Source organism: Streptomyces sp. NPDC017676 (assembly GCF_044329325.1).
Taxonomy (GTDB): domain Bacteria; phylum Actinomycetota; class Actinomycetes; order Streptomycetales; family Streptomycetaceae; genus Streptomyces.
The window spans coordinates 340106-383245 of the sequence record NZ_JBIRJA010000010.1 but is presented as its reverse complement, the minus strand read 5'-3'; the positions used below and the strand labels follow the sequence as shown (position 1 = coordinate 383245).

Here is a 43140-nt window from a genome sequence, read left to right as displayed (position 1 = left end):
AGCGACTCCTCCGCGCCCTCGGGACCCACCGGCACCAGAGCCTTGGGCAGGGTGTCGGTGTAGGGGCGCAGACGGCGCCCGGCGCCGGCCGCCAGCACAAGGCCGATCATGCGGTTTCTCCTTCGTCGTGTACGGCGGGGGCCCCGGCGGACACCCAGAAGCGGATGCTCTCGACGAGCACCACCAGGGCGACGGCCACGGCGAGGACGGTGAGCGCGACCTTGAACTGCGCGCCGGTGAGCACCGCGGCGAGAACGGCGACGAGCAGCGTCCGCCCCTCGTGCCCCCCGATGGCGCGCACCAGCCAGGCCGGGGGCGCTCCGGCGTTGCCGCGGATGCGGTACACCGTGTCGTAGTGATGGTAGGCGACGGCCGCCACCAGGCCGAAAGCCGCGGGCAGGGCTCCGTTCACGCCCGCTTTACCGGCCAGCGCCAGGACGGTGCCGTACTCGGCGGCCCGGAAGAAGGGCGGGACGAGCCAGTCGAGGGCGCCCTTGAGGGGGCGGGCGACAGCGAGGGCGGAGGTGAGGACGTACACGACGGCGCCGGCGACGGGCAGCGGCCCGCCGAAGTCCGTGAGGGCCGAGCAGGCCACGACCACGGCCCCGCCGAGCAGGGCGACGGCGGGCACGGCGAGCCCGGGCAGGCCCTTCCGGGCCACGCGCCGCACGGCCCCGGCGAGCGGGCCCGGGTCGGCGAGGTCGGCGAGGGCCTGTGCCGCCCGCTCGGTGCGCCGGGCCTTGCGGGTCACCGAGCGCAGCACCCGGCCGGCCGTGGTGTACGCCGCCGCGAAGGCGCAGCCGACGAGCAGGACGTAGAAGGTGATCCGGGGGGTGGTGACGGCGGTGAGGACCGCGATCATCGCCCAGCGCTCGCCGATCGGCAGCACGATCATCCGCCGCAGCCAGACGGTCCAGCCGACGCTGTCGAGCTTGTCGGAGAGGGCGGCGGTGGGGCTGGTGTTGGCGGTGGCGTCGTGGTTGGCCTCGTTGAAGGAGAAGTCGACCACGTGCCGGCAGGTCTGGAGGATCATCGCGCCGAGGGCGAGGGCCCACACGTCGTCACCGCCGCGGGCCGCGCCGAGGGCGAGGCCGGCGTAGTAGGCGTATTCCTTGGCCCGGTCGAAGGTGGCGTCGAGCCAGGCGCCGAGGGTGGAGTACTTCAGGGCGTAGCGGGCGAGCTGGCCGTCGGTGCAGTCCAGGACGAAGGAGGCGATCAGCAGCACTCCGGCCGCGATGAAGCCGCCCCGGGTGCCGGTCGCCGCACAGCCGGCCGCTATCAGGGCGGTGAGCAGCGAGGCCGTGGTGACCTGGTTCGGGGTCAGGCCCCGGCGTGCGCACCAGCGGGCGATGTAGCGCGAGTAGGGGCTGATGAAGAACGTGGTGAAGAAGCCGTCCCGCGACTTCACGGCCGACTTCAGGCGGACGGCCTCGTCGTCGACGGCGGAGACGGCCTGCCGGGCCTCGTTGCGGGCCTGCGGGTCGGCGGGCACGGCGGCGACCAGGCTGCCCAGCTCGGGCCGGTGCACCGCGCCGCCGTCGGCGTCGAGGGCTTCGGCGGCGCGGTCGGCGAGGCTGTCCAGGGCGAGCGCGGGCGCGCCGCCGCCGGCCGCGTGCGCGGTGGCGGTACCGCCGGGCGCGGAGGTCTCGCGGGCCACGGCCCGGGCGAGCGCCTGCCGGGCGTCCGGCTGGGCGGTGACGGCGCCGGGCACGGCGGCGAGCGGGAAGCGCGGGTCGGTCAGGCCCAGGCGCAGCGCGTGCAGGTGACCGACGAAACGGGCGTCGACCAGGGCCACCCGCCGGTCGGCCGGCACGGCCGCGAGCAGGGTCTCCGTCTCGGCGGCGTCGGCGGCCACGCGCACATCGAAGCCGAGGGACCGCAGATCGTTCTCCAGTGACGATCCGGGGACCGGCTGACCGGTGACGATGGCGGTCGACAACCGAACTCACTCCCTGGGTGCCGGCGCGCGGGCGCCGGTCTCTTGCGTGGTGGGGCGCCCTGCCTGCGGCACCCGGGCGGCATGTCGGCAGAGGGTATCGGATGGTCCGGAGCCGGTGTTCACCGGCCGTTCACGGTCCGGCCCACGGGGGCTGCCCCGGCCTTTGCCGCGATCATCATCGGGGATGCGGGGGCCGGCCCACAAACCCGTGGGGCAGACCCGGGCAACCGGGACACCGGGCCGTTCGGCATAGGGTGGACGACCATGACGTGGCTGATCACCGGCGGAGCCGGATACATCGGGGCGCATGTGGCACGGGCCATGGCGGGCGCCGGGGAGAACGTGGTGGCGCTGGACGACCTGTCGGCCGCCGTGCCCGCGCGGCTCCCGGCCGAGGTGCCGCTGGTCCAGGGTTCGACGCTGGACGGGGCTCTGCTGAAGCGGGTCTTCGCGGAGCACGGCGTGACCGGGGTCGTCCATCTCGCGGCGCGCAAGCAGGTCGCGGAGTCGGTGGCCCAGCCCACCCGCTACTACCGGGAGAACGTGGGCGGTCTGGCCACTCTCCTGGACGCGGTGGCCGAGGCGGGCATCGGCCGCCTGCTGTTCTCGTCGTCGGCGGCGGTGTACGGCAACCCGGACGTGGACCTGATCACCGAGGACACCCCGTGCGCCCCGGTGAACCCGTACGGCGAGACCAAGCTGGCCGGTGAGTGGCTGGTGCGGGCGGCGGGGCGGGCGCACGGGATCTCCACCGTGTGCCTGCGGTATTTCAACGTGGCGGGCGCGGCGGCGCCCGAGCTGGCGGACACGGGGGTGTTCAACATCGTGCCGATGGTCTTCGACCGGCTCACCCGGGACGAGGCCCCGCGCATCTTCGGCGACGACTACCCGACGCCGGACGGCACCTGTGTCAGGGACTACATCCACGTCGCCGATCTGGCGGAGGCCCACCTGGCGGCGGCCCGCCGGCTGGCCGCCGGGGATCTCACCGGTGATCTGACGCTGAACATCGGCCGGGGCGAGGGGGTCTCGGTGCGCGAGCTGATCACGGTCATCGGGGAGGTCAGCGGGGACCGCCGGGCGCCCGTGGTGGAGGGCCGCCGTCCCGGGGACGCGCCGCGCGCGGTGGCCTCGGCCGCGCGGGCCGCCGAGGCACTGGGCTGGCGGGCCCGGCGCGGGGTGCGCGAGATGATCGAGTCGGCGTGGGCGGGCTGGCGGCTGCACCACGGCGGCTGAGGCAGGCCGGCGGCCGCACCACGACGGCTGAGCGAGCCCCCGGCCCCCTGACCTGCGGAACGTTTCCGCAGGTCACGGCACATGACAACGGTGTTCAGTCCCGCGTTGCCCCATACCCCCGCCCCGTAGTTCACTGGCCTCCGGGCAGCCATACGGAAGGCGGTAGTCATGGGGGCAGGGCACGACCACGGGCACGCGCACTCCCACGCGCCGGCCACGGGTACGGCCACGGCCGCGTACCGGGGTCGGCTGAGGATCGCGCTGGGCATCACGCTGACGGTGATGGTCGTCGAGATCGTCGGCGGCCTGATCGCGGACTCGCTCGCGCTGATCGCGGACGCGGCGCACATGGCGACCGACGCGGTGGGCCTCGGCATGGCCCTGCTCGCCGTGCACTTCGCGAACCGCCCGGCGAGCACCAACCGCACCTACGGCTACGCCCGCGCCGAGATCCTCGCGGCCCTGGCCAACTGTCTGCTGCTGCTCGGGGTGGGCGGGTACGTCCTGTACGAGGCGGCCCAGCGGTTCGTGGAGCCCGCGCAGACCCGGGGCGGCCTGATGGTCGTGTTCGGTCTGATCGGCCTGGTGGCGAACTCCATCTCCCTGGTGCTGCTGATGCGCGGGCAGAAGGAGAGCCTGAACGTGCGCGGCGCCTTCCTTGAGGTGGCCGCGGACGCGCTGGGCTCGGTGGCGGTGCTGATCTCGGCCGCGGTGATCCTGACCACCGGCTGGCAGGCGGCGGATCCCGTCGCCTCGCTGGTCATCGGGCTGATGATCGTGCCGCGGACGCTGAAGTTGCTGCGCGAGACGCTGGACGTGCTGCTGGAGGCGGCCCCCAAGGGCGTCGACATGGCGGACGTCCGGGCGCACATCCTGGCCCTCGACGGCGTGGAGGACGTCCACGACCTGCACGCCTGGACGATCACGTCGGGCATGCCGGTGCTGTCTGCGCACGTGGTGGTCAGCTCCGAGGTGCTGAACGCCATCGGGCACGAGAAGATCCTGCACGAGCTCCAGGGCTGTCTGGGCGATCACTTCGACGTGGAGCACTGCACCTTCCAGCTGGAGCCGGGCGGGCACGCGGAGCACGAAGCGCGGCTGTGCCACTGACCGTACGCACTGCCGTTCGGCGCACCCCCGGACGGTTCCCCGCGGCCGGCTCCGGGCACGATGATCTACCGGGTCCGGCTTCCGGTGCCGCGCCGCGCGCCGGACGTGCCGGGAGTGCCGGATTCGTACGGCAGACTTGGGGTGCGAAGACCGAGGCGAAGGATGGGTATGCCGATCACACCTGCCACCGCGACGCACAGCTCGTCGGAGGGCACCGCAGAGGCGATTTTGCTGGAACTGGTCGACGAGAAGGGTGTGACGATCGGTACGGCGGAGAAGCTCGCCGCCCATCAGCCGCCGGGGCAGCTGCACCGGGCGTTCTCGGTGTTCCTCTTCGACGAGCAGGGCCGGCTGCTGCTCCAGCAGCGGGCGCTCGGCAAGTACCACTCCCCCGGTGTGTGGTCCAACACCTGCTGCGGTCACCCGTACCCGGGCGAGGCGCCGTTCGCGGCGGCGGCCCGGCGCACGTACGAGGAGCTGGGCGTGTCGCCGTCGCTGCTCGCTGAGGCCGGCACGGTCCGTTACAACCACCCGGACCCCGCCTCCGGCCTGGTGGAGCAGGAGTTCAACCATCTGTTCGTCGGCCTGGTGCAGGCGCCGCTCGGGCCGGACCCGGAGGAGGTCGCCCAGACCTCCTTCGTGACGGCGGCGGAGCTGGCCGAGCGGCACGCCCGGGACCCGTTCTCGGCCTGGTTCATGACCGTCCTGGACGCGGCCCGCCCGGCGATCAGGGAACTGACGGGCCCGTCCGCCGGCTGGTAGCCGCCGCGGCGGTCCCGTGGCCGGCGGGGGCGGCCGGCGGGCGCTACGGCAGTGAGGGGGGCTTCAGCGGGAGCGCGGCCCAGATCACCTTGCCGCCGCTCGCGGTGTGCTCCACGTCGACCACCCCGCCCGCCTCCCGCGCCACCTCGCGGACCAGGAGGAGCCCCCGGCCACCGGTCCGGCCGTGGTCGGCCTCCAGGGCCGTCGGCCGGTAGGGGTGGTTGTCCTCCACGGACACCCGCACCCACTCGGCTCCGACGGCCACCTCCACGGCCAGCACCGGCGACAGCAGCGCGGCGTGCCGGACCGCGTTGGTGACCAGCTCGGAGACGATCAGCAGCAGCCCGTGCACCAGGTCGTCGGAGACCGGCACCCCCTGGCGCAGCAGCAGGTCCCGCACCGCGTGCCGGGCCTGCGGGACCGAGGCGTCCACCGCGGCCGCGGTGAACCGCCAGATGCCTTCGTACGGCAGTGGATCCGGCGGTGTGCCGCCGCCCCCCGCTGGGCGCGGGCCGTCCTCGCGCCCGTGGTTGTCCATCGTCCGGTCGCCACCCTCGCGCTCGATTGTCACCACACGTCGAGTGTTGGTAACGATCCGCTCCGGTCCGGATGCCTGAACACAAGTCGGCAGGTATCGAACGGTTTCTGACCGACTCCGCCTGACCTGGTCCCGGTCGGGACCGTTCCTGCTCCCCGGGCGCCGGTTCGCGAACTAGTCGGGTTGTCAGAGGCCGACGCTACGATCCCCGCATGGAGCCCCAGCTGTCCCACCAGGTCACCGACTCGGTCGCCACCGTGGTGATCCGTCATCCCGCCAAGCGCAACGCCATGACGACGGCGATGTGGCGGGCCCTGCCCCCGCTGCTGGACGGACTGGCCCGTGACCCCGGGGTCCGCGCGCTGGTGCTCACCGGTGAGGGCGGCACCTTCTGCGCGGGTGCCGACATCTCCACGCTCCGGGACGCGCCGGAGGAGGCACCGGCCCTCGCGGTGGCCGCCGAGGAGGCCCTGGCCGCGTTCCCCAAACCGACCGTCGCCGCGGTGCGCGGCCACTGCGTGGGCGGCGGGACGCAGCTCGCGGCGGCCTGTGACCTGCGGCTGGCGGAGGAGGGAGCGGTGTTCGGGGTGACGCCGGCGCGGCTCGGTGTCGTCTACCCGGCCTCCTCCACCCGCCGGCTGGTGTCCCTGGTCGGCCCGGCCACGGCCAAGTACCTTCTCTTCACGGCCGAGTTGATCGACGCCGGGCGGGCGCTGCGCACCGGCCTGGTGGACGAGGTGCTGCCCGAGGGGGAACTGGACAAGCGGGTGGCGGAGCTGACCCGGGTCCTGGTGTCCCGTTCGCAGCTCACCCAGGCCGCCGCCAAGGAGTTCGCCGCCGGCCGCACCGACCGTGACGCCCACTGGGCCGCCCGGGCGCGCGGCAGCGGCGATGTGGCGGAGGGCGTCGCCGCGTTCCTGGAGCGCCGGCAGCCGCGCTTCACCTGGAGCGTGTCTACGTCAGGATGAAGCGGCTCTCGGCACGCCACTTCTCGACGAGGTGCGCGGGCGCCTTCTGCGGTGAACCGGCGTCGTACGGCGGCTGGGGGTCGTACTCGGTCAGCAGCTGGACGGACTGGGCGTGTTCGTCGCCGGCGATGGTGCCGAGGAGGGTCAAGCCCATGTCGATGCCGGACGACACGCCCGCCGCGGTGACGTACTTGCCGTCCACGACCACCCGCTCCCCCGTCGGCTCGGCCCCGAAGCCGCGCAGCAGGTCCAGCGCGAGCCAGTGCGAGGTGGCACGGCGGCCGCGCAGCAGCCCGGCGGCGGCCAGCAGCAGCGAGCCCGTGCACACCGAGGTGGTCCAGGTGCTGGTGGCGTCCGCCGCGCGCAGCCAGTCCAGCAGGGCGGTGTTCTCCATCTGCTCGCTCTGGCCGGGGCCGCCCGGCACGATCACGATGTCCGGGGACGGCACGTCGGCGAGGGTCCGGTCGGCGGTGAGGGCCAGGTTCCCGGTGTCGGTGCGCACGGGTCCGGTGCGCTCGGCGATGAACACGGTCTCGGAGTCGGGGAGCCGGCCGAGGGTCTCGTAGGGGCCGACGGCGTCCAGGGCGGTGAAGCGGTCGTAGAGCACGATGGCGATCTGCATGGAATTCCCTTGTCTCGCAGGGTGGGTGATGGCCCGTCAGACGACGGGGGCGGGGCGGAAGCGGCGGCGGTACTCGGCCGGGGACGCGCCCAGGGTGCGCAGGAAGGCGCGGCGCATGGCCTCCGGTGTGCCGTAGCCGCTGGCGCGGGCGACCTGTTCGACGCCGTCGGTGGTGTCCTCCAGCAGGCGGCGCGCGTGTTCGACGCGGACCCGGTCGACGTACCGGCCCGGTGTCATGCCGGTCTCCGCCTGGAAGGCACGGGCGAAGTGGCGCGGGGAGAGGGCCGCGCGGGCGGCCAGCGCCTCGACGCCGAGGTCGCCGTCCGGGTGTTCGCTGATCCACTGCTGGACGTCCCGGAGGGGTTCCCGGCGCGCCGTCTGAACGGCCAGCTGGGCGCTGAACTGGGCCTGGTTGCCCGGCCTGCGCAGGAACACCACGAGGTGGCGGGCGACGGTCAGCGCCACCTGCCGGCCCAGGTCCTCCTCCACCAGCGCCAGGGCGAGGTCGATGCCCGCGGTGACCCCGGCGGAGGTGGCCACGTGTCCGTCCCGGACGAAGATCGGGTCGGGGTCGACCCGGACGGCGGGGTGGTCCCGGGCGAGCTTGTCGCAGTACGCCCAGTGTGTCGTGACGCGCCGGCCGTCCAGGAGTCCGGCCCGCGCCAGCGGGATCGCGCCGGTGCACACGGAGACCAGGCGCGGGGCCCGCGGGCCGTGTGCGCGCAGCCACTCCACCAGCCGGGGGTCGGGGTCCCGGGTGCCCTCCCCGCCGGGGACCAGCAGGGTGTGCGGACCGGCCGTGTCCGCGAGGGACGCGTCCGGTACGACGGTCAGCCCGCTGGAGGTGCGCACCGGCCCGCCGTCCACGGAGGCCGTGCGGATCCGGTACGAGCCCGGGGTGTGCCTCTCCGCGCCGGTGAAGACCTCCATGGGGCCGGTGACATCGAGGCTCTGCACGCCGTCGAAGACGGTGACGAGGACGGTTCGCTGCGTCATGACCTCGATTCTGGGTGGCCCCGCGCGCGGCAGCAACGACGGATTTCCCACCTTTTCTGCCATCGGCTTCCCGGTCCGCGGGGGTTTCCCGCGCCGTCGGGAGGTACCCGTGGTGACGAGAGCCCACGAGGAAGGGAGATCGTTCCGTGTTCCGTGCCATCGCTGACGTACTGCGGCAGATCGGCGGCGCCATCGCCACGGTGGTCACGCTGCCGTTCCGGGCGCTCGCCCGGTTGTTCGGCGGAGCTTCGTCCTCCGCGCGGGGGAGCCGGGCCTGACGCCGGGACCGGCGCCCCGCCGGGAGCCGCCCTGATCCCCGGTTGTCGGTGTCACCTGCCACAATTGCCGCGCAACCTCAGTGGAGAAGGCGGTACGGGATCGTGACGACACCCGGGTCCCTCGGAGCAGGGTCCATCGAAGGCAGGATCGCCGAGGAGCTCGGCGTACGGGAGCGGCAGGTGAAGGCCGCGGTGGAACTGCTCGACGGCGGTTCGACCGTGCCCTTCATCGCTCGCTACCGCAAGGAAGCGACCGAGATGCTCGACGACGCGCAGCTGCGCACCATCGAGGAGCGGCTGCGCTATCTGCGGGAGCTGGAGGAGCGGCGGACCGCGATCCTGGAGTCGGTGCGGGAGCAGGGCAAGCTCACCGAGGAGCTTGAGGCGCGGATCCGCGGCGCCGAGACGAAGGCGCGTCTGGAGGACATCTACCTCCCCTACAAGCCCAAGCGGCGCACCAAGGCGCAGATCGCGCGTGAGGCGGGCCTGGAGCCGCTCGCGGAGGGCCTGCTGGGCGACCCGACGGTCGAACCGCTGGCGGCCGCGGCCGCGTTCGTGGACGCCGACAAGGGCGTCGCCGACCCGCAGGCCGCGCTGGAGGGCGCGCGGGCGATCCTCACGGAGCGGTTCTCCGAGGACGCCGACCTCATCGGCGAGCTGCGCGAGCGCATGTGGGTGCGCGGGCGGCTGGCCGCGAAGGTGCGGGAGGGCAAGGAGGAGGCGGGCGCCAAGTTCGCCGACTACTTCGACTTCGCCGAGCCGTTCACCGAGCTGCCCTCGCACCGGATCCTGGCGATGCTGCGCGGGGAGAAGGAGGAGGTCCTGGACCTCGTCCTGGAGCCGGAGGAGGCCACGGAGGGCCCGTCCTCGTACGAGGGGATCATCGCGTCGAGGTTCGGGATCGCCGACCGGGGCCGCCCGGCCGACAAGTGGCTGACGGACACGGTCCGCTGGGCCTGGCGCACCCGCGTCCTGGTCCACCTCGGGATCGACCTGCGCCTCCGGCTGCGGACGGCCGCCGAGGACGAGGCGGTCAACGTGTTCGCGGCCAACCTGCGGGACCTGCTGCTGGCCGCCCCGGCCGGCACCCGTGCGACGCTGGGCCTGGACCCCGGCTTCCGCACGGGCGTGAAGGTCGCCGTGGTCGACGCGACCGGCAAGGTCGTCGCCACGGACGTGATCTACCCGCACGTCCCGGCCAACAAGTGGGACGAGGCGCTCGCCAAGCTGGCGCGGCTCGCCAAGGAGCACGCGGTCGAGCTGATCGCGATCGGCAACGGCACGGCGTCCCGCGAGACCGACAAGCTCGCCGGTGAACTCGTCACCAGGCACCCGGAGCTGAAGCTCACCAAGGTGATGGTGTCCGAGGCGGGCGCGTCGGTGTACTCCGCGTCGAGTTACGCCTCGCAGGAGCTGCCGGACATGGACGTGTCGCTGCGCGGCGCGGTCTCCATCGCCCGCCGGCTCCAGGACCCGCTGGCCGAGCTGGTGAAGATCGACCCGAAGTCGATCGGCGTCGGCCAGTACCAGCACGACCTGTCCGAGGTGAAGCTGTCCCGGTCGCTGGACGCGGTCGTGGAGGACTGTGTGAACGGCGTCGGCGTCGACGTCAACACGGCGTCCGTGCCGCTCCTCGCACGGGTGTCGGGCATCTCGTCCGGCCTGGCGGAGAACATCGTCGCGCACCGGGACAAGAACGGCCCCTTCACGTCCCGTGCCGAGCTGAAGAAGGTGGCCCGGCTCGGCCCCAAGGCGTACGAGCAGTGCGCGGGCTTCCTGCGCATCCGGGGCGGCGAGGACCCGCTGGACGCCTCCAGCGTGCACCCCGAGGCGTATCCGGTGGTGCGCCGTATGGTGAAGACCACGGGCCAGGAGGTGGCGTCCCTCATCGGCAACACCGGCGTGTTGCGCTCGCTGCGGCCGGCCGACTTCGTGGACGACACCTTCGGTCTGCCGACCGTCACCGACATCCTCAAGGAGCTGGAGAAGCCGGGCCGCGACCCTCGGCCCGCGTTCAAGACGGCCACCTTCAAGGAGGGCGTCGAGAAGATCTCCGACCTGTCCGCCGGGATGGTCCTGGAGGGCGTGGTCACCAACGTGGCCGCCTTCGGCGCGTTCGTGGACGTCGGTGTCCACCAGGACGGTCTGGTGCACGTGTCGGCGATGTCGAAGTCGTTCGTCAAGGACCCGCGCGATGTCGTGAAGCCCGGCGACATCGTCAAGGTGAAGGTCCTGGACGTCGACATCCCGCGCAAGCGGATCGCGCTGACGCTGCGCCTGGACGACGAGGCCGCCCCGCAGGGCCAGGGCGGCGGCCGGCAGCAGCGCGGCGGTGCCCGTCCACCGCAGCAGCGGCAGGGCGGCGGCCAGCGGCAGGGCCGCGGCGGCGGCGAGCGCGGCGGCCGGCAGGCCCCGGCACCGGCTCCGGCCAACAGCGCGATGGCGGACGCGCTGCGCCGGGCGGGCCTGCTGGACCCGAAGAAACGCTGACCCTGCGGGGCCTCGGCGGTCGGCTGGAGTGGCGCCCTCCTCCCCGGAGGGTGCCTCCGACCGCCGCCGGACACTCCGGTGACGCAAGGCAACCGGATCCGCAGGCTGCCGACGCGCTGTACTCCGGCCAGACCTTCGGCCGGCCCCTTCCCCGGGCAACGTCGGCCCGTGCCGGCGGGCGTGCGCCCATGCGGACGAGACCATCGCGGCGCTCCCCCTGCACGCGGTCGGCCCGACACCCGGTGCGCCGGGTGAGACGACGCTGCACCGGGTGCTGACCCACATGGCCGCCGAGACCCAGCGGCACGCCGGACACGCGGACATCGTGCGCGAACTCGTCGACGGGGCCGTGGGACAGCGCCCCGGCGGCCTCGACGTGGCGGCCCCACGACCCACGACACCCCGCCCCGGGCCGAACAGGCGGCGAAGCGATCCGCCGCACGCGCCGGCTAGCGCTCCGTCACCTTGCCTGCGGAGACCTCCAGGCGGCGGGTCACCCGGACCGCGTCCAGCATGCGCCGGTCGTGGGTGACCAGCAGGAGGGTGCCCGTGAAGGCGTCGAGGGCCGACTCCAGCTGCTCGATGGCCGGCAGGTCGAGGTGGTTCGTCGGTTCGTCCAGCACGAGGAGGTTGACGCCCCGGCCCTGGAGCAGGGCGAGCGCGGCGCGGGTGCGTTCGCCCGGGGACAGGGTGGCGGCCGGGCGCAGCACATGGCCGGACTTCAGGCCGAACTTGGCCAGGAGGGTGCGGACCTCCGCCGGTTCGGTGTCGGGGACGGCGGCGCAGAAGGCGTCGAGCAGGGTCTCGGGGCCGTGGAACAGCCCCCGGGCCTGGTCTACCTCGCCGACCAGGACACCGGAGCCGAGGGCCGCGTGCCCGGAGTCGAGGGGGACGCGGCCCAGCAGCGCGCCGAGCAGCGTGGACTTCCCTGATCCGTTGGCCCCCGTCACCGCGATCCGGTCCGCCCAGTCGATCTGCAGCGAGACCGGGCCGAAGGTGAAGTCGCCGCGCCGGACCTCGGCGTCCCGCAGCGTCGCCACCACCGCGCCCGAGCGCGGCGCGGACGCGATCTCCATCCGCAGCTCCCACTCCTTGCGCGGCTCCTCCACCACGTCCAGGCGCTCGATCATGCGCTGGGTCTGCCGGGCCTTGGCGGCCTGCTTCTCGCTGGCCTCGCTGCGGAACTTGCGGCCGATCTTGTCGTTGTCGTTGCCGGCCTTGCGACGGGCGTTCTTCACGCCCTTGTCCATCCAGGCGCGCTGCATCTGGGCACGGTCCTGCAGCGCCGCCTTCTTGTCGGCGTACTCCTCGTACTCCTCGCGGGCGTGCCGGCGGGCCACCTCCCGCTCCTCCAGGTAGGCGTCGTAACCGCCGCCGTAGAGGTTGATCTGGTGCTGGGCGAGGTCGAGTTCGAGCACCTTGGTGACCGTGCGGGTGAGGAACTCGCGGTCGTGGCTGACGACGACCGTGCCCGCGCGCAGTCCGGTGACGAACCGCTCCAGACGCTCCAGACCGTCGAGATCGAGGTCGTTGGTGGGCTCGTCCAGCAGGAAGACGTCGTAGCGGGACAGCAGCAGGGAGGCGAGGCCGGCGCGGGCCGCCTGGCCGCCGGAGAGGGCGGTCATCGGCTGGTCCAGGTCCACGGCCAGGCCGAGGGAGTCGGCGACCTCCTCCGCGCGCTCCTCCAGGTCGGCGCCGCCCAGGCCGAGCCACCGCTCCAGGGCGGCGGCGTAGGCGTCGTCGGCGCCGGGCGCGCCGTCGACCAGCGCCTGGGTGGCCTCGTCCATGGTCCGCTGGGCCTCGGCGACCCCGGTGCGGCGGGCCAGGAACTCCCGGACGGTCTCCCCCGGCCGGCGCTCCGGCTCCTGCGGCAGGTGGCCGACGGTCGCGGCCGGTGGCGACAGCCGCAGTTCGCCCTGCTCGGGCGGGGTGAGTCCGGCGAGCATCCGCAGCAGGGTCGACTTTCCCGCGCCGTTGGCACCGACCAGCCCGATCACGTCGCCGGGCGCGACGACCAGGTCGAGCCCGGAGAACAGGGAGCGGTCGCCATGTCCGGCGGCGAGGTTCTTGGCAACGAGGGTGGCAGTCATCAGGACGCCGATCCTAACGGCGGCACGCGCGCCTCTCCGCCACGTTTTCCGCCGGTCACCGGGGTGGTGCCCGGGCTGACGGAGCCGCCCGCGCAGGGCCTATCGTCCATGGCGTGGAGAGTGAGCCGAGTGACGAAGTGATCGTGGTCGGAAGCGGGATCGCCGGGCTGACGACGGCCGTGCTGCTGGCCGAGTCGGGCCGGCGGGTGCGGGTGTGGGCGCGGGAGCCGGCCGAGCGGACGACCTCCGCGGTCGCCGGCGGTCTGTGGTGGCCGTACCGCATCGAACCGGAGCCGCTGGCGGGCGCGTGGGCACTCGAATCCCTGGCGGTGTACGAGGAGCTGACGGGGCGGCCGGAGGAGACCGGGGTGCGGCTGGTCGACGGGATGCACCAGGGGGCCCGGCTGGACGAGCTGGGCGAGTGGGCGGGCCGGGTGCCGGGGCTGCGGGCGGTGGCCGAGGGGCTGGCTGCGCGGCTGCCGGTGATCGACATGCCGGTGCACCTGGCCTGGCTGCGGCAGCGCCTGGAGAAGGCGGGGGGCGCGGTGGAGGTCCGCGAGGTGACCGACCTGACCGCCGTGCCCGCCCCCGTGGTGATCAACTGCACGGGCCTCGGGGCCCGCTCCCTGGTGCCGGACCCGGCGGTACGGCCGGTGCGCGGGCAACTGGTCGTGGTGGAGGACCCGGGCGTCACGAGCTGGTTCACCTCCGTCGACCACGACTCGGCCGCGTCCACCTACTTCATCCCGCAGCCGGGCCGGCTGCTCCTGGGCGGCACGGCCGAGGAGGACGACTGGTCCCTGGAGCCGGACCCGGCCACGGCCGAGGCGATCGTCGCCCGCTGCGCGGCCGTCCGGCCGGAGATCGCCGGCGCACGCGTCCTCACGCACCGGGTGGGACTACGGCCGGCCCGGGAGGCGGTACGGCTGGAGCGGCAGCCCCTCCCGGACGGCCGCCTCCTGGTGCACAACTACGGCCACGGCGGCGCCGGCGTCACGGTGGCGTGGGGCTGCGCCCGGGAAGCAGCCGAGTCGGCGTACGGGACCACCTGACCGGTCAGGTGGTCCCGCCGACGACGCCCCGCACCCGGACTCACCGACCAGCCACCCCAAGGGGCGCGGGGAACTGCGCGACCGGCCCGCAGCCGGAGACCGCGACCAGCCGGCCCCGCACCGGCGCAGCGCGCCGACAAGGGACCGTCAGCTCGCCGGGACGTGCCGCACCGTGCGCGGTGCCCCGACTCCGTGCAGAACCCTCGGCGCGGGCACCCCCGCACCGCCCGACGTCGCCCGCGCGAACGCATCCGCGCCGCCCACCACCGGCACCCTCGCCGTCGTACGGGACAGGTCCACGGTGAGCGTCGGGCGGCTGGACGGAGGGTCGATGAGGTCCTTGTCCGTACCGGCGACGATCAGGGCCAGCCGGTGCCCCGCGGGGACGACGTGGTCGGTGGCCGCGAGGTCCAGGGTGATGGTGTACGCCCTGCCCGGCGTCAGTGGCACGCCCCGCGCCGGCCAGGCGTAGTGGCCGAGGTCGGCCCAGCCCCGGCTGACCACGGTGTGGTCGACGGGGGCCGTCTTCGCCGCGGTCTCCTTGAAGCAGGCGCTGTCCCCGGCCGTGCTCTCGCCCCAGCAACTGCGCTCGGTGAGGGTGGTGATGCCCTCGGCGCGGTCGGCGTAGTCGCGGATGGTGTCGGGGCCGACGTCGACCAGCACGGCGGACAGATGGGCGGAGCCGGTCGTCGGGGTCGCGGTGACCGTGACCGTGGAGGAGCCGGACAGGCGCAGGTCGCGGGTGAGCGGCGCCGTGAGGAAGCCGGCCTTCTCCGGTGTGGCCGTGGTGAGGTGCGCGGCCCAGTCGGTCTCGCTCAGCGCCGGGTCGTCCGTGAAGCTCTCGGTGCCGGTGCCCGGGCGCAGCCCGAGCGTGCCGACGCCGGGCCGGCTGCCGGCGGCCGGGTGCAGGACGGCGGCGCGGGTGCCGCGCGGGGGCCAGACGGCGGAGGTGACCCACTGGTCGGGATGGCGTTCGACGTCGGCCATCGGCTCGCGGTCGATGCCGTTGTCGTAGCCGAGGAGTTCGTGGTCGAACCAGCGGTGCAGGGTGTCGACCCAGGCGCCGCGCCGGTAGTCGAAGGGGTCCACGTGCCCGGTCTGGGAGAGCCAGATCTTGCGCTCCACTCCGCGCCGGGCGAGGGCGTCCCACCACTCGCCGAAGTGCTTGGTGCGGACGTTGAGGTCCTGCATGCCGTGCACCAGGAACACGCTGGCGCGCACCTTCGCCGCGTCCTTGACATAGTCCCGCTCGGTCCACAGCGGCGTCCAGTCGCCGCTGCGCGGGCTGCCGTCGGCGAGCTTCTTCTGTACGGCCGCGCAGTGGGCCTGCGCGTCGGCGCTCTCCACGTAGCCGGCCAGTTCGTCGGGGCCGCCCTCGTAGAGCGGGGCGCCCTGCGCGAAGTAGTAGTCGTACCAGGAGGAGATCGCGCTGATCGGGACGATCGTCCTCAGGCCCTTGACGCCGGTGGCGGCGACGCCGTTGGCGATGGTGCCGTCCCAGCTCTTGCCGATCATGCCGGTTGTGCCGTTGGTCCAGCCGGCCGTGACCGGGGTGCCGCCCGTGCGGCTGGTGTAGGCCCGGGCGCGGCCGCCCAGCCAGTCGACCACGGCCTTCGCGGACAGGATGTCGGACCGGCCGCCGACGTCGACGCAGCCGTCGGAGCGGTTGGTGCCGGCGAGGTCGACGCCGACGAAGGCGTAGCCACGGGGCACGAAGTAGTTGTCGTAGAACAGCGGCATCTGCACGACGTGGCCCTGTGCGTCGTACGTCTTGCGCTGGCTCTCGTTGCCGCGCCCGCAGCAGGAGTAGTAGGGGCTGGCGTCCATGATGACCGGCACCTTGCGGCCCTGCCGGGCGGGTTCGGCGGGCCGGACGATGTCGGCGGCGACGCGGTCGGTCCGTCCGTCGCCGTCCTCGTCGAGGCCGGTGTCCACCCACACGGACTCGCGGACGGCGTCGGCGTAGGAGTAGACGGGTCTGCTCTCCCGGGGCGCGGCGGCCCGGGCTGCGACCGGGGTGAGGAAGGTGGCCGTCAGGGCGGCGACGGCAGCGGTGACGAGCGTTCTCCAGGTCGTGGAGCGCGTGCGTTTCGGCATGCGCGGACGGTACCCCCGTCAACGCCCGTACAGAAGAAGGCTTTCCGGTGCGCGTGACGGCTGAATGGCGATCGTGTGACAGAAGTGGCGATGGACAGGTCAGTGGTCACAGGGACTGAATAGGCTCCGAACAGATCTCCGAACGGACGCACCGTCCCTACGACTTGGAGCTGACGTGCACCGCAGAATCATCGCACCGGGCGCGCTCGCGGCGGCCTCCCTCCTGCTGGCGATCCCGGCATCGGCCGCGAGTTACTCCCCCGGCGCACCGGGCATCGGCGACCCCTACTACCCGTACTACGGCAACGGCGGCTACGACGTCTCGCACTACGACCTGAGGCTTCAGTACCAGCCGAAGACGGACGAGTTGCAGGGCACGGCGACGATCCTGGCGAAGACCACCCAGGACCTGTCCAGTTTCGACCTGGACTTCCTGCTGGACGTGAGCGAGGTGCGGGTCAACGGCGCCAAGGCGTCCTTCTCGACGTCCGGCCAGCACGAACTGGTCGTCACCCCGAAGACCCCGCTGGCCAAGGGCACCGCGATCACCGTCGTGGTCCGCTACAGCGGAGTGCCGTCGACGAAGAGCGCCTACGGCTTCTCCACCTGGCACCGCACGCCGGACGGCGCGGTGGCCGCCGACGAGCCCGAGGCCGCCTGGTGGTGGTTCCCGAGCAACGACCACCCGAGCGACAAGGCCACCTACGACGTGTCGGTGGCCGTGCCGGACGGCACCCAGGCCATCTCCAACGGCACGCTCCAGTCGACAAGTTCGAAGCTGGGCTGGACCCGTTACAACTGGCGGCAGAACAAGCCGCAGGCGACCTATCTGGCCACGCTCGCGCTCGGCAGGTTCGACATCACCACCAGCACCTCTGACGGCGGGGTGCCCGTCATCAACGCCTACAGCAAGGACCTCGGCGACAACGACGGGGCCGCCCGGGCCAGCGTGGAGCGCACCGGCGAGATCGTGGACTGGCTGAGCGGCTACTTCGGGCCGTATCCGTTCGCTTCGGCGGGCGGTTACGTGCCGAACACCACCACCGGCTACGCGCTGGAGACGCAGACCCGCGTCTACTACAGCCCGCGTCAGTTCGCGAACGGCTCCAACACCTCGCTGGTCGTGCACGAGCTGGCCCACCAGTGGTACGGCGACGACGTGTCGGTCAAGGGCTGGAAGGACATCTGGATCAACGAGGGCTTCGCCCGGTACGCGCAGTGGCTGTGGTCCGAGCACGAGGGCGAGGGCACCACGCAGGAACTCGCCGACTACGTGTACGCCTCGCACCCGGCCGACGACGCCTTCTGGACGGTGAAGCCCGGTGACCCGGGCCCGGACGAGCAGTTCGGCGCCGCCGTGTACGACCGGGGCGCCCTCGCCATCCAGGCGCTGCGCAACGAGATCGGTGACGACGCGTTCTTCGCGATCCTGAAGGGCTGGCCGAAGGAGCACGCCTACGGCAACGCCTCGGTCGCCGACTTCCAGAAGTACGCCGAGCAGGTGTCCGGCAAGCCGCTTGCCGCGCTGTTCGACACCTGGCTGTTCCAGCCGGAGAAGCCGGCCGCGCCGGCGGTCCGGGGCCTGGCGAAGTCGGGTACGGCGGTGGAGCGGCCGAAGTCCTGGAAGAAGATCGAGGCGACGAACGCCGTCCACGGGCACTGATCCCGGCGCCCGCCCCGCACGGCGGGCGCCTCACCCGGCCGCGGGCCCGGCGCCGCCGTTTCCTCAGCGGCTCGGGTCCGACGCCCGGCGCAGCAGCTCGTCCCGGCCTATCGCGTCCGCGCGGGTGGCCGGGACGGTGCAGGCGTAGGCGCCCGCGACCGCGCCGTACCGGGCGCATCGCTCGGGCGGCTCGCCGCTGAGCCGGCCGTAGAGGAACGCGGCGGCGAAGGCGTCGCCCGCGCCGTTGGAGTCCACCACCGGCGCGGGCGGGGTCACCGCCGGTATCCGGGTCAGCTCGCCGTCGGCCAGCAGGTGGGCGCCCTCCGCGCCGGCGGTGGCGACGACGGTGTCGGCCCGTCCGCGCTCGGCGATGCGCCGCATGGTCCGCTCGGGGTCGGTCAGGGCGGCGGCCGACAGGAAGACGACATCGGCCGCGAGTGCGAACGGCTCGTGGTACGGGTTCTCGCCGTCCCAGTCGTGCAGGTCGGTGGAGAGCGGCAGGCCGGTCTCGCGCAGGAGCGGCAGGGCGTGGGCGCAGGGCTGGGTGATGGTCACGTGCACATGCCGGCTCGCGGCGGCCAGCGCGCGCAGGCGGGCCTCGGGGAAGCGGTCGTCGGGGTGGGCGCGGCTGGTGTCGTACAGGGACAGCCGGCGGCCGTCCGGGCCGACGAGATTGACCGCGCGCCGGGTGCCGGCCGGCTGCGGCAGCGCGGTGAGGGCGATGCCGTGCTCGCGGTGCAGGGCGCGCACGAGGTCGCCCTCGGGGTCGTCGCCGAGCAGGTCGAGATGGTGGGTGCGCAGCCCGAGCCGGGCCAGTCCGAGGGCGACGAAGTCGCCGGTCTGGCCCGCGCGGGTGCGGATCCCCGAGTCGATCATGTAGCTGTCGGCGTACGGCAGGGGAAGCTCGGGGACCTGGATGATCGTGTCCACACCGGCCCCGCCCAGCACCAGCACATCGGTCGTGTCCGTTCGCCCGGTCATCCCGCGTCCTCCCCCTCCGCGCGCCCCCTTCGGGGCGCCCCCCGATGGCACGGTGGCGTCCTGCCGGAGCCGTGTGATCTCCGGCGTGACGCCACCGTACGCGATGCCACTGACAGGGGCGCCGGACCGCTACTTCGACAGCTCGGTCGGCTCCCGGTCGGTGTTGTCCGCCACCCGGCGGCGGACGCCGAACCAGCCGGCGACCAGCATGACGGCGATCACCGGGATGAGGAGCAGGGTCTTGCGGCCGACCTCGGCGTCGTTCCACATCATGCCGAGGCAGACCAGCAGGAAGACCACGGTGGCGATCTCCGTGACCGGGCTGAACTTCAGCTGGAAGTGCGGCCGGGTCACCAGGCCCGCGCGGGCACGGCGGACGAAGACCAGGTGGCAGACCATGATGATCACCCAGGTGCTGATGATGCCGAGCGAGGCGACGTTCAGCACGATCTCGAAGGCCTGGCTGGGGACCAGGTAGTTCAGGCCGACACCGAGCACGCAGACCGCGCAGGTCAGCAGGATGCCGCCGTAGGGCACCTGGCTGCGGTTCATGCGGGCGGTGAACTTCGGCGCCGAGCCGGCCGTGGCCATCGAGCGCAGGATGCGGCCGGTGGAGTACAGGCCGGAGTTGAGCGAGGACATGGCGGCGGTCAGCACGACCAGGTTCATCACGTCACCGGCCGCCGGCACGCCGATCTTGGACAGCACGGTGACGAACGGGCTCTGGTCGGCGGAGTACACCGAGCCGGGCAGCAGCAGGGCGAGAAGCACGACCGAGCCGACGTAGAACAGGCCCACGCGCCACATGATCGAGTTCACCGCGCGCGGGACCACCTTCTCCGGCTCTGCGGTCTCGCCGGCGGCCACGCCGACCAGTTCGAGGGCGGCGTACGCGAAGATCACGCCCTGCATGACCAGGACGACCGGCATCAGGCCGTGCGGGAAGACACCGCCGTTGTCGGTGATGACCCCGAGGCCCGGCTTGCTGCCGCCGACGTCGTGCTGGGTCGCCAGCAGGAAGATGCCGATCAGCATGAAGCCCACGAGGGTGGCGACCTTGATGATCGCGAACCAGAACTCCATCTCGCCGAAGATCTTCACCGAGATCAGGTTCACGGCGAGGACGACCGCGAGGGCGATCAGCGCCAGCACCCACTGCGGGATGGACGTGAACATGCTCCAGTAGTGCGTGTAGAGCGCGATCGCGGTGATGTCGGCGATGCCGGTGGTCGACCAGTTCAGGAAGTACATCCAGCCGGCGACATAGGCGCCCTTCTCGCCGAGGAACTCGCGCGCGTACGACACGAAGGAGCCGGAGGACGGCCGGTACAGGACCAGCTCGCCCAGGGCCCGGACGACGAAGAACGCGAAGACACCGCAGACCAGATAGGCCAGGGCGAGCGCCGGGCCCGCGTTGTGCAGGCGTCCGCCGGCGCCCAGGAAGAGGCCGGTGCCGATGGCTCCGCCGATGGCGATCATGTTGACGTGGCGGGCCTTGAGGTCCTTGCTGTAACCGGCGTCGCCCGCGTCCGCGGGCGTCCGGGCCACCTGGGGGTGGGTGGTGGCCTGTGCCGATTCCACGGCTTCCTTGCTCACGGGTGGTTCCACTTCCTGGTGCGCCCGGACCTCATGGGCCCGGGGTTCGTGCAGGTCTTGGCCCGCACCACCCTCGTGTCGCGGCACAGACCAAGGCAGCAGCTTCCCAGCGGGACCGTCCCGCATGCGATGGTGCAGGTCACAGAGCGGTTCTTCTCACACGGTCCGCACCGCCCCGCCCCGGGTTTCACACCATTGGTGAGACAGCGATACTGCTGCACATGACGACCGACACCGGCGAGCCCACCCTGACGATCGACGAGCTGGCCGCGCGGGCGGGCGTCACGGTGCGCACGGTCCGCTTCTACGGCACCAGGGGACTGCTGCCGCCGCCGGTCATCGGCCCACGCCGGGTGGGCCACTACGGCCGGGAGCACCTGGCCCGGCTGGAGCTGATCGAGGAGATGCAGCACCAGGGCATGACCCTGGCGGCGATCGAACGGCATCTGCGGCAGCTGCCGGCCGACCTCGGCCCGCACGATCTGGCGATCCACCGGGCGGTGGTCGCCTCCTGGGCGCCGGACACCGTCGAGACCGTGTCCCGCGCGGCGCTGGAGCGGCGGGCGGGACGCCGGCTGGCCGAGGAGGACGTGGACCGGCTGGCCGCGATGAACGTGGTGACGCGGGACGGGGAGTCCTTCCGCGTGGACTGCGGTCTGCTGCGCCTCGCGGTGCGGCTCCTCGACGTACCGCTGTCGCAGGAGACCATCCTGGCCGCCCGGACCGTCCTGACCGACCACGCGCGCGCGGCGGCCCACGAGCTGTCGGACCTGCTGCGCCAGGCCGTCGCCGAACGCGACACGCGGGACGTGAAGTCGCTGTCGGCCCATATGCACCCGCTCGTGGTGCAGGCGCTGCTCACCACCTTCCAGCGGTCGCTGAAGGAGGAGCTGCGCCAGTGGCTGGACGGCGCGGCGGACCGGGAGACCCCGTCCGGGGACACGGCGGCCCCGGGAGCGGGGTCCCGGGGCACGCCGTCCGGCTGAGGCGCGTCAGCGGGCGTCGGTGAACGTCTCCCCGTTCTCGGCCTTCGTCACGAGCAGCGCGGGCGGGGCGAACCGCTCGCCGTACCGTTCGGCCAGCTCACGCGCGCGGGCCACGAATCCGGGCAGGCCCCCTTCGTAACCGTTGATGTACTGGAGCACACCACCGGTCCAGCCGGGGAAGCCGATGCCGAGGATCGAGCCGATGTTGGCGTCGGCGACGGAGGTCAGGACGCCCTCTTCGAGGAGGCGTACGGTGTCGAGTGCCTCCGCGAAGAGCATGCGCTCCTGCATGTCCCGGAACGGGATCTCGTGCCCTGGCCTGGTGAAGTGCTCGCGCAGGCCCGGCCAGAGCCCGGCCCGCTTGCCGTCCTCGGTGTAGTCGTAGAAGCCGGCGCCGCCGCTGCGGCCGGTGCGGCCGAACTCGTCGACCATGCGGTCGATGACCGCGTCCGCCGGGTGCGCCGTCCAGGTGCCGCCGGCCTCCTCCACGGCCCGCTTCGTCTCGCCCCGGATCTTGCGCGGGAGGGTGAGGGTCAGCTCGTCCATGAGGGACAGCACCTTCGCCGGGTAGCCGGCCTGGGCGGCGGCCTGCTCCACGGAGGCGGGCTCGACGCCCTCGCCGACCATGGCGACGCCCTCGTTGATGAAGTGGCCGATCACCCGGGAGGTGAAGAAGCCGCGGGAGTCGTTGACGACGATCGGCGTCTTGTTGATCTGCCGGACCAGGTCGAAGGCGCGCGCGAGGGTCTCCTCACCGGTGCGCTCGCCCTTGATGATCTCGACCAGCGGCATCTTGTCGACCGGCGAGAAGAAGTGCAGTCCGATGAAGTCGGTCTGGCGCTGCACGCCCTCGGCGAGGGTGGTGATGGGCAGCGTGGAGGTGTTGGAGCACAGCAGCGCGTCGGGGGCGACGACGGCCTCGATCTCCTGGAACACCTTGTGCTTGAGGGAGGTGTCCTCGAAGACGGCCTCGATGACCGCGTCACAGCCCGCGAGGTCGGCCACCTCGGCGGTGGGGGTGATCCGGGCGAGCAGCGCGTCCGCCTTCTCCTGGCTGGTACGGCCCTTGGAGACGGCCTTGGCGCACAGCTTCTCGGAGTAGCCCTTGCCCTTGACGGCCGCTTCCAGGGAGACGTCCTTGAGGACGACGTCGATGCCCGCGCGGGCGCACGCGTAGGCGATGCCGGCGCCCATCATGCCGGCGCCGAGGACGGCCACCTTGCGGACCTGGCGGGGCTCGACGCCCTGGGGGCGGTTGGCGCCGGAGTTGACCGCCTGGAGGTCGAAGAAGAACGCCTGGATCATGTTCTTCGAGGTCTGCCCGGCGGCCAGTTCCACGAAGTAGCGGGCCTCGATGACCTGGGCGGTCTCGAAGTCGACCTGGGAGCCCTCGACGGCGGCGGCGAGGATGTTGCGCGGCGCCGGGTAGGGGGCGCCGTTCGTCTGCTTGCGCAGGTTGGCCGGGAAGGCGGGCAGGTTCGCGGCGAACTTCGGGTTGGCCGGGGTGCCGCCGGGGATCCGGTAGCCCGGCTTGTCCCAGGGCTGCTGGGACTCGGGGTTGGCGTCGATGAAGGCCCGGGCCTTGGCGACCAGTTCCTCGGGGGTGGCGGCGACCTCGTGGACGAGGCCGTTCTCCTGGGCACGCCGCGCGTTGTACTGCTGTCCCTGGAGGAGCACCTTCAGCAGGGCGTCCGCGATGCCCAGCAGCCGCACGGTGCGCACGACTCCGCCGCCGCCGGGGAGCAGGCCGAGGGTGACCTCGGGGCAGCCGATCCGGGTGCCGGGGGTGTCGAGGGCGACCCGGTGGTGGCAGGCGAGGGCCAGCTCGAAACCGCCGCCGAGGGCCGCGCCGTTGATGGCGGCGACGACCGGCTTGCCGAGGGTCTCGATGCGGCGCAGGTTCCGCTTGATGGCGAGGCCGCCGTCGAACAGCTCCTGTGCGGTCTCGGGCGTGACGCGGATCAGGTCGCGCAGGTCGCCGCCGGCGAAGAAGGTCTTCTTCGCGGAGGTGAGGATGATGCCGCGGATGTTCTCCCGCTCCGCCTCCAGCCGGTCGGTGATCGCGGCGAGGGAGTCGCGGAACGCCTGGTTCATGGTGTTCGCGGACTGGTTCGGGTCGTCCAGGACGAGGGTGACGACACCGGTGTCGTCCTGCTCCCAGCGGATGGTGGTGCTCTCGGTCATGACAGTCGTCTCCGTAGAAGTCTTCGGGGCGCTTTGGTTCCGCGGGGAGTTCAGAGGCGTTCGACGATGGTGGCGATGCCCATGCCGCCGCCGACGCACAGCGTGGCGAGGCCGTAGCGCTTGTCCTGGCGCTCCAGTTCGTCGATGAGCGAGCCGAGGATCATGGCGCCGGTGGCGCCGAGCGGGTGGCCGAGGGCGATGGCTCCGCCGTTGACGTTGACCTTGTCCAGGGACAGGCCCATGTCCTTCACGAAGCGCAGCACGACGGCGGCGAACGCCTCGTTGATCTCGACCAGGTCGATGTCGTCGATGGTGAGGCCGGCCTTCGCCAGGGCCTTGCGGGTGGCGGGGGCGGGGCCGGTGAGCATGATGGTCGGCTCGGAGCCGGAGACGGCCGCGGCGACGATCCGCGCGCGCGGGGTGAGGCCGTAGCGCTCGCCGACCTCCTGGGAGCCGATGGCGACGAGCGAGGCGCCGTCCACGATGCCGGAGGAGTTGCCGGCGTGGTGGACGTGGTCGATCTTCTCCACCCAGTGGTACTTCTGCAGGGCCACGGCGTCGAAGCCGCCCAGGTCGCCGATGTCCGCGAAGGACGGCTTCAGCTTGGCGAGGGAGTCGGCGGTGGTGCCGGGGCGCATGTGCTCGTCGTGGTCGAGGACGACCAGGCCGTTGCGGTCCTTGACGGGGACCACGGACTTCTCGAAGCGGCCCTCCTTCCAGGCGGTGGCGGCGCGCTCCTGGGACAGGGCCGCGTACTCGTCGACGTCCCGGCGGGAGAAGCCCTCGATGGTCGCGATGAGGTCGGCGCCGATGCCCTGCGGCACGAAGTTGACGGCGAGGTTGGTCATCGGGTCGTTGAACCAGGCGCCGCCGTCCGAGGCCATCGGGACCCGGGACATGGACTCGACACCACCGGCGAGGACCAGGTCCTCCCAGCCCGCGCGGACCTTCGCGGCGGCCAGGTTGACGGCCTCCAGGCCGGAGGCACAGAAGCGGTTCTCCTGGACCCCCGCGACCGTGTCGGGCAGTCCGGCGGCGAGGGCGGCGATCCGGGCGATGTCCGAGCCCTGGTCGCCGACGGGGCCGACGACGCCGAGCACGATGTCGTCGATCGCGGCCGGGTCGAGGCCGGGGAAGCGGGCGCGGATCTCGTGGATGAGGCCGACGACCAGGTCGATGGGCTTCGTGCCGTGCAGGGCGCCGTTCGCCTTGCCGCGGCCGCGCGGGGTGCGGATCGCGTCGTACACGTACGCTTCGGTGCTCACTGGGGTGCCTTTCGGGAGGGTGGGCCGAGCGGGGTGGGCGGGGGTCAGCCGCCGTTCGTGACCAGGTCGTCGGGGTCGTCGGGGTCGTCGGTCGGGGGTGCCGGTACGCCCCAGTCCCGGGCGACCGCGGCGGTGTCCGCGCCGGGCCGGGCGGGGCCGGTGCGGACGGCGGTGGGGGTCGCGGAGAAACGGGGGGCGGGGGCCGGCTGGGTGATGCCGCCGTGGTCGGTGAAGGTGCCGCGCGCGGCCAGGTGCGGGTGGGCCGGGGCCTCACGCAGGCTCAGCACGGGCGCCACACAGGCGTCGGAGTCCGCGAAGACGGCCGTCCACTCGGCCCGGGTGCGGGACTTGAAGGCGGCGGCGATCCGTTCGCGCAGCTCGTCCCAGCGGGTCCAGTCCGTGCGGGCCGGGGCGAGGTCGTCCAGGCCGAGCAGGCGCAGGAACTCGGCGTAGAACTTGCCCTCCAGGGCGCCCACCGCCATGTGGCCGCCGTCGGCGGTCTCGTAGGTGCCGTAGTACGGGCAGCCGCCGTCCAGGAGGTTGGCGGCGCGGCGGTCCTGCCAGCCGCCGGCGGCGAGCATGCCGTGGATCATCGCGGACAGGTGGGCCGTGCCGTCCACGATGGCCGCGTCGACCACCTGGCCGGTGCCGGTCGCGCGCGCGTGGTGCAGGGCGGCGAGGACGCCGACGACCAGGTAGAGCGAGCCGCCCGCGTAGTCCCCGAGGAGGTTGGCGGGCACGGCCGGGGGTTCGTCGGGGCGGCCGATCATGCCGAGGGTGCCGGTGAGCGCGATGTAGGCGATGTCGTGGCCGGCGCGCTGGGCGAGCGGGCCGTCCTGGCCCCAGCCGGTCATGCGGCCGTACACCAGGCGGGGGTTGCGGGCGTGGCAGTCCTCGGGGCCGATGCCGAGCCGCTCGGCGACGCCGGGGCGGTAGCCCTCGATGAGGATGTCGGCCCGCTCGGCGAGGTCCAGGACGCGCGCGGGGCCCTCCGGTGCCTTCAGGTCGACCACGATCGAGCGCTTGTTGCGGTTGGTGACGTCGAAGGCCGGGTCGATCGCGAGGCCCGGCCCGCCAGGGCGGTCCACCCGGACCACGTCGGCACCCAGGTCGGCCAGGAGCATGGCGGCGAACGGGCCCGGGCCGATGCCGGCCAGCTCGACCACGCGCACACCGGAGAGCGGGCCGTCGCCCGGCTTCGGCGTCCTTGCCGTTGTCATCCGTCCAGCCCCCAGGCGTGTGTGACACAAATGATGTAACACCGGTGATGCTAGGAACGCGTTCCACCGGACACAAGACCTGAACGAGCAAGCGCTTAGCCAAGTGCCCGGCAGGCCGACGATCACCCGGGAGAGTGACCGGCGCTCCGCCGGGTCCTCCTCGGCGACGGGCGCCGGGGACCGTCAGGTGGTCCGCGCGGCCGGCCCGCGCACCCGTACCGGGGGCGGTTTCTCCCGCTTCTTCACGGCATTCCTGGCTACGGCCACCGCTGCCTCCGGCCTGCTCGTCGGGCTCCGCACTCCTCACGCTAGCCTCGGCCACCGACAGCGGCGCGGGCTGCGCGGCCGGCCGCACGGACCAAGGGGTGTCATGAGCAGGATGAGCAGGACGGACCGGCCGTACGACCTCGTGCTCTTCGGAGCCACGGGCTTCGTCGGCGCGCTCACGGCCCACTATCTCGCCGCACACGCGCCGCGGGACCTGCGCTGGGCGGTAGCCGGCCGCGACGAGGGACGGCTGGAGCGGCTGCGCGCGGACCTGCCCGGCGGCGCGGACGTCGGTGTGCTGCGGGCCGACGTGGCCGAACCGGCCACCCTGCGCGCCCTCGCCGGGCACGCGCGCGTGGTCGCCACGACCGTGGGGCCGTACGTCCTGCACGGCGAGGAACTCGTCGCCGCCTGCGCCGACAACGGCACCGACTACCTGGACCTCACCGGCGAGCCCGAGTTCGTGGACCTGATGTACGTCCGGCACGACGCACGCGCGCGGGAGACGGGCGCGCGCCTGGTGCACGCCTGCGGCTTCGACTCGGTGCCGCACGACCTGGGCGCCTACTTCACGGTCCGGCAGCTCCCCGAGGGCGTGCCGCTGACCGTGGACGGCTATGTGACCGCCGACGCGGCCTTCTCCGGCGGCACCCTCGCCTCGGCACTGAACCAGATGGCCCGTGGACGGCGGATGCTGGCCGCCGCGCGCGAGCGGGCCCGGCACGAACCGCGGCTGCCGGGCCGTCGGGTGACGACGCCGGCGGGCACGCCGAGGTACGCGGCGGAGGTCGGCGCGTGGGCGCTGCCGCTGCCCACCATCGACCCGCAGATCGTGCGCCGTTCGGCGCGGGCGCTGGAACGGTACGGTCCGGACTTCCGCTACCGGCACTACGCGGCCGTGCGGCGCCTGCCGGTCGCCCTCGGCGGGGTCGCTGCCGCCGGCGCGGTGGCGGCCGCCGCCCAGCTGCCGCCCGCCCGGCGCTGGCTGTCGGACCGGCTCAAGCCGGGTGACGGACCGAGCGCGGAGAAGCGGGCGAAGAGCTGGTTCTCGGTCCGGTTCGTCGGCGAGGGCGGCGGCCGGCGCGTGTTCACCGAGGTCGCGGGCGGCGACCCCGGGTACGACGAGACGGCGAAGATGTTCGCCGAGGCGGCCCTGTGCCTGGCGTTCGACGACCTGCCGCCGACGGCCGGCCAGGTCACCACGGCCCAGGCGATGGGCGACGCCCTCATCGAGCGGCTGCGCGCGGCGGGAATCACCTTCCGGGTGGCGGCGGAACGCTAGGGTCCCCCCGGCCGCGGCCGGGGGTCGCGGGGCCGGCTGCCTCTGCGCGACGACGGAGACTTGTGACGAAGAGGGTTCAAGGAGGAGGAACAGTCGTGAAGTTCGTGCTCGAAGTGACCGTGGACGACGGCGCCGTGGCGCGGGACCGGGTGGGTGAGCTGGAGCGCATCCTGCGGTACTGGGGCGGCAATCTGCGCCACTACGCCCTCGGACCGGGCGACGGTTCGGCCGTCTACGACTCGGAGTACCGGGAGGTCGGCGCCTGGCGCGTCGTCGAGTCCTGATCCGGGCCGCCGGCCACGCTCCGCGCCGCCTCGCGCAGCGCGCGCCGGCACAGGGCGTCGGCCCGGCGGGTGGTCTCCGGCAGCCGGTACCGGGGGGTCAGTGCCAGGGTGTGCGCCACGGCGTTGTCGAGGCTCACCCGGTGGCCGACCGAGACGAACACCGGCTTGACGCCGTCCCGGGTGCGCAGCGCGCGCCCGACCTCCTCGGTCCCGGCGAGCAGCGAGGCCCAACCGCCCCGGGCCGGCTCCGGGTCGTCGTACGCGAAGGTGAAGGGGTTCTTGGCGACCCCGGCGGTCGGCAGGTCCATGAGCACGCCCAGGTGGCTCGCCAGGCCGAAGCGACGCGGGTGGGCCAGGCCGTAGCCGTCGCACACCACCAGGCCGGGTGCGCAGGGCAGCCGGTCCAGGGCGGCGCGGACGGTGGGGATCTCCCGGAAGGCGAGGAGGCCGGGCACGTACGGGAAGGAGACCCGGCCGACGGCCGTCGCCTCCGCCACGACGTCAAGGGTGGCGGCGTCCAGCACGACGGCCGCCGCCGCGACCAGGTCCAGGCCGTCGTCGTAGGCGACGTCCACCCCCGTGACCAGACCCGTTCCCGGTGGCGGTCCGGGCTCGTCCAGCACCACCCGCCCGCGCAGCTCGTCCTGTACGGCGCGAGCCTCGTCCTCGGTCGCGGGCCAGCCCGCGGGTACGCCAACGATCGTCATGCCGGGTGACTGTACGGTCCCGCCGCGGCCCGCCGGGCGTGCGGGGTAGGCTCGCGATCATGTTCGTCCTGGAGCTGACCTACACCGCGCCGCTCGATGCCGTGGACGCCGTTCTGCCGGACCATGTGGCCTGGCTGGAGGAGCAGTACGAGAAGGGCCACTTCCTCGCGTCGGGGCGCAAGAACCCCCGCGACGGCGGAGTGATCCTGGCCGTCGCGGGGGACCGTGCCCGCATCGACGAGATCGTCGCGGGCGACCCGTTCACCGTCGCCGGTGTGTGCGCCTACCGCGTCACGGAGTTCATCGCCACGAAGACGGCCCCGGAGCTGGCGCGCCACCGGCAGACGCTCGGCTGACGTCAGTCTGTCGACCTCCTCGGGCGCCGGCCCTGGCGGGCCGTCAGCCCTTCTTGGCGTTCAGCGCGCGCTGCAGTTCTTCCTTGTTCATGTGCGAACGGCCTTCGATGCCGCGCTGCCTCGCCTCGTTGTACAGCTGGTCGCGCGTCGGGCCGTGCGAGCCGACCCGGTTGCCCGACCGCTGACCGCCACGCTTGCTCGACGACATGTCCTGCGTCGAGCTGCGGCTGGCGGTCTTGGACTCGCCGGAGCGGGCGCGTTCCTTGTTCACCGTCCGCGCGGCGATCTCCTTGGCGCGCCCGGTGCTCTCGCCCCGGTCCTGCGCGCTCTTCTTGATGTGCTCGTACTGACGCTCACGCTTGGGGCTGGAACCGGCTGGCATGATCGCTCCCTTCCTTTGCGGCGGGGAACGAGTACCCGTGTTCCGCGGCGCTTACCTCACCGGTCCGGCCGTGCCTCACCGTTCGAGCCGTGCCACCCGTCCCTGCTCGCCCGCCGCCCAGCAGCTCAGGTCGGGGGTGCAGGCGACGGTGTCGTACGAGCCGGTGTCGATGGTCCGCCAGCTGCGGCCGGCGTCGGTGGTCAGGTCGGTGCCGGTCGGGCCGACGGCCAGCGCGGCGGTGCGGCTGTGCGGGAGCCAGGCGGCGCCGGAGCGGTACGCGGGCGGTGGGGTGGTGGCGGGGCGCCAGGTGCGGCCGCCGTCGGCGGTGACCGCGGCGGCCTGAGGAGAGGGCTGGTCGGGGCGGTAGTCGCCGCCGACCGCGATGCCGTGGGTGCGGTCGCGGAAGGCCAGCGCGAAGACGCCCTTGGCCGGATCGCCCGCGGGGACCGGCGTGTCGGCGGCCGTCCAGGTGAGCCCGCGGTCGGCGGAGTGCAGCACGCGCGCGTGGGCGCCGCCGCCGGTGGCCAGCCAGACGTCCTTCGGGCCGGCGGCGACGAGGCACTGGCCGCTCGCGGCGAAGCCCGCCTCGCCGTGCAGGGCGGGCGGCATGCCGTCCGCGGGCAGCACGCGCCAGGAGCGACCGCCGTCGGCGGTGGACAGGACGCGGAACTTCCCGTCCACGGGGTCGCTCAGGGCGAGGCCGTGGCGGCGGTCGAAGAAGGCGAGGCAGTCGTAGAAGGCCTTCGGATCGGTGTTGCGGAAGGACTCCGTCCAGGTCGTGCCGCCGTCGTCGGTGCGGTAGACGCGGGAGGCCTCGCCCTCGCCGATGGCGAGCACCACCGCGCGCCGGGCGTCGAACGCCGTCACGTCCCGGAACTGCAGGTCGGCCGCTCCCGGCGGGGAGACGTTCCGCCAGCTCGCGCCGCCGTCCGTGGTGCGCAGCACCGTGCCCTCGGTGCCGGCCAGCCAGGCGGTGCGCCGGTCGACGGCCGCGAGGCCCCGGAAACGGATCCGCGGCGTGCCGGGGTCCTTCAGCGCCCAGTGCACGCTTCCCGCGCGGAAGTCCCCGGCCGCCGGGTACGCGTTCTCCGCACGGGAGCCCTCGGCCGCCGGCGCCACCCGCGGGCCGCCGCCATGCACTCCGGCCGTCCGGTCCGCGTTCTCCGCACGGGAGCCTCCGACCCCCCGGTCCGCGTTCATCTCGTGGGAGCCTCCGACCGCCCGGTCCGCGTTCGTCTCGTGGGAGTCCCCGGCCGCCCGGTCCGTACGTTCCGTGCCCGGCAGCGGCTGTCCCGCGCTCGTCCGGCCGGTGGTGCCGTCGGCCAGTGGACCTGCCTCGGCCACCGGGACCGTCAGGGCGGCGAGCGCCGCCCCGCACGCCACTGCCGCCACCACCAGCCGGCTCGTCCGTCCCCTGCCTCGCGTGCTCCCCAAGCGCCTCATGGCGGGCGAAGCTAGCCCCACTCCCCCGGCCCCGTCCAGAGGGCCGCCGTGCCGCGCGCCTGCCGACGAGCGGGAACGGCCGTACGCTGCCCGTGCATGAACGCGGTGACCGAGGTCACTCGTTCCCCGTGTGCACGCATCGGCCGTTTCCGTCGTCTCTTCCAGTGCCGGGTGCCGCACACCCGGGCGCAGTCCATCCGTCACGAGGGAGCAAGGCGTTGTCCACCGTCATCGAGCAGCCCGTAGAGGCCCGTCTCGTCGCCGCCGCACCGCGCATGCCGAGCATTCCCGCCACGCTGCGCTACGACCGGCGCGACCCGTTCGCCGTCCGCATGACGTTCCCGGCCCCGGCCACGCTGGAGGGCGTCGACGTGTGCTGGACCTTCTCCCGCGAGCTGCTCACGGCCGGTCTCCAGGGCCCCGAGGGCCACGGTGACGTCCGGGTGCGGCCGTACGGGTACGACCGCACGGTGCTGGAGTTCCACGCCCCGGAGGGCACCGCGGTCGTGCACGTGCGCTCGGGTGAGATCCGGCGGTTCCTGGAGGCGACCGACGACCTGGTCCCCGTCGGCCTGGAACACCTCCAGTTCGACCTCGACCGCGACCTGGCCGAGCTGATGCGGGACGCCTGCTGAGTGCCGGCCGCTGAACGCCACGCGCGGGTGGGGCGGCGCGGCGAATAATCACGTTGACAGCTCTTCCCGCCCTTCCTACGGTGTACAGCGGTTCTGTTGCCGTCGATTGGAGAAGGACGTTGCTCGTCTGAGGTCCTGAGACACCGCGTCGCACCGGTGAGGTGTGCGTGGCGTACGACCTCGGCGTCCGAGCCGTCCTCAAGGCACAGGCCCTTCTCCGTGGCCCGTTCCGTGCCCCAGACCTTTCGGTTTCCGCCTCGCGGTGTCTCGACACGCGTCCACCCGAACGCACCCGTCCCTCGCGAGGCGCCCATGTCTGCTTCCCTCACCTGCACGTCCCTGTCCTTCACCTGGCCCGACGGCACCGCCGTCTTCGACGGCCTGGACATCGCCTTCGGCCCGGGCAGAACCGGTCTCGTCGGCGTCAACGGATCGGGCAAGTCCACCCTGCTCAAGCTGATGGCCGGCGAACTCGCCCCGGCCGACGGCACCCACAAGGCGGCCGGCGAGATCGGCTACCTCCCGCAGAACGTCACGCTCGACACCGCGCTCCGCGTCGACCAGGCCCTCGGCATCGCCGGCCGACGGGCCGCCCTGCACGCCATCGAGGCGGGCGACGTCGCCGAGGAGCACTTCGAGACCGTCGGCGACGACTGGGACGTCGAGGAGCGCGCCCTGGTCACCCTCGGCGAACTCGGTCTCGGCCACATCGGGCTGGACCGGACCGTCGGCGAGGTGTCCGGGGGCGAGTCGGTGCTGCTGCGGCTCGCCGCGCTGCTGCTGCGCCGCCCCGACATCCTGCTGCTTGACGAGCCCACCAACAACCTCGACCTGTACGCGCGCCGACGGCTGTACCAGACGGTGGCCTCCTGGCCGGGCGTGCTGGTCGTGGTCAGCCACGACCGGGAACTGCTCGACCTGGTCGACCAGATCGCGGAGCTGCGCTCCGGCGAGGTCGCCTGGTTCGGCGGCAACTTCTCGGCCTACGAGGAGGCGCTGGCCGTCGAGCAGGAGGCGGCCGAGCGGATGCTGCGCGTCGCCGAGGCCGATGTGCGCAAGCAGAAGCGCGAACTGGCCGACGCCCAGGTCAAACTGGCCCGCCGCAAGCGGTACGGGCAGAAGATGTACGAACAGAAGCGCGAGCCGAAGATCGTCATGGGGGCGCGCAAGCGTGCCGCCCAGGAGTCGGCGGGCAAGCACCGCATCATGCACGAGGAGCGGCTCGCCGAGGCCAGGGAACGGCTGGACGAGGCGGTGGAGGCCGTACGGGACGACGACGAGATCCGTGTCGACCTGCCGTACACGGCCGTACCGCCGGGGCGGCAGGTGATCACCCTGGAGAAGCTGGAAACGGCGTACCAGGCGCGGGTGCCGGGCATCCTCGATCTGCGCGGCCCGGAGCGGGTCGCGCTCGTCGGACGCAACGGCGCCGGCAAGACCACGCTGCTGCGGACCGTCGCCGGGGAGCTGGCGCCGGTGTCGGGCACGGTGACGGCCCATGTCCCGCTGCGGTTCCTGCCCCAGCGGCTGGACGTGCTGGACGACGACCTGTCGGTGGCCGAGAACGTCGCCCGGTTCGCGCCGGGCGCCACCAACAACCGGGTCCGGGCCCGGCTCGCCCGCTTCCTGTTCCGGGGAGCGCGGGCCGACCAGAAGGCGGCCACCCTGTCGGGCGGTGAGCGTTTCCGGGCGACCCTGGCCGCGCTGATGCTCGCGGAGCCCGCGCCCCAACTGCTGCTGCTGGACGAGCCCACCAACAACCTGGACATGGCCAGCGTCCGGCAGCTGACCACGGCCCTGGAGTCGTACGAGGGCGCGCTGATCGTCGCCAGCCACGATCTGCCGTTCCTGGAGTCGATCGGGATCACCCGGTGGCTGCTGATGGAGGGAGGGGAGCTGACGGAGACGACGCCCGAGGCGCTCCGGGACCCGGCCTGAGCGGCCGGCGAGGGCCCGCCCCGGCCGGCCGGCGCCGGTCTCCGGGGAGACGCGCCGGGCACCGGGGGGGTTTGGCCCTGGCGGGAGCGCCCTGCATGATGACGGACCGGCGCCGTGTGAGCGGCGCCGGACCGCACCATCGCACCGACCGATTCGAAAGGCCCCTCGTGCCCAGCAAGAAGGCCCTCGTCCGTCGCCCCAGCCCCCTCCTGGCCGACGGGCTGGTGACGCACATCCAGCGGGAGAAGGTCGATTCGGGGCTCGCCGGCGAGCAGTGGGAGGCGTACGTCGAGGCCCTGCGCGCGCACGGCTGGGAGATCATCGAGGTCGAACCGGCCGACGACTGCCCGGACTCGGTGTTCGTCGAGGACACCGTCGTCATGTACCGGAACGTGGCGTTGATCACCCGGCCCGGCGCCGAGTCGCGGCGGGCGGAGACCGCCGGCGTCGAGGAGGCGGTGGCCCGCCTCGGCTGTTCGGTGAACTGGATATGGGAGCCGGGCACGCTGGACGGCGGTGACGTCCTCAAGGTCGGCGACACGGTGTATGTCGGCCGCGGCGGGCGGACCAACGCGGCCGGTGTGCAGCAGCTGCGGGCAGCCTTCGAGCCGCTGGGCGCCCGGGTGGTGGCCGTACCCGTGAGCAAGGTGCTGCACCTGAAGTCGGCGGTGACCGCGCTGCCCGACGGCACGGTGATCGGGCACATCCCGAAGATCGACCGGCCGTCGCTGTTCCCGGGCTTCCTGTCGGTGCCGGAGGAGTCCGGCGCGCACGTGGTGCTGCTGGGCGGCGGCAAGCTGCTGATGGCGGCGAGCGCCCCGAAGACCGCGGAGCTGCTGACCGACCTGGGCCACGACGTGGTGACGGTCGACATCAGCGAGTTCGAGAAGCTGGAGGGCTGTGTGACCTGCCTCTCGGTGCGCCTTCGGGAGCTGTACGCCTGACCGGGTGGACCCGTCACCCCGGCAGCCCCGGGACCTGCGGGTCCCGGGGCCGTCCGGCGCACCCGGGCACGGCCGGTCCGGCGGGCTGATCAGCGAATCTTTACGGGCGTCTTAACCTACGGCTTCGTAACCTACGGATTCGTAGCCTACGATCACGTAGGTTTCCCGGCACCGCTCGCCGGACCGTCCCCCTTTCCTCCCCCCGTTGTTCGGCGTCCCCCTGGAGTTCCTGTGACGATCACTTCCCCCCACCTCGGCAGCCCGTCCGTCTGGACCGACGCGCGGCTGCTGTACGCACTGGAGGAAGTGGTCGAGAGGGAGCTCAACCGGCACCTGAAGGTCGCCAGGGACTGGATGCCGCACGAGTACGTGCCGTGGAGCGACGGCCGCAACTTCCCGGGCCTGTTCGAGGACGGGGAGGCCTGGGACAAGGACCAGTCCCAGGTGACGGAGATCGGCCGGATCGCCCTCGTGGTGAACCTGCTGACCGAGGACAACCTGCCGAGCTACCACCACGAGATCGCCTCGCTCTTCGGCCGCGACGGCGCCTGGGGCACGTGGGTGCACCGCTGGACGGCCGAGGAGGGCCGGCACGGCATCGTGATGCGGGACTACCTGCTGACCTCGCGCGCGGTGGACCCGGACAAGCTGGAACGTTTCCGTATGTCCCACATGAGCGAGGGCTTCGAGTCCGACAACCGGCACTCGATGCTGCACTCGGTGGCCTACGTCGCCTTCCAGGAGCTCGCCACGCGGATCTCGCACCGCAACACCGGCCACCAGTCGGGGGACCCGGTCTGCGACCGCATGCTGGCGCGCATCGCGACCGACGAGAACCTGCACATGGTCTTCTACCGCAACCTGCTGAAGGCCGCGTTCGAGCTGGCGCCCGACCTGACCATGCAGGCGGTCCGGGACGTCGTCGTGAACTTCCGGATGCCCGGCCACGGCATCCCCGGCTTCGAGCGGGCCGCCGCGCAGATGGCGATCGGCGAGGTGTACAACCTGCGCATCCACCACGACGACGTGCTGCAGCCGGTGCTGCGCTTCCTGAAGGTCCTGGAGATCGACGGCCTCGGCCCCGAGGGACGCCAGGCGCAGGAGGAACTCGGCCTGTTCCTGGGCGGGCTGAACGCGGAGGCCACGAAGTTCGACGAGAAGCTGGCCGCGCGCAAGGCCCGGATGGCGGCGCGCGCCGGGGGCTGACGCCCCGCGCGCGGGCCCGCCCCGGCTCCCGGGCCGGCGGGCGGCCCACTGCTTCACGCGGTGTCAGCGGGCGGTACGGCGCAGGGCGAGGCGCTCCTTCTCCGACAGGCCGCCCCAGACGCCGAACCGCTCGTCGTTGGCCAGCGCGTAGTCCAGACAGGCCGGGCGCAGCTCGCACATGGCGCAGATGCGCTTCGCCTCGCGCACCGAGCTGCCCGGCTCGGGGAAGAAGAAGTCCGGCCCGGTCTGCGCGCACAGCGCCTGCGCCTGCCAGGTGTCGTCGGCCGGGGTGATGGTTTCGTAGTGCATGGCCAGGAGCCTGCCCGAGGCCGAAAAACGTTCGATCAACGCCGGCGAAACGGCGTGCTCGGGGTCTCCGGCCCCCCGATGATGCTCCCCGCGGCCCGGCGCGCGCACGGCGGCGCGCCCAGCCGGGTGAAAACCCGGGGAACGCGTGCCGTCACGCTGGGTGAGAGCGGGTGGTCCCGGCGCGTCCCGGTGCTCCGGCGGCGATTGTCAGTGGGCGGTGCCAGACTCGGCAGTGCACAGGACGGAGCCCCTTGCGAGGAGGGCGAGATGCTCACCACCCGTTTCGTCAACGGCGCGCCCAACTGGATCGACGTCGGCAGTCCCGACATCGACGGCGCCGCCTCCTTCTACGGCGGTCTGTTCGGCTGGCAGTTCCGGTCGGCGGGGCCGGAGGCCGGCGGTTACGGCTTCTTCCAGCTGGACGGGAAGACCGTCGCGGGCGGCATGCGTACCGGCCCCGACCAGGGCCCCCCGGCCTGGACGGTGTACTTCCGGAGCGAGGACGCCCAGGCCACCGCCAAGGCGGCGGAAGAGGCCCACGGCAGAGTGCTGTTGCAGCCCATGGATGTGCTGGGCCAGGGCCACATGGCGGTCCTCGCCGACCGGGCGGGCGTGCCGTTCGGGATCTGGCAGCCGGGCCGGACCAAGGGCGTGGAACTCGCGGGCGAGCCGGGGTCCCTGCGCTGGGTGGAGCTGTACACGCCGGACATCGCGGCGGCCGCCGCTTTCTACCGCCGGGTGCTGGGGCTGGAGACCTCCGCGCCGTTCCCGGGCGGGACGTACACCTGTTTCAACCCGGACGGCGCCGGTGAGGACGCGATGTTCGGCGGGATGGTGCCGCTGGCCGACGATCCCACCGAGGCGGAGGCGGGGCCGTACTGGCTGCCGTACTTCGAGGTGGAGGACACCGACGCCGTGGTGGAACAGGCGCAGCGCCTGGGCGGGACGGTGCGGGTGCCCGCGACGACCCTGGAGGGCGTGGGCCGCACGGCCAGGCTCGCCGACCCGTACGGGGTCCGCTTCGCGGTGATCAGGAGCGAGCCGCCGCGGGGCTGAGGCTCCGATGTGCGCCCGGCGGCCGATGGCTCCGGGGGAGGGTGCGGCGCGCGTGTGTGCATGGCGTCGCGCGCCGGCAGGGTGGCGCCGGACGGATCCTGGCTAGGTCCTGTCGTCAAACTCCCGTCGTCCGCCCGGAGGGCGGGCCGTGCGGCTTCAGGTGCGTGCTCTCGCCGTGCCGGCCACAGGCCCTCGTACTGGGCGTACTCGGGTCTGGGGCCGGTGCGGCGAGAGTGCGTGCACGGCGTCGCGCGGCAGACGGGAGTTCGACGACAGGGCCTAGGCCGAGGCGCGGCGTATCAGGGTGGTCGGCAGGATCACTTCCGACGGCGGTGCCTCCTGGGCGCCGGCCGCCGTGTCCGTCCCCTCGCGGGCGCCGGACAGGCCGCGCAGCAGCAGACGGGCCATCAGCCGGCCCATCTCCTCGATGTCCTGTCGGACCGTCGTCAGCGGGGGGTCGGCCTGTTCGGTGACCGGGACCATGTCGTCGAAGCCGACCACGGCCACGTCCTCGGGCACGCGCCGGCCGCTCGCGCGCAGCACCCGCAGGGCGCCGAGCGCGGTGAGGTCGTTGGCGGCGAACACGGCGTCGACGTCCGGGCAGCGGTCGAGGAGTACCCGCATCGCGCGTTCGCCGCCGGACGGGGTGAAGTCGCCCTCCTCGACCAGCCGGGGATCGTACCCGCCCAGGACGTCGGTCATGACGTCCCGGTAGCCGTCGAGCCGGTCCACCGCCGAGGTCTGGTCCAGCGCTCCGGTGATGTGGGCGACGCGCCGGCGGCCGAGCTCCAGCAGATGCCGGACGGCCGCGCGGGCCCCGCCCCGGTTGTCGCAGTCGACGTACACCACGCCCGGGTCGGCCGCCCGGGGGTCGGCGCCCCAGTCGGGGCGCCCGCCGAACACGGTGGGCACGCCGGCGTCGTGGATGAGGCCGGGCAGCGGGTCGTCCAGGTGCAGGGAGAAGACGAGCGCGCCGTCGACGTGGCCGCCGGCGAGATAGCGGGCCACGCGGGCGTGGTCGGCGCGGCCCTCGGTGAGCAGCAGCACGAGCTGGTTGTCGTGCGCGGTCAGTTCCTTGCTGATGCCGCGTAGCTGGAGGGCGAAGAAGGGGTCGGCGAAGACCCGGGTCTCGGGCTCGGCGATGACGACCGCGACGGCGTCGTGCCGCCGGGTGACGAGGCTGCGCGCCGCCTGGTTGGGAACGTAGCCCAGCTCCTCCACGGCCCGGCGGACCCGCTCGGCCAGGGGTTCGCGGACCCCGTCGCCGCCGTTGACCACCCGGGACACGGTGGCCCGGGACACCCCGGCCCGCGCGGCCACGGCCTCCAGCGTGGGACGCGACACTGCCTCGGTCACTTCGGGACTCCTCATCGGCGGCTGCCGATCAGGATAGCCGCGGGAGGCGGGACCGGCCGGTGCCGGACGGGACGCGGAACCGGGCGGGTCTCAGGGCGACGGCTCGCGGCGGGCGCGGCTCGGCTGCACCCGTTTGGGTTCGCCGGGCATCTTCGGATACTCCGGCGGGTACGGCAGGTCACCCAGGCCGTGGTCGTGCTCGTCCTGGCGGGCCAGTTCCAGCAGCGCGTCCAGGGAGTAGGCATGGTCGTCCATGTCTGCGTGCACGTCACCGAGTTCGGCGAACCGGGCCGGCATGCCGGCGAGGTCGAAGTCGCGGGGCTCGGCGACACCGACCTCCTCCCAGCGCAGCGGCGCCGAGACGGGGGCGTGCGGGCGGGGGCGTACCGAGTAGGCGGAGGCGATGGTGCGGTCCCTGGCCGTCTGGTTGTAGTCGAGGAAGATGCGGCTCCCGCGCTCCTCCTTCCACCACTTGATGGTCACCCGGTCCGGCATCCGGCGCTCCATCTCCCGGCCGACCGCGATCGCCGCGCGGCGCACCTGGGTGAAGGTCCAGCGCGGTTCGATGGGGACGAAGACGTGCAGGCCCCGGCCGCCGGAGGTCTTCGGCCAGCCGCGCAGCCCGCCGAACTCGTCCAGGACGGCCCGCAGTTCCTGGGCGGCGCGGGCCGCGTCGGCGTAGTCGGTGCCGGGCTGCGGGTCGAGGTCGATGCGGAGTTCGTCGGGATGGTCGACGTCGGTGGCGCGGACGGGCCAGGGGTGGAAGGTGAGGGTGCCGTACTGGGCGGCCCACACCACGGCGGCCTCCTCGGTGGGGCACATCTCGTCGGCGCTGCGGCCACTGGGGAAGGTGATGTGGGCGGTCGGGATCCAGTCGGGCATGCCCTTCGGCGCCCGCTTCTGGTAGAACCACTCGCCGTCGATGCCGTCCGGGTAGCGCTCCAGGGTGGTGGGACGGTTGCGCAGGGCGCGCAGGATGCCGGGGCCGACAGCGGCGTAGTACCGGGCGAGGTCCAGCTTGGTGAAGCCCCGCTCCGGGAAGAACACCTTGTCCGGGCTGGACAGCCGTACGGTCCGGCCCGCCACCTCCAGTTCCACCGCATCACCCATGCGGCCACGGTAGGCGCACGCCGCACCGTGCGCATACCGGGCACGGCCGTACGTATGTGGGCGGAAACGGATTCATGCGAGCAGAATCGGATTCATGGATCTGCCCGTCATGCCGCCCGTGAAGCCGATGCTCGCCAAGTCGGTGGCGAAGATCCCGCCGGGGATGCACTACGAGGCCAAGTGGGACGGCTTCCGGTCGATCGTGTTCCGGGACGGGGCCGAGGTCGAGCTGGGCAGCCGTACCGGAAAGCCGCTGACCAGGTACTTCCCCGAGCTGGTCGAGGCGCTGCAGGAGCGGCTGCCCGAGCGGTGCGTGCTGGACGGGGAGATCGTCATCGCGCGGGGCGGCCGGCTGGACTTCGACGCGCTGACCGAGCGGATCCACCCGGCGGCCTCCCGGGTGCGGATGCTGGCGGAGAAGACCCCGGCCTCCTTCGTCGCCTTCGACCTGCTCGCCCTGGACGACCACGCCCTGCTCGACGTGCCGCTCACCGACCGCCGCGCCCTGCTCGACCGGGCCCTGGCCGGGGTGACCCCGCCGGTGCACGTGGCGCCGTCGACGACCGACATCGAGGTGGCCCGGCAGTGGTTCGAGCAGTTCGAGGGCGCCGGTCTCGACGGGGTCGTCGCCAAGCCGCTCACCCTGCGCTACCTCCAGGACGAGCGGGCCATGTTCAAGGTCAAGCACGAGCGCACGGCGGACGTCGTCGTCGCCGGGTACCGCTTCCACAAGAGCGGCCCGGTGGTGGGCTCGCTGCTGCTGGGGCTGTACGACGAACAGGGGCGGCTCCAGCACGTGGGCGTGTCGGCCGCGTTCTCGATGAAGAAGCGGGCGGAACTGGTCGAGGAGCTGGAGCCGCTGCGCATGGACGACGTGTCCGGGCACCCGTGGGCCGCCTGGACGGACGAGACCGCGCACGAGACGGCCCGGCTGCCGGGCGCGCCGAGCCGTTGGTCGGGCAAGAAGGACCTGTCCTGGGTGCCGCTGCGGCCGGAGCGGGTGGCCGAGGTGGCGTACGACCACATGGAGAACGGCCAGCGGTTCCGGCACACGGCCCGCTTCCGCCGCTGGCGCCCGGACCGTACACCGGAGAGCTGCACGTACGCCCAGCTGGAGGAGCCGGTCCGGTACGACCTCGCGGAGATCCTCGGCGAGAAGGAGGGCGGCTGAGCGGGGTGGAGCACGGGCACGTGCGCCATGGCCGGCGACCGGCGCCAAGCAGTGGCCGCAGCCACGGCTACGGCCACGGCTCCTGCTCCTGCTCCTGCTCCTGCTCCTGCTCCTGCTACGGCTGCATGAGGATCTTCACCGCGCCGTCCTGCTTGCGCTGGAACATCTCGTACGCGTGCGGCGCCTCCGTCAGCGGCAGCCGGTGCGTGGCGAAGTCCTGGACCCCCAGTGGGTCCTCGTCCGTCAGGTACGGCAGGATCTGGTCCGTCCAGCGGCGGACGTTGGCCTGGCCCATGCGGAGCTGGATCTGCTTGTCGAAGAGGGTCAGCATCGGCATCGGGTCGGCCATGCCGCCGTAGACACCACTGAGCGAGATCGTGCCGCCCCGGCGGACCAGGTCGATCGCCATGTACAGGGCGCCCAGCCGGTCGATGCTGAACCGTTCGGCGAACGGGGCGCTGAGCTTGCGGGGCATGAGCGCGGTGGCCTGCTGGGCGAGCTTGGCGGCGGCGCTGCCGTGGGCCTCGGTGCCGACGGCGTCGATCACGGCGTCCGGGCCCCGGCCGCCGGTCTCCTCCTGGATCGCGTGGACCAGCGACTTCTCGTTGTCGAAAGCCCGGAGGTCGTACGTCTCCACCCCGCGCCGCTGCGCCCGGGCGAGCCGCTCGGGCACCAGATCCACACCGAAGACCCGCTCCGCGCCCCGGGCCCTGGCGATCCGGCAGGCCATGTCGCCGATCGGGCCGAGGCCGAGGACCGCGAGGGTGCCGCCGGGCGGGACGGCCGCGTACTCGACGGCCTGCCAGGCGGTCGGCAGCACGTCGGAGAGGTAGACGAACCGGTCGTCCGGCGGGCCCTCGGGCACCTTGATCGGGCCGAACTGCGCCTGCGGGACGCGCAGGTACTCGGCCTGGCCACCGGGGACGGAGCCGTACAGGCGGCTGTAGCCGAAGATGGCGGCGCCCATGCCCTCGCCGGTGACCTGGGTGGTCTCGCACTGGGTGGGCAGCCCGGTGTCACACATGAAGCAGTGCCCGCACGCGATCTGGAACGGCACCACCACCCGGTCGCCGGGCCGCAGGCCGGACACCTCGGAGCCGACCTCCTCCACGATGCCCATGGGTTCATGACCGAGGACGTCGCCCGGGCTCATGAACGGGGTGAGCACTTCGTACAGGTGCAGGTCGGAGCCGCACAGCCCGGTGGACGTGACGCGGATGACGGCGTCCGTGGGCTCCTCGATCCTCGGGTCGGGCACGTCCTCGACCCGGACGTCCCGCTTGCCCTGCCAGGTGACTGCCTTCATGGGGTCGTGCTCCCTTGGTCGCGTACGGCTGCTGTCGCGTACAGCCGCGTGCCGTGTGTGCGGTGACCCCCGGGTACCCCCCGCCCACCGCCGCCGAACCCTGAGCAACCGGGTATGACCCGTGATGACCGGATGAGCGCGCCACCGGACCGATCTTCACGGCGGGCGGTGGGCCGGCCGGGGCCGAACGGGCTCGGCGCCGGTGTCGGGGTGTGCCGCGCTGCGCTGCCGTCGTGCGGCACGTGAAGGTCCGCGACCTCGCGGCGGGGCAGGGGGCGGGTGGTGTTCGTACCGGCGTCCTGAGCCGTCCGGTGCCCCGTGGGCCGGTACGCGCCAGGGGGCGGCAGGTGCCTTGAAGGCCGGTGCCGGTACCGCCACCACGGGGGCGGCGGGTGCCCTGAGGGCCGCTGCCGGCGTCCTCAGCTCCGCGCGGCCGGCGGCTCGGCCGGGTTGCGCAGTTCCTCCGCCGCGTCCGCGACCCGGCCGATCAGGTCGAAGAACAGGGTCCGCTCCTCGGCGGACAGCGGGGCGAGGAAGACCTGGTTCATCCGGGCGGTCCGCACGGTCAGTCTGCGGTGGGTGCGCAGGCCGTCGTCGGTGAGGCGGAGCAGGAAGCGCCGGCCGTCCTGGGGGTCGCGCACCTTGTGCAGCAGCCCCCGGCGGTCGAGCCGGCTGATGACCTCGGCGATGGTGGAGCGGTCGAGGCCCACCCGTTCCCCCACGGTCCGCTGGTCGAGCCCGGGCTCGGCGACGAGGGCGTTCATGACCGCGAACTGCGGCGAGGTGATCTCCTCCGAGACCATGGTGTTCCACAGCAGGTAGTGCGCCTGCTGGAGCCGCCGGGCCAGGTGCCCGGGATGGGTGGCGAGGTCCACGGCGGCCATGTGCGCTCCCCTGATCGGTTCGTTGGTGCACTGAACGATACTCGGCACCCAGCGCCCCTGTCTCCTTCCGGACGCTCCACAGAGGGCAGCTCTTGACGGTCACCGTCTCCAGTGGCAGCGTGAGCAACACCTCGCCGAAACAGTCAGTGCGCTGACTATCTTCCCCCGATGAACAACCGGAGAGACCTCCTCCTCGAACGCCAAGGAAGCGTCAGGTATCCCATGCCTCTCACCCAAGCCGACATCGACCAGGAGATCGCCGCCGCGCACGCCGCCTACGAGAAGCGCGTCGCCGACGGCGCCCCCGTCGAACACCACCCGCGCCGCGACTACGCGCCGTACCGTTCCTCCGTGCTGCGCCACCCGAAGCAGCCCCTGGTGGCGATCGACACCAGCCAGGACCCCGAACTGGTGGAACTGCGCTCCCCCGC

At 72.9% G+C, this 43140-nt stretch carries 39 protein-coding genes and 1 pseudogene (1 of these 40 running past the window's edge); 20 read left to right on the top strand and 20 right to left on the bottom strand.

The features are described 5' to 3' along the window. Both ACH4LD_RS24020 and ACH4LD_RS24015 read right to left on the bottom strand, forming a co-directional pair. Positions 1-110, bottom strand: a 110-nt coding sequence (locus ACH4LD_RS24020) for a sugar phosphate nucleotidyltransferase (protein WP_355069174.1), incomplete at its 3' end; no start/stop codon positions are given. After that, positions 107-1939: a DUF5941 domain-containing protein gene (locus ACH4LD_RS24015; RefSeq protein ID WP_398053781.1), complete on the bottom strand. Its 1833-nt coding sequence runs from the start codon at positions 1937-1939 to the stop codon at positions 107-109. The genes ACH4LD_RS24015 and ACH4LD_RS24020, both read right to left, overlap by 4 nt. 264 nt (positions 1940-2203) lie before the next feature. Between ACH4LD_RS24015 and galE the strand changes: the two genes are divergently transcribed. The 3 genes from galE to idi all read left to right on the top strand — a co-directional run bounded on the left by galE (position 2204) and on the right by idi (position 5047). Continuing rightward, a complete protein-coding gene (gene galE, locus ACH4LD_RS24010) occupies positions 2204-3175 on the top strand; it encodes a UDP-glucose 4-epimerase GalE (RefSeq protein ID WP_398053780.1) in 972 nt (323 codons plus the stop codon). A 168-nt stretch (positions 3176-3343) separates the two neighbouring features. After that, a complete protein-coding gene (locus tag ACH4LD_RS24005; protein ID WP_398053779.1) occupies positions 3344-4285 on the top strand; it encodes a cation diffusion facilitator family transporter in 942 nt (313 codons plus the stop codon). A 168-nt stretch (positions 4286-4453) separates the two neighbouring features. Beyond that, on the top strand, positions 4454-5047 hold the full coding sequence (gene idi, locus ACH4LD_RS24000) for an isopentenyl-diphosphate Delta-isomerase (RefSeq protein WP_132782595.1): 594 nt from the start codon (positions 4454-4456) through the stop codon (positions 5045-5047). A gap of 43 nt (positions 5048-5090) precedes the next feature. Here idi and ACH4LD_RS23995 read toward each other — a convergent pair whose 3' ends face one another. Then, the gene (locus ACH4LD_RS23995; RefSeq protein WP_132783379.1) at positions 5091-5585 is read right to left on the bottom strand and encodes an ATP-binding protein; all 495 of its coding nucleotides are present in this window, start codon (positions 5583-5585) and stop codon (positions 5091-5093) included. A 212-nt stretch (positions 5586-5797) separates the two neighbouring features. Between ACH4LD_RS23995 and ACH4LD_RS23990 the strand changes: the two genes are divergently transcribed. Further along, entirely contained in the window at positions 5798-6553 is a 756-nt protein-coding gene (locus ACH4LD_RS23990) for an enoyl-CoA hydratase/isomerase family protein (RefSeq protein WP_132782596.1), read from the top strand. Here the strand turns inward: ACH4LD_RS23990 and ACH4LD_RS23985 are convergent. Beyond that, a complete protein-coding gene (locus ACH4LD_RS23985; protein WP_398053778.1) occupies positions 6540-7175 on the bottom strand; it encodes a DJ-1/PfpI family protein in 636 nt (211 codons plus the stop codon). The genes ACH4LD_RS23990 and ACH4LD_RS23985 overlap by 14 nt on opposite strands. Before the next feature lie 36 nt (positions 7176-7211). Next, a complete protein-coding gene (locus ACH4LD_RS23980) occupies positions 7212-8171 on the bottom strand; it encodes a GlxA family transcriptional regulator (protein ID WP_398053777.1) in 960 nt (319 codons plus the stop codon). A 146-nt stretch (positions 8172-8317) separates the two neighbouring features. Here ACH4LD_RS23980 and ACH4LD_RS23975 point away from each other — a divergent pair, with 146 nt between their 5' ends. The 3 genes and pseudogenes from ACH4LD_RS23975 to ACH4LD_RS23965 all read left to right on the top strand — a co-directional run. Beyond that, positions 8318-8449 (top strand): LPFR motif small protein, encoded by a 132-nt coding sequence (locus ACH4LD_RS23975; protein WP_014676189.1) that lies wholly within the window; start codon positions 8318-8320, stop codon positions 8447-8449. A 102-nt stretch (positions 8450-8551) separates the two neighbouring features. Beyond that, a complete protein-coding gene (locus ACH4LD_RS23970; protein ID WP_398053776.1) occupies positions 8552-10939 on the top strand; it encodes a Tex family protein in 2388 nt (795 codons plus the stop codon). A 172-nt stretch (positions 10940-11111) separates the two neighbouring features. Beyond that, positions 11112-11321: pseudogene (locus ACH4LD_RS23965) on the top strand (DUF664 domain-containing protein); the annotation flags it as partial. 67 nt (positions 11322-11388) lie between these two features. Here the strand turns inward: ACH4LD_RS23965 and ACH4LD_RS23960 are convergent. After that, positions 11389-13029: an ABC-F family ATP-binding cassette domain-containing protein gene (locus ACH4LD_RS23960; RefSeq protein ID WP_398053775.1), complete on the bottom strand. Its 1641-nt coding sequence runs from the start codon at positions 13027-13029 to the stop codon at positions 11389-11391. Positions 13030-13166: 137 nt separating this feature from the next. On the opposite strand from ACH4LD_RS23960, the gene ACH4LD_RS23955 reads away from it, so the two are divergent. Beyond that, the gene (locus tag ACH4LD_RS23955; RefSeq protein ID WP_398054120.1) at positions 13167-14081 is read left to right on the top strand and encodes an FAD-dependent oxidoreductase; all 915 of its coding nucleotides are present in this window, start codon (positions 13167-13169) and stop codon (positions 14079-14081) included. A 147-nt stretch (positions 14082-14228) separates the two neighbouring features. Here the strand turns inward: ACH4LD_RS23955 and ACH4LD_RS23950 are convergent, their stop codons facing one another. Then, positions 14229-16178, bottom strand: a complete 1950-nt coding sequence (locus tag ACH4LD_RS23950) for a Xaa-Pro dipeptidyl-peptidase (RefSeq protein ID WP_398053774.1) — start codon at positions 16176-16178, stop codon at positions 14229-14231. A gap of 175 nt (positions 16179-16353) precedes the next feature. Here ACH4LD_RS23950 and ACH4LD_RS23945 point away from each other — a divergent pair, with 175 nt between their 5' ends. Further along, on the top strand, positions 16354-17841 hold the full coding sequence (locus ACH4LD_RS23945) for a M1 family metallopeptidase (protein ID WP_398053773.1): 1488 nt from the start codon (positions 16354-16356) through the stop codon (positions 17839-17841). 63 nt (positions 17842-17904) lie between these two features. On the opposite strand, the gene ACH4LD_RS23940 is transcribed toward ACH4LD_RS23945, so the two are convergent. Both ACH4LD_RS23940 and ACH4LD_RS23935 read right to left on the bottom strand, forming a co-directional pair. Next, a complete protein-coding gene (locus ACH4LD_RS23940; protein ID WP_398053772.1) occupies positions 17905-18822 on the bottom strand; it encodes an adenosine kinase in 918 nt (305 codons plus the stop codon). Positions 18823-18951: 129 nt separating this feature from the next. After that, a complete protein-coding gene (locus ACH4LD_RS23935; protein WP_132782603.1) occupies positions 18952-20418 on the bottom strand; it encodes an amino acid permease in 1467 nt (488 codons plus the stop codon). A gap of 221 nt (positions 20419-20639) precedes the next feature. Between ACH4LD_RS23935 and ACH4LD_RS23930 the strand changes: the two genes are divergently transcribed. Then, positions 20640-21404: a MerR family transcriptional regulator gene (locus tag ACH4LD_RS23930; protein ID WP_398053771.1), complete on the top strand. Its 765-nt coding sequence runs from the start codon at positions 20640-20642 to the stop codon at positions 21402-21404. 6 nt (positions 21405-21410) lie between these two features. Here the strand turns inward: ACH4LD_RS23930 and ACH4LD_RS23925 are convergent, their stop codons facing one another. Genes ACH4LD_RS23925 through ACH4LD_RS23915 form a run of 3 tightly spaced genes read right to left on the bottom strand, consistent with a single transcriptional unit; the run spans position 21411 to position 26073 of the window. After that, complete coding sequence (locus tag ACH4LD_RS23925) at positions 21411-23588, bottom strand: 3-hydroxyacyl-CoA dehydrogenase NAD-binding domain-containing protein (protein WP_398053770.1); 2178 nt, start codon at positions 23586-23588, stop codon at positions 21411-21413. Positions 23589-23638: 50 nt separating this feature from the next. After that, positions 23639-24853 carry an acetyl-CoA C-acetyltransferase gene (locus tag ACH4LD_RS23920; protein WP_132782607.1) on the bottom strand — a complete coding sequence of 405 codons (1215 nt, stop codon included), beginning with the start codon at positions 24851-24853 and terminating at the stop codon, positions 23639-23641. Between the two features lie 44 nt (positions 24854-24897). Further along, entirely contained in the window at positions 24898-26073 is a 1176-nt protein-coding gene (locus ACH4LD_RS23915) for a CaiB/BaiF CoA transferase family protein (RefSeq protein WP_398053769.1), read from the bottom strand. A gap of 370 nt (positions 26074-26443) precedes the next feature. On the opposite strand from ACH4LD_RS23915, the gene ACH4LD_RS23910 reads away from it, so the two are divergent. Continuing rightward, a complete protein-coding gene (locus ACH4LD_RS23910; RefSeq protein WP_207928165.1) occupies positions 26444-27622 on the top strand; it encodes a saccharopine dehydrogenase NADP-binding domain-containing protein in 1179 nt (392 codons plus the stop codon). A 95-nt stretch (positions 27623-27717) separates the two neighbouring features. Next, entirely contained in the window at positions 27718-27906 is a 189-nt protein-coding gene (locus ACH4LD_RS23905; RefSeq protein ID WP_132782610.1) for a hypothetical protein, read from the top strand. Here the strand turns inward: ACH4LD_RS23905 and ACH4LD_RS23900 are convergent. After that, positions 27855-28613, bottom strand: coding sequence for an endonuclease V (locus tag ACH4LD_RS23900; RefSeq protein ID WP_398053768.1), 759 nt, complete (start codon positions 28611-28613; stop codon positions 27855-27857). The genes ACH4LD_RS23905 and ACH4LD_RS23900 overlap by 52 nt on opposite strands. Before the next feature lie 59 nt (positions 28614-28672). Between ACH4LD_RS23900 and ACH4LD_RS23895 the strand changes: the two genes are divergently transcribed. Beyond that, positions 28673-28969: a YciI family protein gene (locus ACH4LD_RS23895; protein WP_398053767.1), complete on the top strand. Its 297-nt coding sequence runs from the start codon at positions 28673-28675 to the stop codon at positions 28967-28969. Between the two features lie 43 nt (positions 28970-29012). Here ACH4LD_RS23895 and ACH4LD_RS23890 read toward each other — a convergent pair whose 3' ends face one another. Both ACH4LD_RS23890 and ACH4LD_RS23885 read right to left on the bottom strand, forming a co-directional pair. After that, positions 29013-29351, bottom strand: a complete 339-nt coding sequence (locus ACH4LD_RS23890) for a hypothetical protein (protein ID WP_030983726.1) — start codon at positions 29349-29351, stop codon at positions 29013-29015. A gap of 75 nt (positions 29352-29426) precedes the next feature. Continuing rightward, positions 29427-30551, bottom strand: coding sequence for a WD40/YVTN/BNR-like repeat-containing protein (locus tag ACH4LD_RS23885; protein WP_398054119.1), 1125 nt, complete (start codon positions 30549-30551; stop codon positions 29427-29429). A gap of 461 nt (positions 30552-31012) precedes the next feature. Between ACH4LD_RS23885 and ACH4LD_RS23880 the strand changes: the two genes are divergently transcribed. From ACH4LD_RS23880 to ACH4LD_RS23865, 4 genes are all read left to right on the top strand, one after another. Continuing rightward, entirely contained in the window at positions 31013-31429 is a 417-nt protein-coding gene (locus ACH4LD_RS23880) for an SsgA family sporulation/cell division regulator (RefSeq protein ID WP_398053766.1), read from the top strand. Positions 31430-31741: 312 nt separating this feature from the next. Then, entirely contained in the window at positions 31742-33367 is a 1626-nt protein-coding gene (locus ACH4LD_RS23875) for an ABC-F family ATP-binding cassette domain-containing protein (protein ID WP_398053765.1), read from the top strand. A gap of 167 nt (positions 33368-33534) precedes the next feature. Next, entirely contained in the window at positions 33535-34311 is a 777-nt protein-coding gene (ddaH, locus tag ACH4LD_RS23870) for a dimethylargininase (RefSeq protein WP_103817304.1), read from the top strand. Positions 34312-34542: 231 nt separating this feature from the next. Then, a complete protein-coding gene (locus ACH4LD_RS23865; protein ID WP_398053764.1) occupies positions 34543-35517 on the top strand; it encodes an acyl-ACP desaturase in 975 nt (324 codons plus the stop codon). Between the two features lie 63 nt (positions 35518-35580). Here the strand turns inward: ACH4LD_RS23865 and ACH4LD_RS23860 are convergent, their stop codons facing one another. Next, positions 35581-35826 carry a WhiB family transcriptional regulator gene (locus ACH4LD_RS23860; RefSeq protein ID WP_030643251.1) on the bottom strand — a complete coding sequence of 82 codons (246 nt, stop codon included), beginning with the start codon at positions 35824-35826 and terminating at the stop codon, positions 35581-35583. 267 nt (positions 35827-36093) lie between these two features. Here ACH4LD_RS23860 and ACH4LD_RS23855 point away from each other — a divergent pair, with 267 nt between their 5' ends. After that, on the top strand, positions 36094-36882 hold the full coding sequence (locus tag ACH4LD_RS23855; RefSeq protein ID WP_398053763.1) for a VOC family protein: 789 nt from the start codon (positions 36094-36096) through the stop codon (positions 36880-36882). A gap of 279 nt (positions 36883-37161) precedes the next feature. Here ACH4LD_RS23855 and ACH4LD_RS23850 read toward each other — a convergent pair whose 3' ends face one another. Together ACH4LD_RS23850 and ligD are read right to left on the bottom strand one after the other, a co-directional pair. Next, positions 37162-38238, bottom strand: a complete 1077-nt coding sequence (locus tag ACH4LD_RS23850; RefSeq protein WP_398053762.1) for a LacI family DNA-binding transcriptional regulator — start codon at positions 38236-38238, stop codon at positions 37162-37164. Between the two features lie 90 nt (positions 38239-38328). Then, positions 38329-39348, bottom strand: coding sequence for a non-homologous end-joining DNA ligase (ligD, locus tag ACH4LD_RS23845; protein ID WP_398053761.1), 1020 nt, complete (start codon positions 39346-39348; stop codon positions 38329-38331). A 94-nt stretch (positions 39349-39442) separates the two neighbouring features. Here ligD and ACH4LD_RS23840 point away from each other — a divergent pair, with 94 nt between their 5' ends. Next, on the top strand, positions 39443-40519 hold the full coding sequence (locus ACH4LD_RS23840; protein ID WP_398053760.1) for an ATP-dependent DNA ligase: 1077 nt from the start codon (positions 39443-39445) through the stop codon (positions 40517-40519). A 115-nt stretch (positions 40520-40634) separates the two neighbouring features. On the opposite strand, the gene ACH4LD_RS23835 is transcribed toward ACH4LD_RS23840, so the two are convergent. Continuing rightward, a complete protein-coding gene (locus ACH4LD_RS23835; protein WP_398053759.1) occupies positions 40635-41825 on the bottom strand; it encodes a zinc-dependent alcohol dehydrogenase in 1191 nt (396 codons plus the stop codon). A 419-nt stretch (positions 41826-42244) separates the two neighbouring features. Beyond that, positions 42245-42709, bottom strand: a complete 465-nt coding sequence (locus ACH4LD_RS23830) for a MarR family winged helix-turn-helix transcriptional regulator (protein WP_398053758.1) — start codon at positions 42707-42709, stop codon at positions 42245-42247. A 222-nt stretch (positions 42710-42931) separates the two neighbouring features. Between ACH4LD_RS23830 and pcaH the strand changes: the two genes are divergently transcribed. Beyond that, a protein-coding gene (pcaH, locus tag ACH4LD_RS23825; protein WP_398053757.1) for a protocatechuate 3,4-dioxygenase subunit beta crosses the window boundary here: on the top strand, positions 42932-43140 show its 5' end (the start). 565 nt of this gene lie beyond the right edge of the window; only the first 209 of its 774 coding nucleotides appear in the window; the start codon lies at positions 42932-42934; the stop codon falls past the right edge of the window.

What these genes read in the sequence shown, in the direction of transcription:
- galE (WP_398053780.1), top strand. Translation starts at nt 2,204, where the DNA reads ATGACGTGGCTGATCACCGGCGGAGCCGGATACATCGGGGCGCATGTG.
- ACH4LD_RS24005 (WP_398053779.1), top strand. Translation starts at nt 3,344, where the DNA reads ATGGGGGCAGGGCACGACCACGGGCACGCGCACTCCCACGCGCCGGCC.
- idi (WP_132782595.1), top strand. Translation starts at nt 4,454, where the DNA reads ATGCCGATCACACCTGCCACCGCGACGCACAGCTCGTCGGAGGGCACC.
- ACH4LD_RS23995 (WP_132783379.1), bottom strand. Translation starts at nt 5,585, where the DNA reads ATGGACAACCACGGGCGCGAGGACGGCCCGCGCCCAGCGGGGGGCGGC.
- ACH4LD_RS23990 (WP_132782596.1), top strand. Translation starts at nt 5,798, where the DNA reads ATGGAGCCCCAGCTGTCCCACCAGGTCACCGACTCGGTCGCCACCGTG.
- ACH4LD_RS23985 (WP_398053778.1), bottom strand. Translation starts at nt 7,175, where the DNA reads ATGCAGATCGCCATCGTGCTCTACGACCGCTTCACCGCCCTGGACGCC.
- ACH4LD_RS23980 (WP_398053777.1), bottom strand. Translation starts at nt 8,171, where the DNA reads ATGACGCAGCGAACCGTCCTCGTCACCGTCTTCGACGGCGTGCAGAGC.
- ACH4LD_RS23960 (WP_398053775.1), bottom strand. Translation starts at nt 13,029, where the DNA reads ATGACTGCCACCCTCGTTGCCAAGAACCTCGCCGCCGGACATGGCGAC.
- ACH4LD_RS23950 (WP_398053774.1), bottom strand. Translation starts at nt 16,178, where the DNA reads ATGCCGAAACGCACGCGCTCCACGACCTGGAGAACGCTCGTCACCGCT.
- ACH4LD_RS23940 (WP_398053772.1), bottom strand. Translation starts at nt 18,822, where the DNA reads ATGACCGGGCGAACGGACACGACCGATGTGCTGGTGCTGGGCGGGGCC.
- ACH4LD_RS23930 (WP_398053771.1), top strand. Translation starts at nt 20,640, where the DNA reads ATGACGACCGACACCGGCGAGCCCACCCTGACGATCGACGAGCTGGCC.
- ACH4LD_RS23925 (WP_398053770.1), bottom strand. Translation starts at nt 23,588, where the DNA reads ATGACCGAGAGCACCACCATCCGCTGGGAGCAGGACGACACCGGTGTC.
- ACH4LD_RS23915 (WP_398053769.1), bottom strand. Translation starts at nt 26,073, where the DNA reads ATGACAACGGCAAGGACGCCGAAGCCGGGCGACGGCCCGCTCTCCGGT.
- ACH4LD_RS23910 (WP_207928165.1), top strand. Translation starts at nt 26,444, where the DNA reads ATGAGCAGGATGAGCAGGACGGACCGGCCGTACGACCTCGTGCTCTTC.
- ACH4LD_RS23900 (WP_398053768.1), bottom strand. Translation starts at nt 28,613, where the DNA reads ATGACGATCGTTGGCGTACCCGCGGGCTGGCCCGCGACCGAGGACGAG.
- ACH4LD_RS23895 (WP_398053767.1), top strand. Translation starts at nt 28,673, where the DNA reads ATGTTCGTCCTGGAGCTGACCTACACCGCGCCGCTCGATGCCGTGGAC.
- ACH4LD_RS23890 (WP_030983726.1), bottom strand. Translation starts at nt 29,351, where the DNA reads ATGCCAGCCGGTTCCAGCCCCAAGCGTGAGCGTCAGTACGAGCACATC.
- ACH4LD_RS23885 (WP_398054119.1), bottom strand. Translation starts at nt 30,551, where the DNA reads ATGAACGCGGACCGGGGGGTCGGAGGCTCCCGTGCGGAGAACGCGGAC.
- ACH4LD_RS23875 (WP_398053765.1), top strand. Translation starts at nt 31,742, where the DNA reads ATGTCTGCTTCCCTCACCTGCACGTCCCTGTCCTTCACCTGGCCCGAC.
- ACH4LD_RS23860 (WP_030643251.1), bottom strand. Translation starts at nt 35,826, where the DNA reads ATGCACTACGAAACCATCACCCCGGCCGACGACACCTGGCAGGCGCAG.
- ACH4LD_RS23855 (WP_398053763.1), top strand. Translation starts at nt 36,094, where the DNA reads ATGCTCACCACCCGTTTCGTCAACGGCGCGCCCAACTGGATCGACGTC.
- ligD (WP_398053761.1), bottom strand. Translation starts at nt 39,348, where the DNA reads ATGGGTGATGCGGTGGAACTGGAGGTGGCGGGCCGGACCGTACGGCTG.
- ACH4LD_RS23840 (WP_398053760.1), top strand. Translation starts at nt 39,443, where the DNA reads ATGGATCTGCCCGTCATGCCGCCCGTGAAGCCGATGCTCGCCAAGTCG.
- ACH4LD_RS23835 (WP_398053759.1), bottom strand. Translation starts at nt 41,825, where the DNA reads ATGAAGGCAGTCACCTGGCAGGGCAAGCGGGACGTCCGGGTCGAGGAC.
- ACH4LD_RS23830 (WP_398053758.1), bottom strand. Translation starts at nt 42,709, where the DNA reads ATGGCCGCCGTGGACCTCGCCACCCATCCCGGGCACCTGGCCCGGCGG.